Below are 44516 nucleotides of genomic sequence, written 5' to 3' on the forward strand. Positions count from 1 at the left end.
CTGCCAGAGGATGGCGCCCAGGTCGGGGTGCTTCCAATGCTCCGCACTGCCCGGGCCGATAAAGGGCTGGCCGAAGAAGATGCAGCGCGCCAAGCGCATCTCGAACAAGGCCTGATTGGGTCCGTCGCCTTCCACGAACAGCGGCCCTTCGTGCTCCATGAAGCGGCGGATGTGCTCCCAGGTATCGAGCAGGGGCTGCACCGCGATGGCGCTGCTGGTCAGGCCCAGGCCAAACTGGCCGACCACGCGGGTGTCGCCGGGCGCGGCCAGCACGATCATCTGCAGAGCGGTGTTGTCCTGCGCGACGGTGCCGGTGAAGGTCTTGAAGCGGACGACCTGGGCGCGCACGCAGGCCCAGTCGTAGCTGAGGATCTCGTGTTGGCCGCCCCCGCCCCAGAGCGGCCATCCGCTGAAGAGACGCGTGTTGTCCTTGAAGACATGGACCTTGCCGGCGTTGCGGTCGAACAGGGTGGGTGCGCAGCGGTAGCCGATGAGGTCGAAGCGGAGCATGAAGTAGACGAACACCGATAGGACTGAAGTGCCGACCAAGGCAGGAGTGAAGGCATTGGCATCACCAAGTGCGCTTGCAAGCATCAGGGTCAATGGCAAACCTATAGCGACGGCGCCAAAGCCAAGATACCCCACAAGCAAAGTCATCATGCTGCCGTACGCCAGCCCATGCGGAAACGCCTCGATGACCGCGCCGCCGCTGTTGGGCGATCGGCTGGCCGGTACGCTGTGTGGCGGCAAGAGCACCGCCCCGGCGCCGATGCCCCTGAACACCTCGTTGTCGTGCAGCTTGAAGAATTCGTCGCAGGCCGCCTGGCCGAGCCACTCGAGATCGGCCAAGCCCAGTGGCCGGCCCGATGCCGATGGCTTGAGTCCGGAGACAGGGTGCTTGTCGTTCTTGGTTCGGGCCATGGCCAGGGTTTATTCACGATGAGCGTGTGGAGCCCGCGGCTGACGCACTCGAAGGCAGCGGCGCAGCGGTCCGCGCTGCGCGGTCCGGCACCACATGGCGCCAAGCAGAACTGGCGTCAGAGCCAACTTTAAATTGCCTTGCATACAATAAAAATGCACTCCGACCCCTGTTTCCCCCTGTTTCCTGCAACTTGTAGAAATGTAGAAATGGAGTCAGAGCGCACTTTTTAGATCGCCGATCACGGAGAAAGTGCACTCTGACCACATTACTTTGTTTTGACCATTACTTTGCCCCATATTACTTGAAAAGTGTACTCTGACCCCTGTTTTGGTCACATGTTGTCAGATTCGCTCTTGATCGAGCCTGACCCCCATTTTTTCGGAACAGGATCAGGTTCTAAGGACCTATGCGCAAGAGCTATTTCCCAGTTCCTGCAGTATCCCTTCTCATCGGCGCAAGCGTCAAATAGCGATACCGCAAATGAGAAAGTAATAACTGCGGTTGTTAGATAGACACCGAACATGCTGAGACGCGGAGCTGCCACATCTCTGGAAACGCGGCGGAGACAAACGATGAGAAGGGCAAAGCATAGTATTGAGACCTGTGCTAGAAGTCCCTTCAGTAAAAGTTCTCCAAAGCCCCCTGGGCCGTCGCCATGAATAACGGAGACCTGTCGGAGTACAACCACCAGGAAAAGCGCGGTGATAGCTAAAATAATTCTTGATATGGCTTTCATCAGGGTCTGTCTGAAGTCTCAACACAAACCTAGCATCTGAACTAAGCCGCGCCGCGGAGAGCTGGAAAAACTGGGGTCAGAGTGAAATTCAAAGCTATCGTACACAATGAAGTGCACTCTGACCCCTATTTTCCGCTCGTTTGAACTAAGCCGCGTCGCGAGGCGAGATAGAAAAGTACACCCTGACCCCTGTTTTCGCAGCATTTCTACTCCAGAACTGGGGTCAGAGCTAACTTTAAGTGGCCTTGCATACAAGAAAAATGCACTCTGACCGCTGTTTTCGACGCGGCCAAGCGCGCTTTTAGACGTCTGGCCAAGTAGCCCAATCATTGAGGTGATGCGAAAGATTTAAGGTTTTCGAAGCCCACACCTGCCCAGCTTTGGCGCCGGCACTGAAATATGTAACTGCAATAACATAGTTTGCACCAGATTGCTTTCCAAGTTGGCCCGCCGCCAGATAGTTGTTGAGGACTTGGCGGTGAACGATTAGATACTTCCACCCATTGTTGACACGCATAACCAGCGCAAATACTACATCCGGCTGCAGCGCATTCTGGATTTGAGACAGCTTAATATTGAACTGGAATCTTGCTGAATCTTTTTGTTCGGTCGGCCTTGACGTTTTAACTTGAAGCCTCCATGCATGACCATTTTTATGATTCATAACCCAAGCATCATCACCCTGATCAATCTCGGGAATCGATACGTTATAGCCCCGATAGGCAAACTCTGACATGAGTGCAAGCTGCCCTGCAGACCCGGTATGTTGCTTTGACGGCATGAAATACCCCTCTATTTAGATTGGGCCTAACGCCTGAATTAAGCCGCGCCGCGAAACGGCGTCGGCTTGAATGAATTGTTAGGCGGCACTTTGCAATGCATAACGAACCGCCCAATAAAGAATGTACGAAAGCCCTACCAGCGAAAGGACGACGCTGGAGTAGCGCATCAGTTTGTTGGGGCGCGGTGCCGGAATTGCCTGAACAATCTCCGCCAGTCCGTCATCACTCTTGGAAGGCCATGAAACTTGATTCCATACGGTTGGCTCCTGATATAAGTACGAGATCGTGACCTGCTCTTTGGGCGCGAGAGTCGGAATCAGGATCTGAAAAGTTCCGGAGGGACTGAGTTCAAAGCTGTAGTACATTGGGGGATTGACTTGAACGCTTACGCTGGTCAAAGGTACCCCGTGTGGGACACGTACATTAGCCGCCGACTTTTTGCCGGCGTTTTGAAGCACGACGCTATGCATGTGCGTCTGCGGTGCGTTGTTGTTGGGAAAGGCTGCTACGTGACCAATATATGTCACTAAGCGCGATTTGCCCTCCAAGTAATGCTTGATGAGCGCCGCGACAATTAGCGACAAGATCGGTGCGGCGATCTTCGCTATTAGATCAATGTCCATGAACTCACTGTGCCGCCTAGCGCTTGAATTAAGCCGACCCGCGAAGCGGGTTCGGTTTGAATGAATTGTTAGGCGGCGTGCCTATCAACTCAATCCCCATTGGTGTTTGTTCTTACGTTGAGTTTCCAGCGAATAGCGCCTTGACCGGCTTGGTGCTGGTGATGGTTTTGCGGAGGAAATGGGTCATCCTTGTTGGATGTAATTTCTCTCTTGCAACCCAGGCAACGGTAAATGCCAGAGACGGGGACGTCATCGCCCGGGTCATAAATGGTGGTCCACCAAGTCTTGTTTCCATCGCTTTGAACTAGTACCGAACTGTTGATATGCCACGACATTTTTCTCTCCTTGTAGAAACATAAACAACACTGGCTAGGATACTTAGTCAGCCGCCTATCGCCTGAATTAAGCCGAGTCGCGGGGCGGGTTCGGCTTGAATGACTTGTTAGGTTGCTCCCACCTACACGTTAGCGACGAGCAACGATATCCTCTGGAAGAGCACTGCTGTAGCTGCAGCCGCTGCCCCAGTCGATTCCAAAACAGCAGAACTGGGGTCAGAGTGCACTTCTAGTGGTCCGGACATGGAAAAAATTGCACTCTGACCTCTGGTTTTCTATGAGATATCCTTGCTGTGTAATCTAGTCTAATGCTGGAAATAGCTGAGCCGCGAAGCGGCGTCGGCTTGAGCTGCTCATTTTTCAATATGTTCGATTGATTCCGCCTCGAACTCTGAGATCACCTTAGTCTCAATCCCAAGCTGGAATCTTGGTCTACCAGTAAAGGCGAACCTAGGGTTCTCCTCGGGATGGTACCTGACCGTATCAAAATCTTCATCCCTGAGGAAAATGCTGACTGATTTGCCGCCAGATCGGCGAATTGCGACAATTTTTGATGCTGGATATAGCTTATACACCCTTCCCTTGATCTGCTGCTTCCGACCAAGATAAACCTCGCCCTTCAAGCTGCTCAGGTACTCTTTGGTTTTGGGGGTAAATGCGGCAATTGTTTCGTGTCCAAGCTTCGGCGCCCCAATCGATATCGATTCGACACCCCCAGATGCGTCTACGCGATTTGCTATGTTTACTACCTCAGCGTAAATGGAACCGATGAACACTTGCTTGTCTTGATCTTTTTCTTTTTTTGCGTATTCGATCACTTTTTCCGTGTAGTACCCGATCAGTCCAGAAGCGACGTAATCTGCCAACTGCTTAAGGCTCGCCTGCACCATGGGATCCGTAAGTATTGGGATAAGCGCAAACGCATCTGAGCTACGCTTTCTCTCCCCAAGCTGAAGGGCAAGAAGTGGCCTTTCATCTTTGTTCGGAAATGCTCCCTTTTCAAGGCGCTCGTTCCGAGCAAGGTATGCTTTATGAATTATGCGTTGCATAGCCAGTAATGTTTGTGCAAGATCGTAAATGCTGACGCCGTGCTTTTTTAGGTCTTTGCCGATGAAGCGGACTGTGAATAGCCCGTTCTCGTACTTCTCTCTATCAATTGCCATGTCTCCCCCATGAGCAACTAGAACTAGTGTTAAGCAGCGCCCCATAAAATGGCGTCAGGATAGAACTTGGATCAGAACGAGCTTTCAATGAGGTCGCGAACAAGGAAGTGTAATATAACCCCCTATTATACCCCGCCACTTTTTTCAGCCATTTAACCTCCATGTCAATTTGCGAAAAATGTTAATTTCAACCTTAACGCCTGAATTAAATCACGCGACGGGGAGATGTCGGCTTGAACGATTTTCAAGTTAACGCTTTTTGCAGTGGTTCACCGTTCAACCAGATCCGATGGAAGTCCGTTCCCCAGACCATCAATGTTCTAGCACGACGTCACACTTTTTGGGGAGACAAGTGCAACCGTCGGTCGGGAGGACTCTCAGGCGAAGGCACCCTCTACGCGAGGGCGCGTCGTTGACGTACGCGCTAACTAACTCAGGGCACATCCACCACATTATTCCGCTGGGTCAGTTCCGCCACATCGCCCTCGGTGACGACACGCACCCGCCCTCCCTTGGCGCTCTTTCCACCCGGCACCACCAACCGCACCAGAGCCGTCTTCGGCTCCAAATCCCGCGGCGCCCCCAACGCAGGAAACGCCGCCCGCGCCAGTTCTCGGCCACGCGCGTCTTCCAACACCACGAACCCCGCCGGCGCATCCACATGCCCCAGGCTGTGCACGGTGACTTCGATGGCATCCGCGGTCACCCGCACATCCCCCCGCCCAATCCCCAGATCCGGCCGGAGCTCGACCGGCACCGCAGCCGGCGCGACCAACTCGAACTCCATCACCACCGTCTGCCCTGCCGGGAACTCCACATCCACCGCCCCGCTCTTCTCGAACGCGAATTCACGGGTGGCGGCCTTGCCATCGATCTTCCCGTCGCCATCGCGATCCACGCCCGCGCGCATGCGCCACTGCCCAGCCGCGACATTCCAGCCGGTCATCTGTGCGCGCTGCGCCTTGCCGCTGGTGTTGTAGCCGATGACGGTGAAGCGATCCTGCCGCGGCTTCGGCAGCAGCAGCGCCACCTGCACCGCGCCTTCGGGATCGGCGAAGCGCCAGCTGACGGTGTGGCCTGGGTAGGTCTGGTTGCGCTTGAGGGCGACGCCGCCGAGGCGGGCGCGCTGCAGGTTCACGGTCGGCGATTCGACGCGGTCGCTCCACCAATGGCCTTCGGTGTTCATGTAGAAGGTCTGCAGCTTGTCGCGGGTCTCGGCGCGGTACAGGGTTTCCAGCCAGCGCGGGTCGCCACTCTGTTCCCAGGCGACGTGGTGGGCGAAGTCCGGGGCGTCGTCGGGGTCGGCGTCGGCCGCCGCCTTGGCCAGGCTGGCGCCCCAGCTGTCGCGCTTGCCGAGCACGTCGAGGAAGTTCTCGTTGAGCAGGGACAGGCCGCCGGGCCCGGCCTTCGCAACGCGGTAGTCGATGGGCTGGAGATAGCGCGCATCGCCGGTCCAGCGGTAGGCGGCCCAGAAGGTGTGCAGGGTGTCGGGGCCGCCGCTGCCGTCGAACAGGCTGCCGCCGCGGGTCTTGCCGGTGGCCCAGTTGATCTCGTTGGGCAGCGCCCACTGGCCCTTGGCGTCGGTGTAGGCGTGGGCCAGGTAGCCGTCGGCCAGGCCGGTGACGATGCGGCGGCTGTTGGGGTCGGCGTTGTAGCCGCCCAGCAGCAGCGCCGGGTGCAGGATCGGGAACGAATAGGGTTTTTGCCACTGCCAGTTCGGTTCGCGGTAGACCTTGCGCCCGCCGAACCAGTTGCTGGCGAACAGCAGGTGGCCCTGCGGGTTGACCTGGATGATGTTGTCGAACGCCTTCACCGTGCGCATCAGCCGCTCCACCGTCAGCGGGTCGCCCCAGTTGAGGTAGAGCATTTCGCTGTTGATGTTGATGCCGTCCTCGTAGGAATGCAGTTCGTCGGTCTCGATGGTGGAGAGGCCGTCGGTGAACATGCCGTTGCGGTAGTTGGCGTCGGACAGGGAGGTGAGCGAGGCGTTGAGCTTGTCCGGATCCACGCCCATCAGGGCGACGCCGGGCCATTGCTGGGTGAGGTCGGAATCGTCGGAGATGCCGCCGCCGAAGTCGCCGTAGTCGACCTGGCGTTCGTCGATCCACCAGTTGATGTAGCGGCGCGTGGCCTTGAGGTCTTCCAGCTGCCAGAACGCCCAGCCCGGCACACCCTTGGGCGGCTGCGGCAGTTGCACCGGCAGCGGGCCCTGGTTGCCGTAGCTGATGTCGGCCCAGTACTGGCGGCCCAGCGCGTTGTCCGGGTCCACCCGCAGCAGGTCGTGGATGTCGGCATCCAGGCGCGCGTACAGGCGCTGGCGCTTGGAAGTGGTGTGTTCCTCGACCAGGAAGCCCCAGTTGTCCTTGACCTGGTTGAAGCGGTCGGCGATGTGCTCGACCTTGGCCTGCTCGCGCGGCTTGAACAGCAGGCGGATCTGCGCACCGTCCAGCGCGCGCGCGTCGAAGCCGGGCGCGGCCGAGGCGATGCTGAGCATCAGGCTGTCGTCGGTCAGGATGCGGTCGCGCAGGTCCAGCCACAGCGTGCGCGCCTGCCCGGGCGCGACCGAGACCGACACGTCGAGCATGTCGCGGCCGGGCCAGATCGGATCCTTGACGCGGAGGTTGAGCGGGATCAGGCCGTTGTGCGTGGCTGGCAGCTGCAGCGCCGGCAGGTCGATGGCGATGCCGTCCAGGCCATCGTGCATGTTCTCCCAGCCATAGGACCAACTGCGCATCAGCGGCTGCGCGGCCGGTGCGTCGCCGAGGTTGGACGGAATGAGCACGTGGACGATGGGCAGCGGCGGCGTCGCGGTCTTTTCGTCGGCACGCTTGCGCGAGGGCGCCTTGGTCGGCAGCGCGACCACGGTGCTGCGCTCGTCCGGCGGGTAGCGCCCGGCGATGTAGGCGCGCAGCGCGGCGAGGTTGGCGTAGTCCGGGGCGATGTCGCTGCGCACGGTGTAGCGCAGCGTGGCGCTGGGGTGGGCCGGCTCGGCCCCGGCGCCGACGTCGTAGGCCCAGATCTCCTGGATCGGGGTTTCCTGGGCGACGTTGGTGAAGCGCAGATGGCCGCCGCGGCGGCGCTCGAATTGGTCGACGCTGCGCACGGTGCCCTGGGCGCGCGCGAACAGCGGCGTGGGCGTCGCACCATCGGCGGCATAGGTGGCCTGGCCATAGGCGGCGCCGCGCAGTTCGATGCGGTTGAACGGTTCGTCGGGCAGGGCCAGGTCCAGCGCCTTGCCGCCTTCGACGTAGACGTTCCAGTCGGGCAACTGGAAGTAGTCGTTGCGGCCGGGCAAGCGCGAGCGGTTATAGACGCCGGGCCAGGTGGTCTCGGCGATGCCGTCGGTCGCCTTCCACATCCATTCCTTGAGGTCCTTGGCGTCGGCGAACTCGACCTTGCGGATGCGCGTGGACGGGGCATCCAGCGCCGGCGGTGCGCGGCCGTGGTCCCAGCCGAAGCGGTGCAGCCAGGCGTTGCGCGCAGCGCTGTCGCGCACGGTCTCGGCGCTGCGCGGTTCCTGCTGCCGGGCCAGCGCGGCGACGCCCGCGGCGTCGAGCATGCGGTCGTAGACGCGGATCTCGTCGAAATCGCTGCCGCGCAGGAAGTTGTAGCGGCTCTGCACCTGGTGCGGCGCCAGCACGCGTGCGGCCAGGCCGAGCTGGTCGAGCGCGGCATCGAAGTCGAGCGAGCCGCCGTCGGCGCAGGCCTGCGTGCAGTCCACGCGTGCGGCTTCCTTGCCGTCCACGTACAGGCGCACGCCGCGGGTCTCGTCCCAGGCGAAGGCCAGGTGGGTCCAGGCGCTGGGTGCGGGGAACTTGTCCAGCTTGAAGGAGACGCGGGTGCGGGCCAGGTTGGCGTCGGTCACGAAGGCATCGAAGCCGTGGCCGTTCCAGTCGATGCGCAGCCAGGCCATGTCCCAGCTGGTGTGGTCGGCGTAGCCGACGCGGAAGATCACGAACGGCGCTTCGCCCACCGGGTAGCGCGAGCGCCAGAAGAACGACAGCGTGCCGCGCTGGGTGTAGAGGTTGCCGGGAGCGTTCCAGGACAGCACACCGTCGTCGGCCCATTCGATGGCCTGCCCGGACACGCCGGTCGGTACCAGGGCGATCTTGTCGCGGAAGTTGGGTTGGGGGTCGCCATGGGCGACGTCGGCGTCCAGGCCTCTGTCGGCGGAGACGCGGAACAGCAGTTCGGGGGTGGCGGCTGCGGCGATCGCTGGCAACGCGAGGGCACAGAGCAGGGCGAGGCGGTGTGAGATGCGACCTGGGCTCTGCGATTTGGCGGCGTATGCAGTAGAGCCTTGCTTTGCCGAAGTGGATAGGAACCGCGCGTCGCGGCTGAAGCCGCTCCCACATGTGCGTTGCTGCACTGTGGGAGCGGCTTCAACTACGACGCACGATGCCGGCACATCCTGTGGCAATCGCGACGAGCCGATGGACGCAAGCAGGTGCACCGCCTTCGCCTTCAGGCGACGCCACACCCCAGGACCGATCGCCGACACACCACCGCCGGCGCCCACCGCGCTGCCGCATATTGCCTGTTTCATCTCGCTCCTTTGCGATCGGCGCGCACCGTGGCGGCGCGCGTCGATCTCCCTCCCCGGCCCGCAAGTATGCGGGCAGCGGGGCGTTGCCGATGTCGCAGCGCGGCACCGGCGAACGCAGTCTTCAGAACTTGTAACGCACCCCGATCGCGTACTGCCGGCCGGTCTCGCTGTAGGTCAGCGGCAGCTGCGCGCCGGTGGCGCTGGTCTGCACCCACTCGTAGTACGGCACGTTGGTCAGGTTCGACCCTTCCAGGCTGATGTCGATCTTCTCGTCGATCTTGTAGGTCAGCTTGGCGTCCACGACATTGGTGCCACGCATGCCGTGCATGTCGAAGCCGGTTTCCGTGGCCGGCACCTGGGTCAGGTAGCCGTCGCGGTGGGTCAGCGACACGCGGCCGCTGAAGCGCTCGCCTTCGTAGAACAGCGTGGCGTTGTACGAGTTCTTGGACAGGCCGGTGAGGTCGGTGTTGAACGACAGCGCGCCGGTGCCGGTGACGTACTGGATCTTGGACTGCACGTAGGTGTAGTTCAGCTGGGTGCCGAAGTTGGCCCACTTGCCCGGCAGGAAGCTGAAGGGCTGGATGTAGTTGAACTCGGCGCCCTTCAGCTTGCCGCCCGGGGTGTTGAGCGGCACGCTGAAGACGAAGTCGTCGGTGGCCGCCGCGCCGGTGCCGTCGAGCAGGCTGACCGGCAGGCCGCTGCTGGAGTACGGGGCGATGGTGCGCGCGGTCTGCACGAAGCTGTCGATGTCCTTGTAGAACAGCGCCAGGCCGAGCATCGCGCCTTCCTGCAGGTACCACTCGAAGCCGAGGTCGGCGGTCTTGGCGCGGATCGGATCCAGGTTCGGATTGCCGCCGCTGACCGTGCGCGCGCCGCCGGCGACGGCGACGGTCACGCCCGGGGTCAGGCTGCCCAGGCCCGGTCGCGTCATCACCTTGGCGGCGCCGAAGCGGATCAGGAAGTCCGGGGTGATCTCGGCGACCAGGTTCAGCGACGGCAGGGTGTCGTGGTAGTCGCGCTCGACCGTGGTGTTGATCAGGTTCGAGCCGACCAGGGCGTAGCCGGTGGAAGACTGGTTGGTCTTCACGTAGCGCACGCCGATGTTGCCGGAGAACGGGATCGCGCCGATGTCGAAGGCGAAGTCGCCCATCAACCAGGCGCCGCGGTCCTTCTCTTCCACGCTGCGGGTGTTGACCGCGCGCTCGGTCAGCGTCCAGGTGCCGGTGCCGCTGTAGATGCCCAGCGCATCGGCGATGCCGTTGAGGTCGGGCACCGCCCAGTTCGACGGCGTGCCCTCGATGCCCTTGAGCCCGGCCAGCGTCACCAGGTCGACCGGCACGATGCGGTTGCCGGTGGCGAAGGTCGGCACGCTGGTCTCGGACGCGCGACGGAACTCCTTGGTGTCGAAGCCGTAGTTCTTGGCCAGCACGCCGCCCTTGAGGGTGAAGTTGGTGCCCAGGTTCCACTCGAAGTTCAGCGAGCCGGTGTCGAAGCTGTTGTTGGCCGACTGCGGACGCATGCGCACTTCGGCCAGGGTCCAGCCATTGGCGGCGGTCGGGTCGATGCCGTAGTTGAACACCGGCGAGGTGTAGCTGTTGCGGTAGTCGTAGCTGTAACCGGCAACGTTGTTCTTGTCCATGATCACCGTGGTCTGGATCGGGTTCCGGTGCTTGGAACTGGAGGTGCCGATCTCGCCGGTGATCTTGAAGGTGTCGCTGAAACGGTGCTCGCCGTTGAGGGTGAGCTGCTTGAAGACCGTGTTCCACTCGTCGTGGCGGTTCTCCGAGCGGATGTCGGTGTTGTCGAAGCGGCCGTACAGCAGCGCACCGGAGGCCGGGTCGACGTAGCCGTCGCGCACGATCATGTCCGGCTTGCCGTTCTGCGAGCGGCCGCGACTGAAGCTGATCGCCTCGATGTAGTGCTCGTCGCGCTTGGCATCGATCTTCGAGTACAGGCCGTCCAGCGAGAACTCGGTGCTGTCGTTGGGCTTCCACTGCAGCGAGCCGGTCACGCCCAGGCGGTTCTGCTCGTGCTCCATCTGCGTGTAGCGCGGGATGCGCGGGCTGAACACGTTGGCGCTGTTGGCGGCGGCGAACGGCGAGGTGGGTCTGTAGCCGTTGTTGCTCGGGCCGTTGGCCCAGCGCGTGGTGCCGCTGCCTTCCTCGAGCACCTGGCGCTCGGAATAGGCCACCGACATCAGCGCACCGAAGGTGCCGTCGGCCCAGGTGTTGGCGACCAGTGCGGCGATGCGCGGATCGGCCTTCTGCGACATGCCGTTGTAGGTGGCCTGGCCGTTGGCGGCGAAGGTGAAGCCGTCGTAGTCGAACGGCCGCGCGGTGCGCAGGTCGACCGTGGCGCCCAGCGAGCCTTCCTCGACGTCGGCCGAGGCGGTCTTGCGCACCACCATCTGGGTGAACAGGTCCGAGGCGAACACGTTGAAGTCGAAGCCGCGGCCGCGGTTGGTGCCGCCGCTCTGATCACTGGCACCGACCGTGGTCAGCGCTTCCATGCCGTTGATGCGCACGCGGGTGAAGTCCGGGCCGAGGCCGCGCACGGAGATGTTGCGGCCTTCGCCGGCGTCGCGGGTGATGACCACGCCGGGGATGCGCTGCAGCGATTCGGCCAGGTTGGTGTCCGGGAACTTGCCCACGTCCTCGGCGACGATGGCGTCGACCATGCCCTTTTCGGCGCGCTTGATGTCCAGCGCCTTCTCCACGCTGGCGCGGTAACCGGTGACGACGACGGTGTCGAGCTCGGTGGTGGCATCGGCCGAGGCCGCGGCGGGCGGCGCGGACGCCGGCGCTTCCTGTGCCTGCAGGGCACCGGCCTGCAGGGCCAGGCCGATCGACAGCGCGAGCAAGGTAACCGGTGTCTTCCGGCGTTCGGTACGTGATTGCATGTCCTCCCCTCCCAAGGGTTACATGACGGCGTGGAACTGCGGGCGTTGTCGCAAATGACACCGCTGGTCAAAACCAACGTTAACAGTTGCGAAACATCCCGGCATCTTGCAGCGCAACAGAGTACCCGGCGACCCGAGGGTCTTTTCAGTCAATGAGATAGCGCAGGATCGCGACGTCGGCCAGTGCCGAAGCGCCTGCTGCCGCACAAAAATGACACCGCTAGTCACTTTTTCTGGTCGGCGTTTGCATTTCGCGGCATGCTTGGCGTCCCTTCGGCTGCCGGACCCGCTTGCCATGACCGTTTCCCGCATCGTCTGCTTCGGCGAACTGTTGCTGCGCCTGGGCGCGCCCGGCCACGAACGGCTGCTGCAGACGCCGCGGCTGCAGGTGCAGGTGGGCGGTGCCGAGGCCAACGTGGGCGTGGCGCTGGCGCATTTCGGCCACGCCGTCTCGGTGGTCAGCGTGCTGCCGGACAACCCGCTGGGCCAGGCCGCGGCCGGCGAACTGCGCCGGCATGGCGTGGACACCAGCGGGGTGCGCTTCGTGCCCGGGCGCATGGGCCTGTACTTCCTCAGCACCGGCGCCGGGCACCGCCCCAGCGAGGTCACCTACGACCGCGCCGGCTCGGCCTTCGCGCTGGATGCGGGCGACCGGCACGACTGGCCGGCGCTGCTGCGGGGCGCGCAGTGGCTGCACCTGTCCGGGGTGACCCCGGCGCTGGGCGAACGCGGCGCGGCCGCGGCGCTGGCGGCCGCGCAGGCGGCACGCGCGGCCGGGGTGCAGGTGTCGTTCGACGGCAACTACCGCCCCAAGCTATGGGAGGCCTGGAACGGCGATGCGCCGGGCATCCTGCGCCAGCTGCTGGCGCAGGCGGACGTGCTGTTCGCCGACCACCGCGACCTGGAGGTGGTGCTGGGCCACCGCTACCCGCAGGACAGCGTGCAGGCGCGGGTGGAAGCGGGCGCGCGCGACGCCTTCGCCGCGTTCCCGCAGCTGCAGGCGATGGCCTGCACCCAGCGCGTGGCGCACAGCGTGGACCGGCACAGCCTGGGCGCGATGCTGCTGCGCCGCGACGGCAGCGTCGCGCAGGCACCGGCCGAGGAGCTGAGCGGCATCGTCGACCGCATCGGCGGCGGCGACGCCTTCGCCGCCGGCGTGCTGCACGGGCTGAGCCGTGGCTGGGACGACACCGCCACGATCCGCTTCGGCCTGGCCGCCGGCTGCCTCAAGCACACGCTGCCGGGCGACGTGCTGGCGCTGAGCGAGGCCGAGGTGCAGGCGTGTGTGGGGGCGACGCGGTTCGATGTGAGGCGGTGAAGCCGGGAGTGGGGAATGGGGAGTGGGGAATCGTAGAAGCGCTGGCGCTGCGGGGTTTGCGTGCGGATTGGCGTTGCGCTGTGGCGGGGTTTTTGTCGTGGGGGTGCTGGCAATTCCAGCACCACGGCTTCGATTGTCGCGGCTGAAGCCTCTCCTACAGCAGATATCGCGGGGATGGATGAGGTCTTTGTGGGAGGGACTTCAGTCCCGACGCGATTCGGTCGGCGTGCCGCCACCGCTGCCTCGCCGTCAGCGCAAAAGAAAACGGCCGACATCGCTGCCGGCCGCATGCTCTGTCCTGGATCCGGGATCAACACGACGCCCGAATCCCCACTCCCGACTCCCCGCTCCTCAGAGCTCCACGCAATCGAACTTGACGTCGGGATCGACCTCGGCGTCGTAGTCCACGTCCTTGCGCTCGAAGCCGAACAGCTTGAGGAACTCGTGCTTGTAGCCGGCGTAGTCGGTGAGCTGGAACAGGTTCTCGGTGGTCACCTGCGGCCACAGCGCCTTGCAGGCATCCTGCACGTCGTCGCGCAGTTCCCAGTCGTCCAGGCGCAAGCGGTTCTCGTCGTCGGTGGCGGCCGGCTGGCCGTCCTCGCGGTACAGGCGTTCGCGGAACAGACGGTCGGCCTGTTCGATGGTGCCTTCGTGCAGGCCCTTTTCCTTCATGATCTTGTAGACCATGGAGATGTACAGCGGCATCACCGGGATCGCCGCGCTGGCCTGGGTCACCACCGATTTCAGCACCGCCACATTGGCCGCGCCGCCGTGTTGTTGCAGGCGCGCGTGCAGGCGCTGCGCGGTCTGGTCGAGGTCGACCTTGGCCTTGCCCAGCGCGCCGTGCCAGTAGATCGGCCAGGTGATCTCGGTGCCGATGTAGCTGAAGGCGACGGTGCGCGCGCCCGGGGCGAGCACGCCGGCGGCGTCCAGCGCGTCGATCCACAGTTCCCAGTCCTGGCCGCCCATCACGGTGACGGTGTCTTCGATCTCCTGCTCGGTGGCCGGCTCGATCGAGGCCTCGATGATGGCGTCCTTGTTGGTGTCGATGGCGGTGGCGGTGTAGGTCTGGCCGATCGGCTTGAGCGCCGAGCGCTTCACTTCGCCGGTGCCCGGCAGCTTGCGCACCGGCGAGGCCAGCGAATACACCACCAGGTCGACCTGGCCGCCCATGTCCTGCTTGATCAGTTCGATGACCTTGGCGCGCGCCTCGTCGGAGAACGCGTCGCCGTTGATCGACTTGCTGTACAGGCCGGCGGCCTTGGCCTGCTTGTCGAAGGCGGCGGCGTTGTACCAGCCGGCGGTGCCGGCCTTCTTCTCGCTGCCGGGCTTTTCGAAGAACACGCCGAGGGTGGCGGCGCCGAAGCCGAACGCGGCGGTGATGCGCGAGGCCAGGCCGTAGCCGCTGGACGCGCCGATCACCAGCACGTTCTTTGGCCCGTCGTGGCGCACGCCGCGCGCGCGCGTGGCGGCGATCTGCTCGAGCACGTTGCGCTCGCAGCCGAGCGGATGCGTGGTGGTGCAGATGAAACCGCGGACTTTCGGATGGATGATCAACGTGAATTCCTCGTCGGCACAATGCCCGCGGCATCTTAATGTCTGCGGCGGGTGTGCAGAAGTCCCGGTGTTAGCACACGGCGGGGTATGGAGCGTACTGCGGGCGTGCGCGCGCGTTCGGATGGGTCGCGTCGCGACTGAGGTCGCTCCCACAGGGGCGGCGTCGTGGCGGCGGATGTCGTGCTGGCTGGAGGGAAACAGCTGATCGGCGAGCCGCAATCGCGCCATCGGTTGTCGCGGCTGAAGCCGCTCCTGCGGCAGGCCGCGGCACGGCACGGTGGCACCGTTGTTGAAGGGGCTTCAGTCGCGACGTGCTGCCGGTGGCCGCCGCGGCGCTGCCGCTTGTGCGCGCTCAGATGATGCGCAAGGTGATCGCCTTGAGCACGGCGCGGGTGCGGTCGCGGGTGCCGAGCTTGTCGAGGATGGTGGAGACGTAGTTCTTCACCGTACCCTCGGCCAGGAACAGGCTGCGCGCGATCTCCTTGTTGGAGTAGCCGCCGGCGAGCAGGCGCAGGATCGCCACTTCGCGTTCGTTGAAGGTGTCGCGCGGTGCGTCCTCGTCGCGGTAGCGGTAGCGCGCGCGCACCGGGTCGGTGCTGACCGGCTGCAGCAGGGTCTCGCCGGCGGCCACGCGCGCGATCGCCTCGCGCAGGTCCTCCGGTGCGGCGTCCTTGAGCAGGAAGCCCTGCGCGCCGGCGGCGGTGGCGCGCAGCAGCAGATCGGATTCGTCGAAGGTGGTGAGCAGCAGCACCGGCGTGCGGTCGCCGCGCGCGCGCAACTGCTGCAGCGCCTGGATGCCGTCCATGCCGGGCATGCGGATGTCGCTGAGCACCACGTCCACCGGCGTGGCCGCCACCACGTCGAGCAAGGCCTGGCCGTCGTCGGCCTCGCAGGCGACGACGATGCCCTGGGTCTGCAACAGCGCGCGCAGGCCGGCGCGCACCAGCACCTGATCGTCGGCCAGGGCGATCCGCAGCGCGCTCACAGCGGCAGCCTCGCGCTCAGCTGCATGCCGCCGAGCGGCGTGCGGCCCAGTTCCAGGCGCCCATGCAGCGCTGCCAGACGCTCGCGCATGCCGGCGATGCCGTTGCCCTCGCGGATGCGCTCGGCGCGGTGGCCGTCGTCCTCGATGTCCAGGCACAGCTGCTGCCGCTCCTGGCCCAGGCGCACCCGCACATGCGCCGCGTCGGCATGCCGGGCGGCGTTGGTCAGCGCTTCCTGCACCAGCCGCAGCAGGGTCTCGGCCAGATGCGGATCGGTGATGCGCAGCGCCGGATCGATCTGCAGCTGCAGTTGCGGCCGCGGGAACGGCGCGGCCAGGGCACACAGCGCGGTCTCCAGGTCCACCCCGCGGTCGTCGCGCAGCGACTGCACCACTGCGCGGATGTCGGCCAGCAGTTCGCCGGACAGCCGCTCCACCGTCGCCACCTCCGGGCGTTGCGCCAGCGCCGGATCGGCCAGCAACAGGCGCAACTGGATGCGCAGGGCGGTGAGCTTGTGCCCGGCCACGTCGTGCAGTTCGCGCGCCAGGCGCAGGCGCTCGGCATCGCGGGTGCTGTCGGCGAGCAGCGCACGGGTGGCCAGCAGGTCGGCGTTGACCCGCGCCAGCGCCTCGCGCGCCAACTCGGCAGTGCGCGCGTAGTGCGCGCTGAGGCCGGCGAAGGCGTGGAAGCCGGCGTAGATCAGCGTGGTCAGCAGCGGATGCCTGATGCCGGCGGCGGACAGCGCCAGGAACGTACCCAGGTTGGCCAGCAGCGCCAGCGCCAGCACTGGGCGCGGCGGCCACTGCAGCGCCACCTGCGCGACCACCACCACCAGCAGCACCGGCGCGGTGCCGACGTGCGGCTCCAGCCAGACCAGGGCCATCGCCGCGGCTGCCTCGACCCACAGCGCGACATCGCGCCAGCGCCCGGGCAGGTAGTGCGCGCCGAGCAGCGGCAGCAGGAACAGCGCCGCCGCAGTCCAGCGCCAGGCCACCAGCGCATGCGGCGCGAACTGGAACGACCACAGCACGGTGGCCACGGTCAGCAACCCGGCCAGGCGCTTGGGTTCGATCAGATCGCGCAGGAATCGAGTCATGCGACGGATGCTGACCGCGTGCCGACGCCGCGGCAATGGGGCAGGCGCAGAAAGTGACTTCCGGCAGGCGGACGGCATGACCAGCGGCCACTGCCGCGCCACCCCGATGGCGCCACACTGCGTCCATGCCCTGCCGGGTGCCGGACGATCGGCACGCAGGACGGGCCCGGTTCATCCACCCTGCCACGCAATGCGTGGTGCACGCCGCCATGAGGAACACCGTCATGCTCCTGACCCTGCGCCATCCGGATCTGCTGTTCATGCTGCTCGGCCTGGGCTGGGGCGCCTACGAGATGCTGCTCAGCCGCCGCCGTCGCGCCGCCGATGGCGGTGCGCGCGACCAGGGCACGCTGCGCCTGCTGTGGCGCGTGCTGTACGGCGCGGTGGCGCTGGGCGCGCTGCTGTCGCTGCTCGGCGTGTGGCGCTATGCGCCGCACTTGCGCGAACCGCTGCGCTGGTTGGCCTGCGCGCTGCTGGCCGGCGGGCTGGCGCTGCGGCTGTGGTCGATCCGGGTGCTGGCGCGCTGGTTCACCGTCGACGTGACCATCCAGGAAGGCCACCGCCTGGTCCGCCACGGGCCGTACCGCTATCTGCGGCATCCCTCGTACACCGGCGCGCTGCTGGCGTTCTACGGGCTGGCGCTGGGCATGGGCAACGTGCTGTCGCTGCTGGCGATCGTGCTGCCGGTGACCTGGGCGTTCCTGCGCCGCATCCGGGTCGAGGAGGCGATGCTGACCCAGGCCTTCCCCGAGGAGTATCCCGACTACGCCGCGCACAGCTGGCGGCTGCTGCCGTGGGTGTGGTGAGGCCGCCGCGATGGCGCTGCGCGACCTGATCCTGGCCAGCCTGCACCACCTGGCGATGCTGCTGCTGATCGCCACGCTGGTGGCGGAATGGACCCTGCTGCGTGCGCCGCTGGACCGCCACCAACTGGCGCGGCTGGTCCGCGCCGACGCCGGCTACGGGCTGGCCGCGCTGCTGATCCTGGTGGTCGGTGCCCTGCGCGTGCGCTACGGGCTCAAAGGCGCGGACTACTACCTGCACAACCCCTGGTTCTGGGCCAAGCTCGGCGCCTTCGCGACGATCGGCCTGCTCTCGCTGGTGCCGACGCTGCGCCTGCTGCGCTGGCGCCGGCAGGCGCGGCTGCAGCCGACGTGGGCGCCGGACACGGCACAGGTGCGCACGCTGCAGCGGTTGATCGGGGTGGAACTGGGCCTGTTGGCGGTGCTGGTGGTGCTGGCTGCGGCGATGGCACGTTACGGTATACTATGATTGGTATTACCAATTTTGGTGGCGCGCATCGCTGCAACCATTGACGTGGTGCGATACCAGGCGCCTAATGGCCACACCATTCGCGCTCCGCCAGTTTATTGGTATGACCAATAGTCTTAAAACTGCCGCCACCGCTGCAGCCGGCCAGTCCCCTGCCCGCCTCAGCGACCGGGTCGCCGCGCAGTTGCGCACGCTGATCGCGCAACGCGGCCTGGCGGTCGACGCGCGCCTGCCCGCCGAGCGGGCCCTCGCCGCGGAACTGGGCGTCTCGCGCCCGGTGCTGCGCGAGGCCATCGCGCAACTCGCCAGCCAGGGGCTGCTGCGGGCCCGGGTGGGCGGCGGCACCTACGTGCAACGGCCGCCGACCCCGGAAGACCAGGTGGTGGCGCCGCTGCAGCCGTTCCTGCCGTTGCTGCATGCCGACCCGGAGTACCGCTTCGACGTGCTGGAAGCGCGCCATGCGCTGGAAGGCGCCACCGCCTGGCATGCGGCGCTGCGCGCCACCGACGACGACCGCGCGCGCATCGAGGCGGCCTACGAGGCGCTGCTGCAGACCCATGCGCAGGCCGATGCGGCGGCGCAGGCGCACGCCGACGCCGATTTCCACCTGGCCATCGCCGAGGCCACCCACAACCGGGTGCTGCTGCAGGTGATGCGCGGGCTGTTCGACCTGCTGCAGGCCAACATCTCGCAGAGCCGGCAACAGCTGTTCGAATCGCCGCGCATCTTCTCCGCCCTGCTCGCCCAGCACCGCGCCCTGCGCGACGCGATCCTGGCCGGCGACCCCGAACGCGCCCGCGCCGCCGCGCACGCCCACCTGGAATTCGTGCACAGCGCGCTGCGCACCCTCGACGAGGACGATGCGCGCCGCGCCCGTGCCTCGCGCCTCCCCTCCTCTCCCTGACCGCCCTGCCCCCATGATCATTTCCGCCTCCACCGACTACCGTGCCGCCGCGCAGCGCCAGCTGCCGCCGTTCCTGTTCCACTACATCGACGGCGGCGCCTATGCCGAGCACACCCTGCGCCGCAACGTGTCCGACCTGAGCGACATCGCCCTGCGCCAGCGCGTGCTGCGCGACATGTCGGCGCTGGACCTGCACACCGAGCTGTTCGGCGAACGCCTGGCCTTGCCGGTGGCGCTGGGGCCGGTGGGCCTGACCGGCATGTACGCGCGCCGCGGCGAGGTGCAGGCGGCCAGGGCGGCGGCGGCCAAGGGCGTGCCGTTCACCCTGTCCACGGTGTCGGTGTGCCCGATCGAGGAAGTGGCGCCGGCGATCGACCGGCCGATGTGGTTCCAGCTGTACGTGCTCAAGGACCGCGGCTTCATGCGCAACGCGCTGGAGCGGGCAAAGGCCGCGGGCGTCACCACCCTGGTGTTCACCGTGGACATGCCGGTGCCGGGCGCGCGCTACCGCGACGCGCATTCGGGCATGAGCGGCCCCAACGCGCCGCTGCGGCGCATGCTGCAGGCCGTCACCCATCCGCGCTGGGCCTGGGACGTGGGCCTGCGTGGGCGCCCGCACGACCTGGGCAACATCTCCACGTACCGCGGCCATCCCACCGGGCTGGCCGACTACATCGGCTGGCTCGGCGCCAACTTCGATCCGTCGATTTCGTGGAAGGACCTAGAGTGGATCCGCGAGTTCTGGACCGGGCCGATGGTGATCAAGGGCATTCTCGATCCGGACGATGCGCGCGATGCGGTGCGGTTCGGCGCCGACGGCATCGTCGTTTCCAACCATGGCGGGCGCCAGCTCGACGGCGTGCTGTCCAGCGCGCGGGCGTTGCCGGCGATCGCCGATGCGGTGAAGGGCGAGCTGAAGATCCTGGCCGACTCCGGCGTGCGCAGCGGCCTGGACGTGGTGCGCATGCTGGCGCTGGGCGCCGACACCGTGCTGCTCGGCCGCGCCTTCGTCTACGCGCTGGCCGCCGCCGGCCAGGCCGGCGTGGAGCATCTGCTGACCCTGATCGAGAAGGAGATGCAGGTGGCGATGACCCTGACCGGCGCCAAATCGATCGCGGCGATTTCGCGCGAGTCGCTGGCGCAGGTGACGCGCGAGGGAATGGTCTCGGCGTAAAGCCGGTCGCGGCGACCCTGGCGCCCCCGCGACCGACCTGCCCTAGCCGGCCTTGCGTCGTGCCGGGGCCTTGCGCGCAGCCGGCTTGGCCTTCTTGGCCGCCGCCGGTTTGGCGCGCGTCGCCTTCTTGGCCTTGCCGGCCGCACTCTTGGCCGGCTTGTCGCTCTTCTTCGCCGCGGTCTTGCGTACCGGCACGCGCTCGTCCTGTCTGGCCGGCGTGCGCTTCTTGGCGTCCAGGCTCTTCTGCAGCAGCGACATGAAATCGACCACGTTGGTGGTGGCGTCCTCGCGCTGCGGCGCCTCGGCATCCTCGTCGACCTGGGTGGTGCCCTCCTGCGCCTTGATCCGTTTCTGGATCACCGCGTGCAGTCGCTCGCGGAACTCGTCGTGGTAGGCATCGGGGTCCCAGCGCCCGGACATCGAGTCGATCAGCTGCGCCGCCATCTCGGTTTCCTTGGCGCCGATCCGGTAGTCGGCGGCCTTGCCGCTGGGCAGCGTGTAGTCGTCCAGGTCGACCAGTTCCTGCGGGTAGCGCAGCAGGATCAGCACCAGCGCATCCTGCAGCGGCATCACCGCCGACAGATACTCGCGGGTGCGGATCACCACCCGCGCGATGCCGACCTTGCCGGTACTGCGCAGGGTCTCGCGCAGCAGCACGTAGCCCTTCTCGGCCTTCTTGCCCGGCACCAGCACGTAGGGCTTTTCGAAATAGCGCAGGTCGATCTCGGCGGCGTCGACGAAGGCCTCCACTTCCACCGTCTCGTGGCTTTCCGGTGCGGCCGAGGCGATGTCCTGCTGCTCGACCACCACGTAGTTGCCCTTGCTGTACTCGTAGGCCTTGACGATGTCCTTCCACGGCACTTCCTCGCCGGTGTCGGCGTTGACCCGCTCGAAGCGGATCGGGCGCTTGTCGCGCGCGTCGAGCATGCGGAAGTGCAGGTCGATCCGGCGTTCGCCGGACATCAGCGACACCGGCACGTTGAGCAAGCCGAAGGACAGCGTGCCGGTCCAGATCGGGCGCGGCATCAGTGCGCCTCCACGCCGGCGGCCTGCGCCGGCAGATGATCCAGCGCCTGCCAGGCATCCTCGATCACCTGCCGCGCCTGGGTCCAGTCCAGCCGCGAGTCGCCACGCATCAGGTCCCAGTGCGCGGCCAGTTCGTCCTCGGTCTCGGCGACGGACCCGCGCGGCCAGCCGCGGGCATGGGTCTGCAGGGCGAAGGCGTAGGCCGGGCACAGGTCGCGCCACGGGGTGCGGTGGCGGGCGCGGCGCTGGCGGTAGTCGGCCAGGCTGTAGCGGCGGTAGTCCGGTGCGTCGTGCGGACGCAGTACCGCACCACGGCGGCGCGGCGGCTTAGCGCTCGGCAAGGGATCCAGATGGGCGTTGAACAGCAGCGGGTCGGGGCGGTCGCTGGGGCGCATGGCAGGGCTCCGGGCGGCAACGGCGGCGGGGGGACGCGCAGCAGTAGCGCTGCCGCCGTTAGCGACCCGTGACCGATCCGTGGAGGATGCGCGATTCGCAATGGCTTCACCGCGCCGGCGGTGAACTGGACCTCCGCCATTCCCTGGAGGAACAGGACATGTCCACGCCCACCGATCCGCTGCGCCAGGCCGCTCCCGTCCCCGGCGAACAGCGCGGCAAGCGCCAGACGCAGGACCGCGAAGACCGCGGCGCCGGCGACCGCCCCGAGACCATCGTCGAACACGAACCGCGCACCGGCGAGAACCGCCCTGCCCCGCAGGACACGCCGGCGCACTCCACGCCGGACACCGCGCACGGACGGCATGCCGACGCCAACCAGGACGAAGCCCTGGAAGAGACCTTCCCCGCCAGCGATCCGGTGTCGCCGTTCGTGCCGGCGAAGGCGCCGAAGGCGTCGTAGCGCATCGAAGTCTGACGTCCTACCAGCATGGGTGTGGAAGTGACTTCAGGGCACCTCAAAAGATGTCGACTGCAACATCAGCCGCGACGAGCGACATCATCGGCGCGTCCGACTGCACTGCAGTCGGGACTGAAGTCCCTCCCACAAGGAGGGGCGGAGGGCAGCGCTTCCGCTTCCATCGACACGATCGGAAACACGGTGCAGAGAAACGCGCTGCACCGCGTGCCTTCCGCCACTACACCTTCCCCGCCGCCTCCAGCGCGGCGTATTCGCTGTCGCTGAACAGCCGCGAGCGCACCAGGAAGCGCACGCCCTCGCCGTTCTCCAGGGAGAACATGCCGCCGCGGCCGGGCACGACGTCGATGATCAACTGGGTGTGCTTCCAGTAGGCGAACTGCGACGGGCTGATGTAGAACGGCGCCTCGCCGATCTCGCCCAGCAGCACGTCGCGGTCGCCGACGATGAAGTCGTCCTGCGGGTAGCACATCGGCGAGGAACCATCGCAGCAGCCGCCCGACTGGTGGAACAGCAGCGCGCCGTGCCGCGCCCGCAGCTTGGCGATCAGCTGCAGGGCCGGCAGCGTCGCCAGCACCTGCGGCGGCAGCGCGTCGGCGGGCGCGGACGCGTCCATCAGGCGGCCATGTCCAGGACGATGCGGCCTTCGATCTTGCCGGCGTGCATGCGCGCGAACACGTCGTTGACGTTGTCCAGGGTGTCGGTGGCCACGGTCGCGGCGACCTTGCCCTGCTCGGCGAATTCCAGCGATTCCTGCAGGTCCAGGCGCGTGCCGACGATCGAGCCGCGCACGGTCACGCCGTTGAGCACCATGCCGAAGATGTCCAGCGGGAACTGGCCCGGCGGCAACCCGTTGAGCGAGACGGTGCCGCCGCGACGGACCATGCCGATGGCCTGCTCGAACGCCTTCGGCGAGACTGCGGTGACCAGCGCACCATGCGCACCGCCGATTTCCTTCTTCAGGTACGCGACCGGATCGGTGGTGCGCGCATTCACCGTCACCGTCGCGCCCAGGCGCGTGGCCAGCGCCAGCTTGGCGTCGTCCACGTCCACCGCGGCCACGTTCAGGCCCATCGCCTTGGCGTACTGCACCGCCATGTGGCCGAGACCGCCGATGCCGGAGATCACCACCCAGTTGCCGGGCTTGGTGTCGGTGACCTTCAGGCCCTTGTACACGGTGACGCCGGCGCACAGGATCGGCGCGATCTCGACGAAGCCGATGTTCTTCGGCAGGTGGCCGACGTAGTTGGCATTGGCCAGCGCGTACTCGGCGAAGCCGCCGTTGACCGAGTAGCCGGTGTTCTGCTGCGCCTCGCACAGGGTTTCCCAGCCGCCCAGGCAATGCTCGCAATGGCCGCAGGCCGAGTACAGCCACGGAATGCCGACGCGATCGCCTTCCCTGAGGTGGTCCACGCCGGCACCGACCGCCACCACATGGCCCACGCCCTCGTGGCCGGGGATGAACGGCGGGTTCGGTTTCACCGGCCAGTCGCCCTCGGCCGCATGCAGGTCGGTATGGCACACGCCGCAGGCTTCGATCTTGACTAGGATGTCGCCGGCCTGCGGCCGCGGCACCGTCACTTCCTCGATCACCAATGGCTTGCCGAACTCACGCACCACGGCGGCTTTCATCGTCTTGTCCATCGCAACGCTCCTGAGAAAAACGGGTACTGTCACCATCGCGCGACCGGCGACGGAGTGCCTTGATCCAGATCAGTTCGCAGGCGGACGACGGCACGCCGGCAGCGTGCCGCCGCCCTGCCCGGCGGGTCAGAAGAAGCCCAGCGCCTTCGGCGAGTAGCTGACCAGCAGGTTCTTGGTCTGCTGGTAGTGGTCGAGCATCATCTTGTGGTTCTCGCGGCCGATGCCCGACTGCTTGTAGCCGCCGAACGCGGCATGCGCCGGATAGGCGTGGTAGCAGTTGGTCCACACCCGCCCGGCCTGGATCGCGCGGCCCATGCGGTACAGCCGCGCGGCATCGCGGCTCCACACGCCGGCGCCCAGCCCGTACAGCGTGTCGTTGGCGATCGCCAGCGCGTCCGCCTCGTCCTTGAAGGTGGTCACCGACACCACCGGGCCGAAGATCTCCTCCTGGAACACGCGCATCTTGTTGTGGCCCTTGAACACCGTCGGCTTGACGTAGAAGCCGCCGGCCAGCTCGCCATCCAGCGCGTTGCGTTCGCCGCCGATCAGCACCTCGGCGCCTTCCTGCTTGCCGATGTCGATGTAGGACAGGATCTTCTCCAACTGCTCGCTGGAGGCCTGTGCGCCGACCATGGTATTGGGATCGAGCGGATTGCCCTGCTTGATCGCCGCCACCCGCTTGAGCACCTTCTCCATGAAGCGCTCGTAGATCGATTCCTGGATCAGCGCGCGCGACGGGCAGGTGCACACCTCGCCCTGATTGAAGGCGAACAGCACGAAGCCTTCCACCGCCTTGTCGAGGAAATCGTCGTCCTCGGCCATCACGTCGGCGAAGAAGATGTTGGGCGACTTGCCACCCAGTTCCAGCGTCACCGGGATCAGGTTCTGGCTGGCGTACTGCATGATCAGCCGGCCGGTGGTGGTCTCGCCGGTGAAGGCGATCTTGGCGATGCGCGGATTGCTGGCCAGCGGCTTGCCCGCCTCCAGGCCGAAGCCGTTGACCACGTTGAGCACGCCCGGCGGCAACAGGTCGCCGATCACCTCCATCAGCACCAGGATCGAGGCCGGGGTCTGCTCGGCCGGCTTCATCACCACGCAGTTGCCGGCGGCCAGCGCTGGCGCAAGCTTCCAGCACGCCATCAGCAGCGGGAAGTTCCACGGAATGATCTGGCCGACCACGCCGAGCGGCTCGTGGAAGTGGTAGGCGATGGTGTCGTGGTCGATCTCGGAGATGCCGCCTTCCTGCGCGCGCACCGCACCGGCGAAATAGCGGAAGTGGTCCACGCACAGCGGCACGTCGGCGTTGAGCGTCTCGCGCACCGGCTTGCCGTTGTCCCAGGTCTCGGCATAGGCCAGCAGCTCCAGGTTCTGCTCGATGCGGTCGGCGATCTTCAGCAGCACGTTGCTGCGCTCGGTGCTGGAGCTCTTGCCCCAGGCGTCCTTGGCGGCGTGCGCGGCGTCCAGCGCCGCCTCGATATCCTCGGCGTTGGAGCGCGCCACCGCGGTGAATACCTTGCCGGTGATCGGCGTGCTGTTGTCGAAATACTGCCCGCTCTTCGGCTCCACCCACTTGCCGCCGATGAAGTTGCCGTAGCGCGACTTGAAGATGGACTGCGGATCGGTGGCATGCGGCTTGGCGGTGCTGACGGCGTTCATGGTGTTCTCCTTCGGCGGTCGAGAAGGACAGGGCAGGCCCGTCCGGGTAGCTGCACATGCGCAAGTCCGATGCCAGGTTTTGCGTGCTGCGCCGCGTCACCCGGTCGCACCGCGACACACCGACGCACCCCCTGCGGTTTTGCTGCGTCGCGTCACGTCTGTCGATTGCGCCGCGCCTGCGGATGTGCTGTTTATCGGAACACCCGTATCACCAGGTGTCGCAATCTGCGACAGCGGAGCCGGACATGGCGCAGCACCCTTCGCAACACCAACTCGGCCAGGCCCGGCGGGCCTTCTTCGAACGCGGCGGCGCGCCGGTCGGGCAGGTGCCCGACACCATCCTGCAGTCGTGGCAGCGCTGCCAGCGCCTGGGCCTGGCCGCTGACGCGAAGCCCGCGATCGAACCGCTGGAAGCCTCGCGCCTGCGCGCCCTGCGCGAGGCGCACGAGCGGCTGTGGCGGCTGGCACGCGCCGAACTGGAAGGCCTGGCCGGCGACGCCGCGGCCACCGGCAGCATCGTGCTGCTCACCGACGAGGCCGGCTGGATCCTCGACGCCGAAGGCAGCCCGCGCTTCCTCGACAAGGCGGGCAGGGTGGCGCTGATGCCCGGCGCATGCTGGAGCGAACCCCAGGTCGGCACCAATGCGATCGGCACGGCGATCGTCGAAAGCCGTTCGGTGGAAGTGCGTGGCGGCGAGCACTATTTCGCCCCGCACCAGATCCTCAGTTGCGCGGCGGTGCCGATCTTCGATCCGTACGGCGCCCTGGCCGGCGTGCTCGACATCTCCGGCGACGCCAGCGTGCAGCACATGCATGCGCTGGCACTAGCGCGGATGGCGGTGGCCAACATCGAACACCGCTATTTCGACGACGGCATCCCCGGCTGCGAACTGCTGCGCGTGCACCACGACCCGGCGCTGCTCGGCACGGCGCGCGAAGCGCTGCTGGCGTTCCGCAACGGCCGCCTGGTGGCCGCCAACCAGGCCGGGTTGCGGCTGTTCGGGCTGGAGCGCCACGAACTCGGCCGCGCGCCCTACGAAGCGCTGTTCGACGAGCCGCTGTCGCGGCTGCGCCAGCAGGGCAGCGTGTTCGACCTGCAGGGGCGGGCGCTGCACGGACGCATCGACAGCCCGGCCGACGATCGTCCGCGGCGGCGCCCGCAGCAGGCGCCGATCACCGTGACCGCGTCATCGCGGCCTTCGGCGGCGGCGGCGTCCGACGCGCCGCTGTTCGACGCGGCGCAGGAACTGGCGCTGGAACGCGCGCGGCGCGTGCTCGACGCGCAACTGCCGGTGCTGGTGCAGGGCGAGACCGGCACCGGCAAGGAAGTGTTCGCGCGCGAATTGCACCGGCGCAGCGCCCGCGCCGGGCGCCCGTTCGTGGCGGTCAACTGCGCGGCGCTGCCCGAGGGGCTGATCGAAGCGGAACTGTTCGGCTACGAGGATGGCGCCTTCACCGGCGCGCGCAAGCACGGCAACCCGGGCCTGCTGCGCCAGGCTGACGGCGGCGTGCTGTTCCTGGACGAGATCGGCGACATGCCGCTGGCCTTGCAGCCGCGGCTGCTGCGCGTGCTGCAGGAACGCGAACTGCTGCCGCTAGGCGGCGGCAAGCCGGTGAAGCTGGATTTCGCGCTGGTCTGTGCCACCCACCGCGACCTGGACGCGGCGATGGCCGAGCAGCGCTTCCGGCCCGATCTGTACTACCGCATCGCCCACCACTGCGTGCAGATTCCGGCACTGCGTGCGCATCCGGACCGACGCGCGCTCGTCGCCGAGCTGTGGGCGCGGCTTGGCCAGGGCAGGCGTCTGACCGAGGCGGCCCTGGCGACGCTGAGCGCCTACGCGTGGCCGGGCAATCTGCGCCAGCTGGTGGCGTGCCTGCGCACCCTGGTGGCGTTGAGCGAAGCGGATGCGCTGGTCGATACCGACGCCTTGCCGGCCTACCTGCCCGGCGTGCGCGCGGGAGAGCAGGGCAGCAACGGCGGCACCGCGATGCCGTTGCCCGATGCCGACCTCGACAGTCTCGCGCTCGGCGCCATGCGCCAGGCCCTGGATGCCTGCAACGGCAACGTCTCGCAGGCCGCACGCCGGCTCGGCATCAGCCGCAGCACGCTGTACCGGCGGCTGCAGTTGGGGACGCACTGAGGCGGCATATCGCCGGCTGCGCCTTACGCGGTCGTCGACGTCGCACGTCCCGTAGGAGCGGCTGCAGCCGCGACACGGCGTTATCGGTCATGTCAGTCGTGGCTGACGCTGCTCCTACAGCGCAGCGCGGTTTCCACCGAATCGCAGCAACGCGCGCGGCTGGAGCGCCCTTTCGCCGCGACAGCCCTCCCACAGACCCCTCGTCGGTTGGAAACCGCTCTCGCATCCACAGCCTCTTTCGCACGGAACACATCGCCCACGACTGCCGCGTCCGAACACGGCGAGCAGCGCGCGGTGCTGCCGGCGATGCTCCAGGCTCCTTCGCAACCATGGAGCTTCACATGCAACGCTTGCACGGCAAGATCGCGCTCATCACCGGCGCCAGTTCCGGCATCGGCCACGCCGCCGCGCACCTGTTCGCGCGCGAAGGCGCCTGCGTGGTGCTGGGCGCGCGCCGCGGTGCGCTGCTGCAGACGCTCGCCGCGCAGATCGAGGACGCGGGCGGCCAGGCCGCGTGGCTGGCCGGCGACGTCCGCGAGGAGGCCTATGCGCAGGCGTTGGTGGCGCTGGCGAACACGCGCTTCGGCGGGCTGGACATCGGCTTCAACAACGCCGGCACCCTGGGCACGCTGGTGCCGACCACGCAACTGCAGGCGCAGGCCTGGCGCGACGCGCTCGATACCAATCTCAGCGGCGCATTCTTCGGCGCCAAGCATCAGATTCCGGCGATGCTGGCACGCGGCGGCGGGTCGCTGATCTTCACCTCGACCTTCGTCGGCCACACCGTCGGCTTCCCGTGCACCGCCGCCTATGCCGCCAGCAAGGCCGGCCTGATCGGCCTGACCCAGGCGCTGGCAGCGGAGTTCGGGCCGCAGGCGATCCGGGTCAACGCCTTGCTGCCGGGCGGCACGCACACGCCGATGGCGGAGGCGATGAACGGCACGCCGGAAGCGCTGGCGCAGGTCGCGCAGCTGCATGCGCTCAAACGCCTGGCGCAGCCGGACGAACTGGCACGGGCCGCGCTGTTCCTGGCCTCGGACGAAGCCGCGTTCGTGACCGGCAGCGCGATGCTGGTCGACGGCGGGGTATCGATCATGCGCAGTTGACGCGGACGGCGGTCGCGATGTCGCCGCGCCCGCACGCTGCGTGGCGAAGCGCACGCTCGCCACCGCGGGCAATGCCCTGCCGCTGCCGACGTCGCGACAGCAGCGGCCGGGCATGCGATCGCTCAGTCGTAGCTGTTGTTCATGCACGGTGAGCTGACCGGCGTCAGCACACTGAAGCTGCTGGCGTACAGCGCGATGATGCAGGTCCCCGGCGCATCGCTCTGCACGTAGTTGCATTGCTTGCTGTTGCGGCTACGCGAGCTGCCGTCGCTCATCTGGAACGACAGGTTCCAGTAGTCGTTGGAGCCGGTCTGCGCCCGCAGCGGCACGGAGGCGATCGTGCCGCCCGGCGGCAGCGACGCCGAAGCGGCCGGATCCATGTAGTTGCCGCAGGTGTGCTTGACGCTGACGTTGTTGATCGTCTGGCCGGTGCAATTGACCACCGTGAAGGTGCCTTGGTACGGCGTGGCGCTGACGCCTTCGGCCAACGCGGGTTTGCTCTTGGTGCCGGCGTTGTCGCGGCTGTCGTCGGATGTGCTCATGGTGCGTCTCCTGGAGAGGCGTGGCGGTCTGCGGGGGTGGCATTACGCTAGCGCCGCCGCGAAGAACGCCGCCAGCGTCCGCCGCCGGTTCGCGTAGACAGGTGCAGTGCGTTTGGTAGACGACTTGCATGCGCGGCGCAGCGTGTAGACGCGCGGCACCTGGCGTTCGCTCATGCCAGGCGCGGCATCGCCTCCGATGATTCATACGCGGCTGCCAGACGCCTTCTCCCGCAGTGCCGCTATCGCGTTCGCCTCGCGCTGCAGCTGCGCCTCGCACTTGCCGTCGTTCGACAGGTGCAGATGCTGATGGACGCATCGACCGTCGTCGGCGTAGAGCTGCGGCAGGCCATCGCCGAATGGTCGCCAGAACCAAGCGGATGCGCAGCCGCCTCGCCACGCAGCCGCGAGCGAAAGCCTCGCCAGACCGGCAGGCGTTCGCGGCTAGTGCGGCAAGTCCCACTGCAAGCCGACCGTGTAGCTGCGGTCGGGGCCCGGCTCGTAGTAACGGCCGTTGCCGTCGTTGACGATGACCGAGCCGATGTAGCGGCGATCGAACGCGTTGTCGATGCGCGCGAAGGTGCGCAGGGTGCCGTGCGCGGTGGTCCAGCGCCGCGCCGCTTCCAGGTTGAGCAGGGCGTAGCCGGGCGCGGCCTCGCTGGCCAGGTCGTTGACCACGGTGTCGCCGGCGGCCACGCCCTCCACCGCGAATTGCCAGGCGCGCGGCTGCCACTGCCAGCGCGCGAACAGTTGCTGCTGCGGCACGCCGGGCAGGCGCGTGCCGGCGGCCACCACCGCGGTCGGCGTCGCGCAGCCGCTGCTGGCGCAGGTCAGGTAGGCCTGGCGCACCGTCGCCTGCAGCAAGGTGTAGGCCACCTGCAGTTGCGCGCTGGCGCCCAGCGGCAGGGTCAGGCTGGTCTCAGCGCCCTGGCGGCGGGTGCGGCCGATGTTGCGGTAGGTGCTGCGGCCGTTGGTGTTGCTGGCCACCGCCAGCTCGTCCTCGGTGGTGGCGCGGAACAGCGCCGCGTCCCAACGGGCGCCGGCGGCGTTGCGCCACTTCGCGCCCAGTTCCAGGTTCTGGCTGCGCGCGGCGTCCAGGTCCAGCGCCAGGCCGGCGCCGCCGTCGCGGCGGTAGCCCAGCTCGTTGAAGGTCGGGGTCTCGAACCCGCGCCCGGCCGAGGCGTAGAGCCGCAGGTCGTCGGTGACGCGGAACACCAGCCCGGCCACCGGCGTGGTCGCCGCATAGTCGGTGCGGCCGCTGTCGTCGGGATTGCGGCCGACGATGTAGGCATCGTTCGAGCGGAACCGCACTTGGCTGTGGCGCAGCCCGGCCAGCAGCGACCAGCGCTCGGCGAACTGCCACCAGGCCTGGGCGAACTGGTCCACGTTCTCCACCCGGTCCTGCTGGTCGCGGCGCAGCCGGCCCTTCACCCCGAGCGTGCTGCCGACGAAGTTCTCGTAGCCGGTGCGGTGCTGTTGCTGGCGGTCGGCATTGGCGCCGACGGTGAACTGGAACGGGCGGCCGCCCAGTTCGCCCTGCCAGGCCCAGCGCGCGTCGAGGCCGCCGTAGTCGCCGTCCAGGTCGATCACGCCGCCGGCATTGAGCGGGTTGCTCTGCGCGCCCACCGGGACCGAGAGGTATTGGGTGACGTCGCGGCGCCCGGCGTAGCCCATCAGCCGCCAGGTCTGCTGGTCCACCTGCTGGGTGAAGATCGCGCCGGCCTGCACCTGGCGGGTGGACTTGCGGGTGTCGAACTGGTCGGCGGCGGCGGTGGCCTGGCGCGGGTCGGCGGCGACCTGGGCGCGGCTCAGGCCCAGCGGATCCTGCGCATCGGGCGCCTCCAGCGCGTTGAGCAGCAGGTCCAGGCGCCGCCCGGGCGCCAGGTCGATGCCGATCTTGGCGTTGAAGGTGGTGCGCTGGGCGTGGCTGTGGTCGCGGTAGCCGTCGGTGCTGAAATGGGTGGCCGCCAGGTTGTAGTGGACGTCCCCCTGCTGGCCCAGCGCCTGCGCGCTGAGGGCGGCGGTGCCGTGGCTGCCGATCGCACTGCGCAGCCGCCACGGATCGTCCGGCTGGCCGTCGGCGCTCCACAGCTGCACCACGCCGCCGGAAGAGTTGCCGTACAGCGCCGAGAACGGCCCGCGCAGCACCTCGACCCGCTCGCTGCCGAACAGGTTGAAGTTGGACAGCTGGCCCTGGCCATCCGGCATCGTCGCCGGGATGCCGTCCAGCAGCAGGCGCACGCCGCGCACGCCGAACGCCGAGCGCGCGCCGAAGCCGCGGATCGACAGCTGGGTGTCCTGCGCATAGTTCTGGCGATCGCGCGCGAGCAGGCCGGGCACCCCGACCAGCGCCTCGGACGCCTGTATGCCGAGGCGGTCGCTCTCGCCCAGGCCGGTCGTGGTCAGCGACGCCGGCAGGTCGAAATCGGCCACGCCGCCGACGCGGGCGGCCTGGACCTGGAGCACTGGCAAGGTGGTGGCCGGATCCTCGCCGGGAGCGGCGTGGACCAGGGGCGACAGCGCCAGGGCGCAGGCCCCGCAGAGCAGGGCGGAGGGCAGGGAAGATGACATGGCCCATCATCGCCCAACTGCCGCCCGGCCGCACCCGGCCAAGCGCGGCAGCGTTTGTTAGGATGAGGTGTTTGACCGCGCCGGCTCCGGTCCTTCCGGCCCCCACCTCCGCCACCGAACGAGTACCGCCGTGTCCTTCTTTGCAAACGTGGAACAGGTCCCAGGCGACCCGATCCTGGGCCTGACCGAAGCCTACAACGCCGATTCCCGCCCGACCAAGGTCAACCTGGGCGTGGGCATCTACTACGACGAAAACGGCCGCATCCCGCTGCTGCGCGCGGTGCAGCAGATCGAACAGCAACTGGCGCAGGACGCCAGGCCGCGCGGCTACCTGCCGATCGACGGCCTGCCGGCCTATGACCTGGCCACGCAGAAGCTGCTGTTCGGCGCCGAGTCGCCGCTGCTGGCCGCCGGCCGCGTCGCCACCTCGCAGACCGTCGGCGGCAGCGGCGCGCTGCGCGTGGGCGCGGACCTGCTGAAGAAGCTGCTGTCCACCTCCACCATCGCCATCAGCAACCCGAGCTGGGAGAACCACCGCGCCGTGTTCGGTGCCGCCGGCTTCGACGTGGTCGAGTACACCTATTTCGATCCGGCCAGCCACGGCCTGAATTTCGACGGCATGCTCGCCGACCTGCGCCAGCTCGCCCCCGGCAGCGTGGTGCTGCTGCACGCCTGCTGCCACAACCCGACCGGCGCCGACCTGAGCCAGGCGCAGTGGCGCACCGTGGCCGAGCTGCTGAAGGAACGCAACCTGTTCCCGTTCGTGGACATCGCCTACCAGGGCTTCGACAAGGGCATCGACGCCGACGCCTACGCGGTGCGCCTGCTGGCCGAGGTCGGCATCGACAACTACGTGGTCGCCAGTTCCTACTCCAAGTCGTTCTCGCTGTACGGCGAGCGCGTCGGCGCGCTGTCGGTGGTCTCGGCGAATGCTGCCGAGAGCAAGGCGGTGCAGTCGCAGGTCAAGCGCATCATCCGCACCATCTACTCCAGCCCGTCCACGCACGGCGCCGCGCTGGTCGCCGGGGTGCTCAACAGCCCGGAACTGCGCGCGATGTGGGAGCAGGAACTGACCGAGATGCGCGAGCGCATCCACGCCCTGCGCGCCGGCATGGTGCAGAAGCTGGCCGCCCTGGGCGCGCCGGAGTTCGGCTTCATCCAGCAGCAGGCCGGCATGTTCTCCTACTCGGGCCTGAGCAAGGCGCAGGTGGACCGGCTGCGCGAGGAGTTCGGCATCTACGCGGTCGGCACCGGCCGCATCTGCGTGGCCGCGCTGAGCCAGAAGAACCTGGACTACGTGACCCAGGCCGTGGCGACCGTGCACAAGGGCTGAGCCCTGCGGTCCCGCGCCAAGCCGGAAGCGCCTGCGCTTCCGGCTTTTTTGTGCCTGCGTGGGGGCCGTGTCGGCCCGCGCCGGCATGGTCGCGGAACACCGTTGATCGAAATCTGCGGCGCAACCCGCGACAATGGCGGCCCCCTTCTCACGCAAGGCCGTCCTGCCCATGTCGCGAACGTCGCTGACCCGCTTCCTGATCGAAGAACAGCATGCCGGGCGTATCGGCCCGGAGCTGCGCCAGCTCATCACGATCGTGTCCCGCGCCTGCAAGCGCATCTCCATCGCGGTCAGCAAGGGCGCCCTCGGCGGCGTGCTCGGCGATGCCGGCACCGGCAACGTGCAGGGCGAAGCGCAGAAGAAGCTGGACGTGCTCAGCAACGACATCCTGCTCGAAGCCAACGCCTGGGGCGGCCACCTCGCCGCCTGCGCCTCCGAAGAGATGGACCACTGCCAGCCGGTGCCCGACAAGTACCCCAGCGGCGATTTCCTGCTGCTGTTCGATCCGCTGGACGGCAGCTCCAACATCGACGTCAACGTCTCGGTCGGCACCATCTTCTCGGTGCTGCGCGCGCCCCCAGGCACCGACAAGCCCGGCGACGAGCACTTCCTGCAGCCGGGCACCGCGCAGGTCGCCGCCGGCTACTGCATCTACGGCCCCAGCACGATGCTGGTGCTGACCCTGGGCCACGGCACCCACGCCTTCACCCTGGAGCGCGAGGAGGGCAGCTTCCTGCTGACCCAGGCCGACATGCGCATCCCCGAGGACACCGCCGAGTTCGCGATCAACATGTCCAACCAGCGCCACTGGGAAGCGCCGATGCAGCAGTACGTGGCCGACCTGCTGGCCGGCAGCGACGGCGTGCGCGGCAAGAACTTCAACATGCGCTGGATCGCCAGCATGGTCGCCGACGTGCATCGCATCCTCACCCGCGGCGGCATCTTCATCTATCCCTGGGACAAGAAGGACCCGGGCAAGGCCGGCAAGCTGCGGCTGATGTACGAAGCCAACCCGATGGGCATGCTGGTGGAGCAGGCCGGCGGCGCCGCCAGCACCGGCCGCGCACGCATCCTCGGCCTGCAGCCGGAGCAACTGCACCAGCGCGTGCCGGTGTTCCTGGGCTCGAAGAACGAAGTGGCCGAGGCGGTGCGGTATCACCTGGAGCACGACGCGGCAAATGGCTGAGCGGCGCCGCGGTCGGTGGCGCGGGCAGGACGTTGCCCCGTCTTCGCTCTCATCCGGCCGCTGTCTGCCGCGCAAGGCATCGCATAGGCGTTTTGCCTGATGCGAGGTGACGCCGTGGTACTTCAGGCGAGGAGCGAGCGGATCGGCGGCGTCGATGCCAATCGATTCCTCCAGATCTGTGAGACGCTGGGCTAGCCAGTCGCTGCGTGCACGCTGCCACGCAGCGCACATTGCAGCCACTCAGGTGTCAGGAGACCTAACATGCTCAAACGATGGCTTGCCGCCCTGCTAGCACTATTTGCCGCCGCTTCCCCGGCGGCAGCCGACTCGTGGCGGGAGGGAGGCCTCTACGCGACCAGTCGGCAGGAGGGTGGCTACGTATTGCTCAAGATCCTCAAGCTGGACGCGGATGGCGTACATGTGCGCGTCTACAGCAACGTCTACCCAGTGCCGCCCAAAGCGGTCGACACGTCCACCCTATATCTCGCTGGGGACAATCGACACGATGATGAACCCTTGGGCATGGGCCACCTCCCGATCTCCAGAGCCTCTTTCGCTGGCTGGGATCTTCATTTTGTCCAGCAGTCCTCGGTAACCGAGGAAGAACTCGAGGGTTACCGAATCTGGCAGGAAGCGCAGGGCGGCTATTTCTAGCACGGCCGCATGCGCTCCGCGTTGCGCCGGCAGTGGCGAACGACACGGATGGAAATCGAACGGATCAGGCCGGCGGACACTGCACGATGGCTCGACTGCGGTAGGGTAGCGGCGTCCGGCGCCAGCAGAGCGCGTTGATCGCCGGCGGTCGTCGCGTGCACCTGGTCGTCCCGGGCGGGAGGAACCCCATGAACCAGACCCTCGTCGTGCTGTTCTTCTTCGCCACCGCACCGGTCGCGCTGATGCCCACCGTCATCGCGCTGTTCACCCGCCACCGCTGGCGGCGGCGCATCGTGCTGGTCAACCTGGCGCTGTGGACGCTGCTGTTCTTCGCCGCCCGCAGCTTCACCCTGTACAACTCCAGCCGCTTCGAGCTGCCGACCCTGCTGGCGCTGGCGGTGTGGCTGGCGCTGCTGGGCATCGCGATCCGCGGCACGCCCGGGTCATCCAGGCGCTCCTAGCCACCGACAACGCCCGCACGCCTGGTCGGTGCGCGATGGGCGATCGCGGCGGCGGACCGCGCTCGGTGCACGTTTGCGGTGCCGCAGCGCTCACGACCCTTGCACGCCATCGCGACGCCAGGCCCATCGCGCCCGATCCACAGTGGCGTTTTACTGACGGAGTCGGACCATGTCCCTGCGCGCCTTCGGCCTGAACTGCTCGCTCAAGCGCGGCACTGCGCCCTCGTCCACCCAACGCCTGCTGGATCAGATCCTGCAGGCACTGGCCGCGCATGGCGTGCAGGGCGATTCGGCGCGTGTGGCCGACTTCGACGTGCGCCCCGGCGTACGTGCCGACGAAGGCGACGGCGATGCCTGGCCGCAGCTGCGCCAGCGCGTGCTGGACGCAGACATCGTCGTGCTGGCCACGCCGATCTGGGTCGGTCATCCCTCGAGCCTGGCGCAGCGCGTGCTGGAGCGCATGGATGCGTTCCTCGGCGAAATCGGCGACGACGGCGTCTATCCGACCTTCAACCGCGTGGCCATGGTCGCGGTGGTGGGCAACGAGGATGGCGCGCACAAGGTCAGTGCCGATCTCTACCAAGGGCTCACCGACTTCGGTTTCAGCGTCGCCGCCGGCAGCCCGCCGTACTGGGTCGGCGAGGCGATGGGCAGCACCGACTACCGGGACCTGAAGCAGACGCCGAAGGTACTGGCCGACACCATCAAGACCGCCGCCAGCAACGCCGCGCACCTGGCGCGCCTGCTCAAGGCCAATCCGTACCCGCCGCCGCTGGCCTGAGCGTTCCGCCGCGTCGGAGCGCCAGTGGCACGGAGCCGCTGCGCTGCGGCTGCAACCCTGCGAAATCGCTGGTAAGGTCGCGCGATGTCCGACCTGCATCCCGATTTCATCGAAGTGTTCGATGGCGCCATGTCCCGCGAGGACTGCGCCGCCATCCTGCGCCGCCTGCGCGGCAGCACCCAGTTGCGGCCCGGCGAGGTCGGCAGCGGCGTGTTCCCCGAGCTCAAGCGCAGCCGCGACCTGCGCATCAGCGGCCTGGAACCGTGGCGCGACGTGGAACAGCGGCTGCAGCAGGCCGTGTTCGGCGGGCTGCTCGGCTACCTGCGCAAGTACCCGCAGACCCTGATCTCGCCGCTGATGCTGCAGGTGCCCGGCGCCGACGGCCAGCCGCACCGGCTCGGCGCCGACGACTTCGCCCTGCTCGACGACGCCGCGCTGTCCAACCTGGCGCGCACCTGCCTGCGCCCGGGCGCGATCAACCTGCAGTGGTACGAAGCAGGCGAGGGCGGCTACCCGTACTGGCACTGCGAACTGTACCCGCGCGATCCGAGTGCCGAGACCCTGCACCGGCACCTGCTGTGGACCCTGTATCTCAACGACGATTTCGACGAGGGCGAGACCGAGTTCCTGTTCCAGCGCCGCAAGATCGCCCCGCGCGCCGGCAGCCTGCTGATCGCCCCGACCGCCTTCACCCATACCCATCGCGGCAACCGCCCGCAACGCGGCGACAAGTTCATCGCGACGAGCTGGATCCTGTTCCAGTCGGCGCAGGCGCTTTACGGCAGGGAATAGGGAAGGGGGAATGGGGATTCGTCAAAAGCAGGGATTCGGGAGTGGGGATTGGGGATTGGGGATTCGTAAAAGCGGCTTTCTTGGTGGCTGAATTGCAGTGGCTGCGTCGGGCCGCCGCGACGCGCCGCTCTTGCTAATCCCCAATCCCGAATTCCGAATCCCTGCCCCATTGCGAATCCCGAATCCCCAATCCCGAATCCCCAATCCCCGCTCAAAACAACACACCCTGCGGCGACGGCGGGCGCGGCGGCTGCGGTTTGACGAAGTGGCTGCAGTCCAGGCGGCGGCGCGGGGACTCGGCATAGCCCAGCCGCTTGTGCGCCAGGGCGAAGCGCCGTGCCAGCAGGTCAGCGTAGACCCCTTCGCCGCGCATGCGCTTGCCGAAGGTGCTGTCGTAGTCCTTGCCGCCGCGCAACTGCTGCACCGTGCTCATCACGTGCGCGGCGCGGTCGGGATGGTGCGCCTGCAGCCAGTCGCGGAACAGCGGCGCCACTTCGTTCGGCAGGCGCAGCAGCACGTAGCCGGCGGACTCGGCGCCGGCCTCGCGGGCCGCCTCCAGCACCGCTTCCAGCGCGTGGTCGTTGATCCACGGGATCACCGGCGCCACCATCACTCCGACCGGCACGCCGGCCTCATGCAGGGTGCGCATCGCGCGCAGCCGCGCGTGCGGCGCCGAGGCGCGCGGCTCCAGTCTGGCCGACAGCCGCGGGTCCAGCGAGGTCACCGAGAAGTGCACGCTGACCAGGTTGTCGCGGGCCAGCGGCGCCAGCAGGTCCAGGTCGCGCTCGACCAGCGCGTTCTTGGTGATCAGCGAAAACGGGTGGCGGGTCTCGGCGAAGACCTCGATCAGGCGCCGGGTCAGCTGCAGCTTGCGCTCGATCGGCTGGTAGGCGTCGGTGTTGATGCCCAGCGCGATCGGGCTGGGCATATAGCCGGGCTTGGCCAGCTCGCGGCGCAACAGCTCCGGGGCATTGGTCTTGGCGAACAGCCGCGTCTCGAAGTCCAGCCCCGGCGACAGGTTCAGATAGGCGTGGCTGGGGCGGGCGAAGCAGTAGCTGCAGCCGTGCTCGCAGCCGCGGTACGGGTTCACCGATTGCGCGAACCCCACGTCCGGCGACTGGTTGCGACTGATGATGCTGCGTGCGGTCTCCTCGCTCACCTGGGTGCGCAGGCGCGGGGCGGCGAATTCCTCGCTGTCGTCGGGGTGCCAGCCGTCGTCCTCGGCCTGGCTGACGGTCCGTTCGAAGCGGCCCGGCAGATGGCTGCCGGCGCCGCGGCCCTTGATAGCGGTGCTCATCGGCATAGGCTACGCGGCAGCCGTCTCGGCGGATGCGACGGCACCGACGGCGGCGCTGAATCTTTCAGGCGACGCAGGCAGCGTGGCTCACCTCCGCCCGTTGCCCACGGCGGCGCAGCAGATCGACGTTCCACGGCGGGCCGGGGGCGTGCCGCTCTTCGGCGATGACGCTGCCATTCGCCGAACCGGGGCCTCGTCGCGGGCGCCCGCGAACGCCGTCGCCTTGGCGTCACTCGGTTGCCGCGAACGCCTGCTGTCATGCACCCGCAGTGCAGCGCTGGTTCGCAGAGCGGATGGCTGCCAGCGCGCCAGACAGCAAACCCACGCGATCCGGGCGGTCGCCGCGGTGCCGGGCCGGCACCGCCTTCGCCGCAACCTCCGCGTCACCCTCTAGAATCCGCCGATGCTCGTGATCGCGACTCTGCAGAACACCTGGGACCGGCTGACCGGCATCCCGCACATCGGCGCCTACCTCACCGCCGCCTACCTGCTGTACATCCTGTGGCTGAGCGGCTGGATCGTGCTGCAGAAACGCGAGCCGGCGGCGACGCTGAGCTGGGTGCTGTCGCTGGCCGCCTTGCCCTACCTGGGCTTCGTCATCTACTACCTGCTGGGCCCGCAGAAGGTGAAGCGGCAGCGCCTGCGCCGCGGCCGCTCGCGCTCGGGCATGGAGCACTACAGCAGCGTCTGCCCACCCGACGCCGACTGCACCGAGCTGGCCAAGATCGCCCAGGCCACCACCGGCCTGGCGCCGAGTTCGGCCACCGCGGTGCAGTGGCTGGTCGACGGCGCGGCGACCTATGAGGCGATCCTGCGCGACATCGGCGCCGCGCAGCACCACGTGCACCTGGAGTACTACATCTTCAATCCCGACCGCACCGGTACACGCATCCGCGACGCGCTGGTCGAGCGCGCCCGCGCCGGGGTGCGGGTGCGGCTGCTGCTGGATGCGGTCGGCTCCTCGCAGGTGCGCAAGCGCTTCCTGCGGCCGCTGCTGGAGGCCGGCGCCGAGGTGGCCTGGTTCCATCCCACCCAGTTGCTGCGGCCGTTCAAGTTCAAGCGGCCCTGGGTCAACCTGCGCACCCACCGCAAGATCGTGGTGATCGATGGCCGCATCGCCTTCACCGGCGGCATCAACGTCACCGACGAAGAGAACGAGGCGCTGCGCGCCGATGCCTACCGCGACCTGCACCTGCGCTGCGAGGGCCACGTCGTGCGCAGCCTGCAGCTGGTGTTCGTGGAGGACTGGCTGTACGCCACCCGCCAGGGCCGCGACGCCTTCGACATGGCGCGGATCTGGCCCAGCGACATGCCCAGCCGCGACGCCGGCAGCATCCAGGCACAGGTGCTGGTGTCGGGGCCGGATTCGTCGTGGGAAAGCATCCATCGCCTGCAGGTCGCGGCGATCCACGAGGCGCAGCGGCGGGTATGGCTCGTCACGCCGTATTTCGTGCCGGGCGAGGCCGCGCGCATGGCGCTGACCTCGGCGGCGCTGGGCGGGCTGGACGTGCGCCTGCTGGTGCCCAAGCGCAGCGACTCGCGGCTGGTGACCTTGGCCGCGCGCTCCTACTTCGACGAACTGCTGCAGGCCGGCGTGCGGATCTACGAGTACGGCCCGCGCATGCTGCATACCAAGGCGTTGATCACCGACGAGGACCTGTGCCTGGTCGGCAGCGCCAACTTCGACAACCGCAGTTTCCGGCTCAATTTCGAGGTCGCCACGCTGTTCCGCGACCGTGGGCTGACCCGGCAGCTGGCCGAGCTGCTGGAAGGCGAGATGGCCGATGCGGTGCGCGTGCGCGACGACCGCAAGCGCTCGCTGTGGCGCTACCGGCTGCCGGAGGCGGTGGCGCGGCTGACCTCGCCGCTGCTGTAAGCGCGGCGCCCCGGCGCCAGGAGCGGTGCACGCCGGCCGCGGTGCCACGTGGAACCGGCACGCCCGGCGGCGCTACACTGCGCCATCCTTGGGGAGATCGTCATGTACTGGCTCTTTCTGCCGCTCGCGCTGGGTGCTTTCGTTCTGGCGTTCACGACGCCGCACATGTGGTTGCTGGTGGTGAGCCTGCTGGCCGCGCTGGCCTTTCTGCTGGCCTGGGCACGCGGCTGGTACGTGGCCAAGATCGGCGATGCCAGCCAGCGCGACGCGATGCCGATGATCGACCCGGCCGAACTGCGCCGCCTGCGCGAGCAGGCCGAGGCGCGCCGCGCCGCGGCCGCCGCCAGCGACGACGCCGCGGCACCGTAAGCGGTTCGCCGGCGATGACCAAGCTCAGCGTCAACGTCAACAAGATCGCGGTGCTGCGCAATTCGCGCGGCGGCGACCTGCCCAGCGTGCTCGACGCCGCGCGTGCCTGCCTGGACGCCGGCGCGCACGGCATCACCGTGCACCCTCGCCCGGACCGGCGCCACATCCATGCCGAGGACGTGCTGGCGCTGGCCGAACTGACCCGCGAGCGCGGCGTCGAATTCAACATCGAGGGCAACCCGTTCGCGCCGCCGCGTCCCGGCTATCCGGGACTGATCGCGCTGTGCGCGCAGACCCGCCCGGCGCAGGCCACCCTGGTGCCCGACGGCGACGGCCAGCTCACCTCCGACCACGGTTTCGACTTCGGCCGCGACAGCGAGCGTCTGCGCCCGCTGATCGCCGAACTGAAGGCCCTGGGCTGCCGGGTCAGCCTGTTCGTCGATGCCGACAACCCCGATCTGGCGGTGGCGGCCGAACTGGGCGCCGACCGCATCGAGTTGTACACCGGTCCCTATGCCGCCGCGTGGGAGCAGGGCGACAGCGCCGCGGCCGCGCCGTTCGCTGCCGCCGCACGCCGCGCGCAGGCTGCCGGGCTCGGCGTCAACGCCGGCCACGATCTGGCCCAGGCCAATCTCGGCGCGTTCCTGGAGACGGTGCCGCAGGTGCTGGAAGTGTCGATCGGCCACGCGCTGATCGGCGAGGCGCTCTACGCCGGGCTCGATGCCACGGTGAAGGCCTATCTGGCGGTGCTGGCCGGGGCACGCTGAGCGAGGCCGGCAGCGCGGCCTGGCTCCCTGGAACTTGCGGGCGTCGCGGGCGCAGCGATCGCGTGCAGCAAGGTTGTCGCGATCGGCGCAATCCGATCAACCTGGGCGTTCGCTGCCTCCCGCAAGCGGAAACGCGCGAGTTCCCGACGCGCGCGACGCCACCGGCAATGGTGGCGTCGCACCACAGACCGCCTGTTACTGCACGAAGCCGATGCGCTGGACGTCGGCGTTCTTGGCCGCCGCCAGCACCTTGGCCATGGCCTCGTAGTCGGCGTCCGGGCTGGCATCGATGCGCAGTTCGGGCGGATTGCCGGCCGCCTGCGCCATCGCTTCCTGCAGCCGGGGCTGCAGATCGCGCAAGGCCAGCGGCGCGGCATTCCAGAACAACTGGCCACTGGCGTCCAGGCGCAACTGGATCGGGTCCGGTGGTGGCAAGGGCCTGGACAGTGCCGGCGTCCGCTGCGGCAGGTCCATGGCGATCGTCCGCGTCAGCATCGGCGCGGTGACGATGAAGATGATCAACAGCACCAGCATCACATCGACCAGCGGGGTGACATTGATCTCCGCCAGCGGTCCCCGATTCCCTGCAGCACTGAACGCCATGGCCAGCCTCCTGTGGGTGTGGTGTCGCGTCACCAGCCTACACCCGCGGCGCGCCGGGAGGCGAGGGGTGGCGACAGGCGCGCGGGCTCGGGAGTGGTCCCGCATCGGACTGCTCAGGCCGGGAGGCGAGCAGGCGAGCGCGAAGCACGCTCGGCCAGGCGGACGACGCGACGCGCCACACGCAGGACCGCGGGCCGGCATCGTCGCAGCGGGCAGTGCAGCCAACCGTGCACGCACAAAAAAACGCCACCGTTGCCGGTGGCGTTTGCAGTCGCGTCATGACTGAGGTGTTGCGGTGAAGCGAATTGCGGTGAAGCTTATTGCTGCACGAAGCCGATCTTCTTCATGTCCGAGTTCTTGGCGGCGGCCAGCACCTTGGCCATCACTTCGTACTCGGAATCCGGATTGGCATCGATGCGCAGTTCCGGCTGGTTGGTCGGATCGCGCTGGACTTCGTTTTCCATCATCTGCGGGAGCGCACTCACCGCCACCGGGCTGTTGTTCCAGAACACCTGGTTCGACGCATCGATCCGCAGATCGATCGGCGGCGGCGGATCGCGCAACTGCGGCGGCGGGTTGATGACCCGCTGCGGCAGATCCACGTCGATCGGGTACGTCATGATCGGCGCGGTCACGATGAAGATGATCAACAGCACCAGCATCACGTCGACCAGCGGCGTGACGTTGATGTCGGCCATGGGACCACGGCCGCCTCCTGAGCTGAACGCCATGGCTCAGTTCCCCTTCTCTTTGGTCGCAACGAAGCCGACGTCCAGCATGCCCTGACTCTGCGCGATCTTGGTGATCTCGTTGATCGTGCGCATCTTGGTGGTGCGGTCGCCACGCAGGTTGAGCGGCGGCTGCGGGGTCTGCTGTGCAGCGGTCGAGAAGCGCGACTCCAGGGCTTCCTTGGAAATCGGCTCATCGTTCCAGTACAGCGACCCATCCTCCTTGACCGCCAGGGTGATCGGATTCGGACGCTTGTCGTCCTTGTCCGGATCCTGCTTCAAGTTGGCTTGGGGCAGTTCCACCTTGACCTTGTGGGACATCAGCGGTGCCGTGATGATGAAGATGATCAGCAGCACCAGCATCACGTCCACGAGGGGCGTGACGTTGATGTCGGCCATGGGGCCGCCGCTGTTACCACTACTGAAAGCCATAACGGGCTCCGTTAACGTTGCGTGGACGACTTAGCCGGGATCAGCGAACGCGCGAACCGGTGGCGAAGAAGTCGTGCAGGTCGTGAGCGAAGGTGTCGAACTTGGCGATCACCGAGCTGTTGACCTTGCTGAAGAAGTTGAAGGCGAACACGGCCGGGATCGCGACGAACAGACCGATCGCGGTCATGATCAGCGCTTCACCGACCGGGCCGGCCACGGCGTCGATCGAGGCGGAGCCGGTGGCACCGATCTTGATCAGCGCGCCGTAGATGCCCCACACCGTACCCAGCAGACCGACGAACGGTGCGGTCGCACCGACGGTCGCCAGCAGGGTCATGCCCGACTGCAGCTTGGTGCTTTCGCGGGTCACGGCCTGACGCAGGGCGCGGTCGACGAACTCCGAACGGCTCAGGGTCTCGCCCAGGCCGGTGCCGGTGCCGGCTTCGGCGCGCTGGTGGTGCGCGGCGGCCTGCGCGGCGTCCAGGGCGATCTTCGAGAACGGCTCGGAGGCCGGCTGCTCTTCCATCGCACGGATGGCGTCCTGGGCGTTCGGGGTGTCCCAGAACAGGCTGGTGACGCGGTCGGCCTGGCTCTTCAGACGGGTGGCGCGGAAGATGTTGATGATCGTCCAGTACCAGGACGAGGCGGACATGATGATCAGGGTGATGAGCACCACCCAGGAGACGGCGAAGTCACCCGGCTTGGAGGTCATTTCGGTGATCAGGTGCTCGAAGCCCATCTGCGACAGGGCGTTCGATGCGTTGTTGCCCCCCGCAGCAGCGGCGATGAAAATTTCCTGCAGCATGACGCTTACCTTTGTTGTGTGTGGTGGTGATGAGGGTGGTGCAAAGAGTAGACAGGGTCTGCGGACCGGCGGTGCGCCGGTCCGCGCAACCTTTGTATCAGTTCAGCGCGAAGTTGACCGGGACGCGGACGCGGCCGGCGGTCTTCTGTCCATTGACGACAGCGGCATTGAACCGCCACTTGCGCGCTGCTTCCATGGCGGCGCGGTCCAGGTCGCGGTTGCGGCTGGATTTCTCGACGGCAACGTTCGTGACGTTACCACTGGCATCGACATCGATGATCAGGATCACCTCGCCCTGCGCGCCCGACCGGAATGCAGCCGGCGGGTACTTCGGCGGGTTCATGTTCTTCGACGAGATATCGACGCTAGCGCTGATGTCGGAGGGTGCGGCCGGCGGCGCGGGCGGCGACGGCGGGGTGGCCACGTCGTTCGGGCGCGGCTCCGGCACGTCGATCACCGGGGCTTCCGGCGGCGGCGGCAGCGGGGTCGGCTTCGGCGGCGCGAGGTTCTTCACCGGCGGCGGCGGAGTTTCCGGCGGCTTCGGCGGCGGCGGCGGCGGCGGGGG

At 67.5% G+C, this 44516-nt stretch carries 39 protein-coding genes; 17 read left to right on the plus strand and 22 right to left on the minus strand.

All coding sequences use genetic code 11. The annotated features are described in order from the left end of the window. The 6 genes from CEK69_RS03230 to CEK69_RS03260 form a co-directional block, all read right to left on the minus strand. A partial coding sequence (locus tag CEK69_RS03230) for a DUF6708 domain-containing protein (protein ID WP_152243813.1) occupies positions 1–921 on the minus strand: 921 nt, incomplete at its 3' end. Positions 922–1959: 1038 nt separating this feature from the next. Beyond that, the gene (locus tag CEK69_RS03235; protein WP_152243815.1) at positions 1960–2394 is read right to left on the minus strand and encodes a hypothetical protein; all 435 of its coding nucleotides are present in this window, start codon (positions 2392–2394) and stop codon (positions 1960–1962) included. A gap of 123 nt (positions 2395–2517) precedes the next feature. Further along, positions 2518–3063: a hypothetical protein gene (locus tag CEK69_RS03240; RefSeq protein ID WP_152243817.1), complete on the minus strand. Its 546-nt coding sequence runs from the start codon at positions 3061–3063 to the stop codon at positions 2518–2520. 688 nt (positions 3064–3751) lie between these two features. After that, positions 3752–4561, minus strand: a complete 810-nt coding sequence (locus CEK69_RS03250; protein ID WP_152243821.1) for a hypothetical protein — start codon at positions 4559–4561, stop codon at positions 3752–3754. 433 nt (positions 4562–4994) lie between these two features. Then, positions 4995–8783: a LamG-like jellyroll fold domain-containing protein gene (locus tag CEK69_RS03255; protein WP_152243823.1), complete on the minus strand. Its 3789-nt coding sequence runs from the start codon at positions 8781–8783 to the stop codon at positions 4995–4997. 445 nt (positions 8784–9228) lie between these two features. Beyond that, on the minus strand, positions 9229–12006 hold the full coding sequence (locus CEK69_RS03260; protein ID WP_193313879.1) for a TonB-dependent receptor: 2778 nt from the start codon (positions 12004–12006) through the stop codon (positions 9229–9231). A 295-nt stretch (positions 12007–12301) separates the two neighbouring features. On the opposite strand from CEK69_RS03260, the gene CEK69_RS03265 reads away from it, so the two are divergent. Further along, positions 12302–13324 carry a sugar kinase gene (locus CEK69_RS03265; protein WP_152243825.1) on the plus strand — a complete coding sequence of 341 codons (1023 nt, stop codon included), beginning with the start codon at positions 12302–12304 and terminating at the stop codon, positions 13322–13324. Positions 13325–13675: 351 nt separating this feature from the next. On the opposite strand, the gene fabV is transcribed toward CEK69_RS03265, so the two are convergent. The 3 genes from fabV to CEK69_RS03280 form a co-directional block, all read right to left on the minus strand. Further along, positions 13676–14881: an enoyl-ACP reductase FabV gene (gene fabV / locus CEK69_RS03270; protein WP_017910061.1), complete on the minus strand. Its 1206-nt coding sequence runs from the start codon at positions 14879–14881 to the stop codon at positions 13676–13678. A gap of 352 nt (positions 14882–15233) precedes the next feature. Continuing rightward, a complete protein-coding gene (locus tag CEK69_RS03275; RefSeq protein WP_017910062.1) occupies positions 15234–15866 on the minus strand; it encodes a response regulator transcription factor in 633 nt (210 codons plus the stop codon). Further along, the gene (locus CEK69_RS03280; protein WP_152243827.1) at positions 15863–16960 is read right to left on the minus strand and encodes a histidine kinase; all 1098 of its coding nucleotides are present in this window, start codon (positions 16958–16960) and stop codon (positions 15863–15865) included. Before CEK69_RS03280 ends, CEK69_RS03275 begins: the two co-directional genes overlap by 4 nt. Before the next feature lie 224 nt (positions 16961–17184). On the opposite strand from CEK69_RS03280, the gene CEK69_RS03285 reads away from it, so the two are divergent. The 4 genes from CEK69_RS03285 (at position 17185) to lldD (ending at position 20310) form a co-directional block, all read left to right on the plus strand. Then, positions 17185–17766, plus strand: a complete 582-nt coding sequence (locus tag CEK69_RS03285) for a PEMT/PEM2 methyltransferase family protein (RefSeq protein WP_051067643.1) — start codon at positions 17185–17187, stop codon at positions 17764–17766. A gap of 10 nt (positions 17767–17776) precedes the next feature. Continuing rightward, positions 17777–18232 (plus strand): DUF2214 family protein, encoded by a 456-nt coding sequence (locus CEK69_RS03290; RefSeq protein WP_152243829.1) that lies wholly within the window; start codon positions 17777–17779, stop codon positions 18230–18232. Positions 18233–18335: 103 nt separating this feature from the next. Beyond that, complete coding sequence (gene lldR, locus CEK69_RS03295; protein WP_152243831.1) at positions 18336–19136, plus strand: transcriptional regulator LldR; 801 nt, start codon at positions 18336–18338, stop codon at positions 19134–19136. 13 nt (positions 19137–19149) lie between these two features. Next, a complete protein-coding gene (gene lldD / locus CEK69_RS03300; protein ID WP_017914599.1) occupies positions 19150–20310 on the plus strand; it encodes an FMN-dependent L-lactate dehydrogenase LldD in 1161 nt (386 codons plus the stop codon). Positions 20311–20352: 42 nt separating this feature from the next. Here the strand turns inward: lldD and CEK69_RS03305 are convergent, their stop codons facing one another. Both CEK69_RS03305 and CEK69_RS03310 read right to left on the minus strand, forming a co-directional pair. Continuing rightward, the gene (locus tag CEK69_RS03305) at positions 20353–21336 is read right to left on the minus strand and encodes a Ku protein (RefSeq protein WP_152243833.1); all 984 of its coding nucleotides are present in this window, start codon (positions 21334–21336) and stop codon (positions 20353–20355) included. Next, a complete protein-coding gene (locus CEK69_RS03310; RefSeq protein ID WP_152243835.1) occupies positions 21336–21731 on the minus strand; it encodes a hypothetical protein in 396 nt (131 codons plus the stop codon). The genes CEK69_RS03305 and CEK69_RS03310 overlap by 1 nt, the downstream gene beginning before the upstream one ends. A gap of 158 nt (positions 21732–21889) precedes the next feature. On the opposite strand from CEK69_RS03310, the gene CEK69_RS03315 reads away from it, so the two are divergent. After that, a complete protein-coding gene (locus CEK69_RS03315) occupies positions 21890–22192 on the plus strand; it encodes a hypothetical protein (RefSeq protein WP_193313880.1) in 303 nt (100 codons plus the stop codon). 235 nt (positions 22193–22427) lie between these two features. Here the strand turns inward: CEK69_RS03315 and CEK69_RS03320 are convergent, their stop codons facing one another. From CEK69_RS03320 to adh, 3 genes are all read right to left on the minus strand, one after another. Next, positions 22428–22823 (minus strand): DUF779 domain-containing protein, encoded by a 396-nt coding sequence (locus CEK69_RS03320; RefSeq protein WP_152236786.1) that lies wholly within the window; start codon positions 22821–22823, stop codon positions 22428–22430. Next, entirely contained in the window at positions 22823–23851 is a 1029-nt protein-coding gene (gene adhP, locus CEK69_RS03325) for an alcohol dehydrogenase AdhP (protein ID WP_152243839.1), read from the minus strand. The genes CEK69_RS03320 and adhP overlap by 1 nt, the downstream gene beginning before the upstream one ends. Positions 23852–23977: 126 nt before the next feature. Next, a complete protein-coding gene (gene adh / locus CEK69_RS03330) occupies positions 23978–25507 on the minus strand; it encodes an aldehyde dehydrogenase (RefSeq protein ID WP_017914593.1) in 1530 nt (509 codons plus the stop codon). 245 nt (positions 25508–25752) lie between these two features. Between adh and CEK69_RS03335 the strand changes: the two genes are divergently transcribed. Together CEK69_RS03335 and CEK69_RS03340 are read left to right on the plus strand one after the other, a co-directional pair. Beyond that, on the plus strand, positions 25753–27651 hold the full coding sequence (locus CEK69_RS03335; RefSeq protein WP_152243841.1) for a sigma-54-dependent Fis family transcriptional regulator: 1899 nt from the start codon (positions 25753–25755) through the stop codon (positions 27649–27651). A gap of 341 nt (positions 27652–27992) precedes the next feature. Then, a complete protein-coding gene (locus CEK69_RS03340; protein ID WP_017911814.1) occupies positions 27993–28757 on the plus strand; it encodes an SDR family oxidoreductase in 765 nt (254 codons plus the stop codon). 122 nt (positions 28758–28879) lie between these two features. Here the strand turns inward: CEK69_RS03340 and CEK69_RS03345 are convergent, their stop codons facing one another. Further along, positions 28880–29299, minus strand: a complete 420-nt coding sequence (locus CEK69_RS03345; RefSeq protein WP_017910076.1) for a hypothetical protein — start codon at positions 29297–29299, stop codon at positions 28880–28882. Between the two features lie 441 nt (positions 29300–29740). Then, entirely contained in the window at positions 29741–31867 is a 2127-nt protein-coding gene (locus CEK69_RS03350) for a TonB-dependent receptor (RefSeq protein WP_193313881.1), read from the minus strand. A gap of 130 nt (positions 31868–31997) precedes the next feature. On the opposite strand from CEK69_RS03350, the gene CEK69_RS03355 reads away from it, so the two are divergent. The 6 genes from CEK69_RS03355 to CEK69_RS03380 all read left to right on the plus strand — a co-directional run bounded on the left by CEK69_RS03355 (position 31998) and on the right by CEK69_RS03380 (position 37074). After that, positions 31998–33200: an amino acid aminotransferase gene (locus tag CEK69_RS03355; RefSeq protein WP_026143214.1), complete on the plus strand. Its 1203-nt coding sequence runs from the start codon at positions 31998–32000 to the stop codon at positions 33198–33200. Between the two features lie 169 nt (positions 33201–33369). After that, on the plus strand, positions 33370–34386 hold the full coding sequence (locus CEK69_RS03360; RefSeq protein ID WP_152243843.1) for a class 1 fructose-bisphosphatase: 1017 nt from the start codon (positions 33370–33372) through the stop codon (positions 34384–34386). 261 nt (positions 34387–34647) lie between these two features. After that, the gene (locus tag CEK69_RS03365; protein WP_148827834.1) at positions 34648–35040 is read left to right on the plus strand and encodes a hypothetical protein; all 393 of its coding nucleotides are present in this window, start codon (positions 34648–34650) and stop codon (positions 35038–35040) included. 188 nt (positions 35041–35228) lie between these two features. Beyond that, positions 35229–35501: a hypothetical protein gene (locus CEK69_RS03370; RefSeq protein WP_150410045.1), complete on the plus strand. Its 273-nt coding sequence runs from the start codon at positions 35229–35231 to the stop codon at positions 35499–35501. Between the two features lie 169 nt (positions 35502–35670). After that, the gene (locus tag CEK69_RS03375) at positions 35671–36282 is read left to right on the plus strand and encodes an NAD(P)H-dependent oxidoreductase (protein ID WP_152243845.1); all 612 of its coding nucleotides are present in this window, start codon (positions 35671–35673) and stop codon (positions 36280–36282) included. Between the two features lie 84 nt (positions 36283–36366). Further along, a complete protein-coding gene (locus tag CEK69_RS03380) occupies positions 36367–37074 on the plus strand; it encodes a 2OG-Fe(II) oxygenase (RefSeq protein WP_152243847.1) in 708 nt (235 codons plus the stop codon). Positions 37075–37285: 211 nt separating this feature from the next. Here CEK69_RS03380 and CEK69_RS03390 read toward each other — a convergent pair whose 3' ends face one another. Then, a complete protein-coding gene (locus CEK69_RS03390; protein ID WP_152243851.1) occupies positions 37286–38371 on the minus strand; it encodes a PA0069 family radical SAM protein in 1086 nt (361 codons plus the stop codon). A 403-nt stretch (positions 38372–38774) separates the two neighbouring features. Between CEK69_RS03390 and cls the strand changes: the two genes are divergently transcribed. From cls to CEK69_RS03405, 3 genes are all read left to right on the plus strand, one after another. Then, positions 38775–40247 (plus strand): cardiolipin synthase, encoded by a 1473-nt coding sequence (gene cls / locus CEK69_RS03395; protein WP_152243853.1) that lies wholly within the window; start codon positions 38775–38777, stop codon positions 40245–40247. A 102-nt stretch (positions 40248–40349) separates the two neighbouring features. Continuing rightward, complete coding sequence (locus CEK69_RS03400) at positions 40350–40616, plus strand: hypothetical protein (protein ID WP_010340662.1); 267 nt, start codon at positions 40350–40352, stop codon at positions 40614–40616. 14 nt (positions 40617–40630) lie between these two features. Continuing rightward, positions 40631–41383, plus strand: a complete 753-nt coding sequence (locus CEK69_RS03405; RefSeq protein WP_017914585.1) for a pyridoxine 5'-phosphate synthase — start codon at positions 40631–40633, stop codon at positions 41381–41383. 195 nt (positions 41384–41578) lie between these two features. Here the strand turns inward: CEK69_RS03405 and CEK69_RS03410 are convergent, their stop codons facing one another. The 5 genes from CEK69_RS03410 to CEK69_RS03430 all read right to left on the minus strand — a co-directional run. Beyond that, complete coding sequence (locus CEK69_RS03410) at positions 41579–41986, minus strand: biopolymer transporter ExbD (RefSeq protein WP_017911271.1); 408 nt, start codon at positions 41984–41986, stop codon at positions 41579–41581. A gap of 317 nt (positions 41987–42303) precedes the next feature. Next, the gene (locus CEK69_RS03415; RefSeq protein ID WP_010340665.1) at positions 42304–42717 is read right to left on the minus strand and encodes a biopolymer transporter ExbD; all 414 of its coding nucleotides are present in this window, start codon (positions 42715–42717) and stop codon (positions 42304–42306) included. A 3-nt stretch (positions 42718–42720) separates the two neighbouring features. Further along, positions 42721–43146 carry a biopolymer transporter ExbD gene (locus tag CEK69_RS03420; RefSeq protein ID WP_026144583.1) on the minus strand — a complete coding sequence of 142 codons (426 nt, stop codon included), beginning with the start codon at positions 43144–43146 and terminating at the stop codon, positions 42721–42723. 40 nt (positions 43147–43186) lie between these two features. Next, positions 43187–43951 carry a TonB-system energizer ExbB gene (gene exbB, locus CEK69_RS03425; protein ID WP_010340667.1) on the minus strand — a complete coding sequence of 255 codons (765 nt, stop codon included), beginning with the start codon at positions 43949–43951 and terminating at the stop codon, positions 43187–43189. Positions 43952–44048: 97 nt separating this feature from the next. Continuing rightward, positions 44049–44516 (minus strand): energy transducer TonB (locus CEK69_RS03430; protein ID WP_048491175.1); only part of this gene is annotated, 468 nt, incomplete at its 5' end.

The sequence above is a fragment of the Xanthomonas sp. LMG 12462 genome (genome assembly GCF_009192885.1).
Taxonomy (GTDB): Bacteria; Pseudomonadota; Gammaproteobacteria; order Xanthomonadales; family Xanthomonadaceae; genus Xanthomonas_A; species Xanthomonas_A sontii.

What these genes read in the sequence shown, in the direction of transcription:
- CEK69_RS03235 (WP_152243815.1), bottom strand. Translation starts at nt 2,394, where the DNA reads ATGTCAGAGTTTGCCTATCGGGGCTATAACGTATCGATTCCCGAGATT.
- CEK69_RS03240 (WP_152243817.1), bottom strand. Translation starts at nt 3,063, where the DNA reads ATGGACATTGATCTAATAGCGAAGATCGCCGCACCGATCTTGTCGCTA.
- CEK69_RS03250 (WP_152243821.1), bottom strand. Translation starts at nt 4,561, where the DNA reads ATGGCAATTGATAGAGAGAAGTACGAGAACGGGCTATTCACAGTCCGC.
- CEK69_RS03260 (WP_193313879.1), bottom strand. Translation starts at nt 12,006, where the DNA reads ATGCAATCACGTACCGAACGCCGGAAGACACCGGTTACCTTGCTCGCG.
- CEK69_RS03265 (WP_152243825.1), top strand. Translation starts at nt 12,302, where the DNA reads ATGACCGTTTCCCGCATCGTCTGCTTCGGCGAACTGTTGCTGCGCCTG.
- CEK69_RS03280 (WP_152243827.1), bottom strand. Translation starts at nt 16,960, where the DNA reads ATGACTCGATTCCTGCGCGATCTGATCGAACCCAAGCGCCTGGCCGGG.
- CEK69_RS03285 (WP_051067643.1), top strand. Translation starts at nt 17,185, where the DNA reads ATGCTCCTGACCCTGCGCCATCCGGATCTGCTGTTCATGCTGCTCGGC.
- CEK69_RS03290 (WP_152243829.1), top strand. Translation starts at nt 17,777, where the DNA reads ATGGCGCTGCGCGACCTGATCCTGGCCAGCCTGCACCACCTGGCGATG.
- lldR (WP_152243831.1), top strand. Translation starts at nt 18,336, where the DNA reads ATGACCAATAGTCTTAAAACTGCCGCCACCGCTGCAGCCGGCCAGTCC.
- lldD (WP_017914599.1), top strand. Translation starts at nt 19,150, where the DNA reads ATGATCATTTCCGCCTCCACCGACTACCGTGCCGCCGCGCAGCGCCAG.
- CEK69_RS03305 (WP_152243833.1), bottom strand. Translation starts at nt 21,336, where the DNA reads ATGCCGCGCCCGATCTGGACCGGCACGCTGTCCTTCGGCTTGCTCAAC.
- CEK69_RS03310 (WP_152243835.1), bottom strand. Translation starts at nt 21,731, where the DNA reads ATGCGCCCCAGCGACCGCCCCGACCCGCTGCTGTTCAACGCCCATCTG.
- CEK69_RS03315 (WP_193313880.1), top strand. Translation starts at nt 21,890, where the DNA reads ATGTCCACGCCCACCGATCCGCTGCGCCAGGCCGCTCCCGTCCCCGGC.
- CEK69_RS03320 (WP_152236786.1), bottom strand. Translation starts at nt 22,823, where the DNA reads ATGGACGCGTCCGCGCCCGCCGACGCGCTGCCGCCGCAGGTGCTGGCG.
- adhP (WP_152243839.1), bottom strand. Translation starts at nt 23,851, where the DNA reads ATGGACAAGACGATGAAAGCCGCCGTGGTGCGTGAGTTCGGCAAGCCA.
- adh (WP_017914593.1), bottom strand. Translation starts at nt 25,507, where the DNA reads ATGAACGCCGTCAGCACCGCCAAGCCGCATGCCACCGATCCGCAGTCC.
- CEK69_RS03335 (WP_152243841.1), top strand. Translation starts at nt 25,753, where the DNA reads ATGGCGCAGCACCCTTCGCAACACCAACTCGGCCAGGCCCGGCGGGCC.
- CEK69_RS03340 (WP_017911814.1), top strand. Translation starts at nt 27,993, where the DNA reads ATGCAACGCTTGCACGGCAAGATCGCGCTCATCACCGGCGCCAGTTCC.
- CEK69_RS03345 (WP_017910076.1), bottom strand. Translation starts at nt 29,299, where the DNA reads ATGAGCACATCCGACGACAGCCGCGACAACGCCGGCACCAAGAGCAAA.
- CEK69_RS03350 (WP_193313881.1), bottom strand. Translation starts at nt 31,867, where the DNA reads ATGTCATCTTCCCTGCCCTCCGCCCTGCTCTGCGGGGCCTGCGCCCTG.
- CEK69_RS03360 (WP_152243843.1), top strand. Translation starts at nt 33,370, where the DNA reads ATGTCGCGAACGTCGCTGACCCGCTTCCTGATCGAAGAACAGCATGCC.
- CEK69_RS03365 (WP_148827834.1), top strand. Translation starts at nt 34,648, where the DNA reads ATGCTCAAACGATGGCTTGCCGCCCTGCTAGCACTATTTGCCGCCGCT.
- CEK69_RS03370 (WP_150410045.1), top strand. Translation starts at nt 35,229, where the DNA reads ATGAACCAGACCCTCGTCGTGCTGTTCTTCTTCGCCACCGCACCGGTC.
- CEK69_RS03375 (WP_152243845.1), top strand. Translation starts at nt 35,671, where the DNA reads ATGTCCCTGCGCGCCTTCGGCCTGAACTGCTCGCTCAAGCGCGGCACT.
- CEK69_RS03380 (WP_152243847.1), top strand. Translation starts at nt 36,367, where the DNA reads ATGTCCGACCTGCATCCCGATTTCATCGAAGTGTTCGATGGCGCCATG.
- CEK69_RS03390 (WP_152243851.1), bottom strand. Translation starts at nt 38,371, where the DNA reads ATGAGCACCGCTATCAAGGGCCGCGGCGCCGGCAGCCATCTGCCGGGC.
- cls (WP_152243853.1), top strand. Translation starts at nt 38,775, where the DNA reads ATGCTCGTGATCGCGACTCTGCAGAACACCTGGGACCGGCTGACCGGC.
- CEK69_RS03400 (WP_010340662.1), top strand. Translation starts at nt 40,350, where the DNA reads ATGTACTGGCTCTTTCTGCCGCTCGCGCTGGGTGCTTTCGTTCTGGCG.
- CEK69_RS03405 (WP_017914585.1), top strand. Translation starts at nt 40,631, where the DNA reads ATGACCAAGCTCAGCGTCAACGTCAACAAGATCGCGGTGCTGCGCAAT.
- CEK69_RS03410 (WP_017911271.1), bottom strand. Translation starts at nt 41,986, where the DNA reads ATGGCGTTCAGTGCTGCAGGGAATCGGGGACCGCTGGCGGAGATCAAT.
- CEK69_RS03415 (WP_010340665.1), bottom strand. Translation starts at nt 42,717, where the DNA reads ATGGCGTTCAGCTCAGGAGGCGGCCGTGGTCCCATGGCCGACATCAAC.
- CEK69_RS03420 (WP_026144583.1), bottom strand. Translation starts at nt 43,146, where the DNA reads ATGGCTTTCAGTAGTGGTAACAGCGGCGGCCCCATGGCCGACATCAAC.
- exbB (WP_010340667.1), bottom strand. Translation starts at nt 43,951, where the DNA reads ATGCTGCAGGAAATTTTCATCGCCGCTGCTGCGGGGGGCAACAACGCA.